At 49.6% G+C, this 53,630-nt stretch carries 66 protein-coding genes and 6 pseudogenes (2 of these 72 cut by a window edge); 59 read left to right on the top strand and 13 right to left on the bottom strand.

Annotated features, from left to right (window positions below; translation table 11 throughout):
- Positions 1–990 (bottom strand): annotated as a pseudogene (gene tnpC / locus ADH66_RS21210) (IS66 family transposase) (it extends 349 nt beyond the left edge of the window).
- Between the two features lie 49 nt (positions 991–1,039).
- Positions 1,040–2,074: an IS66 family insertion sequence element accessory protein TnpB gene (gene tnpB / locus ADH66_RS17055; RefSeq protein WP_084384397.1), complete on the bottom strand. Its 1,035-nt coding sequence runs from the start codon at positions 2,072–2,074 to the stop codon at positions 1,040–1,042.
- On the opposite strand from tnpB, the gene ADH66_RS21385 reads away from it, so the two are divergent.
- Entirely contained in the window at positions 1,962–2,432 is a 471-nt protein-coding gene (locus ADH66_RS21385; RefSeq protein WP_330397617.1) for a DUF5655 domain-containing protein, read from the top strand. The genes tnpB and ADH66_RS21385 overlap by 113 nt on opposite strands.
- Positions 2,433–2,509: 77 nt before the next feature.
- Entirely contained in the window at positions 2,510–3,160 is a 651-nt protein-coding gene (locus ADH66_RS17050) for a vWA domain-containing protein (RefSeq protein ID WP_066538357.1), read from the top strand.
- On the opposite strand, the gene ADH66_RS17045 is transcribed toward ADH66_RS17050, so the two are convergent.
- Genes ADH66_RS17045 through ADH66_RS17035 form a run of 3 tightly spaced genes read right to left on the bottom strand, consistent with a single transcriptional unit; the run spans position 3,157 to position 7,580 of the window.
- Positions 3,157–3,657 (bottom strand): hypothetical protein, encoded by a 501-nt coding sequence (locus ADH66_RS17045; RefSeq protein ID WP_207653010.1) that lies wholly within the window; start codon positions 3,655–3,657, stop codon positions 3,157–3,159. The two genes, ADH66_RS17050 and ADH66_RS17045, sit on opposite strands and share 4 nt — an antisense overlap.
- A complete protein-coding gene (locus ADH66_RS17040) occupies positions 3,647–4,510 on the bottom strand; it encodes a hypothetical protein (RefSeq protein WP_066538361.1) in 864 nt (287 codons plus the stop codon). The genes ADH66_RS17045 and ADH66_RS17040 overlap by 11 nt, the downstream gene beginning before the upstream one ends.
- Positions 4,500–7,580, bottom strand: coding sequence for an RNA dependent RNA polymerase (locus ADH66_RS17035; RefSeq protein WP_236757103.1), 3,081 nt, complete (start codon positions 7,578–7,580; stop codon positions 4,500–4,502). Before ADH66_RS17035 ends, ADH66_RS17040 begins: the two co-directional genes overlap by 11 nt.
- Before the next feature lie 94 nt (positions 7,581–7,674).
- Between ADH66_RS17035 and ADH66_RS17030 the strand changes: the two genes are divergently transcribed.
- The 9 genes from ADH66_RS17030 (at position 7,675) to ADH66_RS21195 (ending at position 12,166) form a co-directional block, all read left to right on the top strand.
- A complete protein-coding gene (locus ADH66_RS17030) occupies positions 7,675–8,787 on the top strand; it encodes an AAA family ATPase (RefSeq protein ID WP_066536697.1) in 1,113 nt (370 codons plus the stop codon).
- Between the two features lie 270 nt (positions 8,788–9,057).
- The gene (locus ADH66_RS17025) at positions 9,058–9,273 is read left to right on the top strand and encodes a plasmid mobilization protein (protein WP_236757101.1); all 216 of its coding nucleotides are present in this window, start codon (positions 9,058–9,060) and stop codon (positions 9,271–9,273) included.
- Complete coding sequence (locus ADH66_RS21205) at positions 9,270–9,350, top strand: hypothetical protein (protein WP_236757260.1); 81 nt, start codon at positions 9,270–9,272, stop codon at positions 9,348–9,350. Before ADH66_RS17025 ends, ADH66_RS21205 begins: the two co-directional genes overlap by 4 nt.
- A complete protein-coding gene (locus ADH66_RS17020) occupies positions 9,334–10,077 on the top strand; it encodes a relaxase/mobilization nuclease domain-containing protein (protein ID WP_084384301.1) in 744 nt (247 codons plus the stop codon). Before ADH66_RS21205 ends, ADH66_RS17020 begins: the two co-directional genes overlap by 17 nt.
- A gap of 69 nt (positions 10,078–10,146) precedes the next feature.
- Positions 10,147–10,584, top strand: coding sequence for a hypothetical protein (locus ADH66_RS20730; RefSeq protein WP_088364472.1), 438 nt, complete (start codon positions 10,147–10,149; stop codon positions 10,582–10,584).
- Complete coding sequence (locus tag ADH66_RS20725) at positions 10,563–10,736, top strand: hypothetical protein (protein WP_207653009.1); 174 nt, start codon at positions 10,563–10,565, stop codon at positions 10,734–10,736. The genes ADH66_RS20730 and ADH66_RS20725 overlap by 22 nt, the downstream gene beginning before the upstream one ends.
- Positions 10,737–10,752: 16 nt before the next feature.
- Positions 10,753–11,076, top strand: coding sequence for a helix-turn-helix domain-containing protein (locus ADH66_RS17010; RefSeq protein WP_088364513.1), 324 nt, complete (start codon positions 10,753–10,755; stop codon positions 11,074–11,076).
- The gene (locus ADH66_RS21200; protein WP_066538373.1) at positions 11,073–11,651 is read left to right on the top strand and encodes a phage integrase SAM-like domain-containing protein; all 579 of its coding nucleotides are present in this window, start codon (positions 11,073–11,075) and stop codon (positions 11,649–11,651) included. Before ADH66_RS17010 ends, ADH66_RS21200 begins: the two co-directional genes overlap by 4 nt.
- Before the next feature lie 8 nt (positions 11,652–11,659).
- Entirely contained in the window at positions 11,660–12,166 is a 507-nt protein-coding gene (locus ADH66_RS21195; RefSeq protein ID WP_236757100.1) for a tyrosine-type recombinase/integrase, read from the top strand.
- Between the two features lie 46 nt (positions 12,167–12,212).
- Here the strand turns inward: ADH66_RS21195 and ADH66_RS17000 are convergent, their stop codons facing one another.
- On the bottom strand, positions 12,213–13,427 hold the full coding sequence (locus ADH66_RS17000) for a hypothetical protein (protein WP_157130649.1): 1,215 nt from the start codon (positions 13,425–13,427) through the stop codon (positions 12,213–12,215).
- On the opposite strand from ADH66_RS17000, the pseudogene ADH66_RS16995 reads away from it, so the two are divergent.
- The 4 genes and pseudogenes from ADH66_RS16995 to ADH66_RS16980 form a co-directional block, all read left to right on the top strand.
- Positions 13,387–13,638: pseudogene (locus tag ADH66_RS16995) on the top strand (ParB/RepB/Spo0J family partition protein); the annotation flags it as partial. The gene ADH66_RS17000 and the pseudogene ADH66_RS16995 sit on opposite strands and share 41 nt — an antisense overlap.
- Positions 13,639–13,649: 11 nt before the next feature.
- Positions 13,650–13,925: a DUF5720 family protein gene (locus tag ADH66_RS16990; protein ID WP_066538380.1), complete on the top strand. Its 276-nt coding sequence runs from the start codon at positions 13,650–13,652 to the stop codon at positions 13,923–13,925.
- A gap of 135 nt (positions 13,926–14,060) precedes the next feature.
- Positions 14,061–14,348, top strand: a pseudogene (locus ADH66_RS16985) (sigma-70 family RNA polymerase sigma factor); the annotation flags it as partial.
- 35 nt (positions 14,349–14,383) lie between these two features.
- Positions 14,384–14,965, top strand: a complete 582-nt coding sequence (locus ADH66_RS16980) for a hypothetical protein (RefSeq protein ID WP_066538385.1) — start codon at positions 14,384–14,386, stop codon at positions 14,963–14,965.
- Between the two features lie 51 nt (positions 14,966–15,016).
- Here the strand turns inward: ADH66_RS16980 and ADH66_RS16975 are convergent, their stop codons facing one another.
- The 3 genes from ADH66_RS16975 to ADH66_RS16965 form a co-directional block, all read right to left on the bottom strand.
- Positions 15,017–15,892, bottom strand: a complete 876-nt coding sequence (locus ADH66_RS16975; protein WP_066538387.1) for an S-4TM family putative pore-forming effector — start codon at positions 15,890–15,892, stop codon at positions 15,017–15,019.
- 1 nt (position 15,893) lies between these two features.
- Positions 15,894–16,067 (bottom strand): SEC-C metal-binding domain-containing protein, encoded by a 174-nt coding sequence (locus ADH66_RS21895; RefSeq protein ID WP_407922934.1) that lies wholly within the window; start codon positions 16,065–16,067, stop codon positions 15,894–15,896.
- Positions 16,068–16,549: 482 nt separating this feature from the next.
- Positions 16,550–17,737: a nucleotidyltransferase domain-containing protein gene (locus ADH66_RS16965; RefSeq protein ID WP_207653008.1), complete on the bottom strand. Its 1,188-nt coding sequence runs from the start codon at positions 17,735–17,737 to the stop codon at positions 16,550–16,552.
- Positions 17,738–18,011: 274 nt separating this feature from the next.
- On the opposite strand from ADH66_RS16965, the gene ADH66_RS16960 reads away from it, so the two are divergent.
- The 8 genes from ADH66_RS16960 (at position 18,012) to ADH66_RS16925 (ending at position 25,459) form a co-directional block, all read left to right on the top strand.
- Positions 18,012–19,364: an AAA family ATPase gene (locus ADH66_RS16960; protein WP_066538397.1), complete on the top strand. Its 1,353-nt coding sequence runs from the start codon at positions 18,012–18,014 to the stop codon at positions 19,362–19,364.
- A gap of 56 nt (positions 19,365–19,420) precedes the next feature.
- A complete protein-coding gene (locus ADH66_RS16955; protein WP_066538401.1) occupies positions 19,421–20,554 on the top strand; it encodes a protein kinase in 1,134 nt (377 codons plus the stop codon).
- Between the two features lie 154 nt (positions 20,555–20,708).
- Positions 20,709–21,293 carry a hypothetical protein gene (locus ADH66_RS16950; protein WP_066538405.1) on the top strand — a complete coding sequence of 195 codons (585 nt, stop codon included), beginning with the start codon at positions 20,709–20,711 and terminating at the stop codon, positions 21,291–21,293.
- A gap of 174 nt (positions 21,294–21,467) precedes the next feature.
- Positions 21,468–22,676, top strand: a complete 1,209-nt coding sequence (locus tag ADH66_RS16945) for an AAA family ATPase (RefSeq protein WP_066538411.1) — start codon at positions 21,468–21,470, stop codon at positions 22,674–22,676.
- A complete protein-coding gene (locus ADH66_RS16940; protein ID WP_066538414.1) occupies positions 22,673–23,347 on the top strand; it encodes an RloB family protein in 675 nt (224 codons plus the stop codon). Before ADH66_RS16945 ends, ADH66_RS16940 begins: the two co-directional genes overlap by 4 nt.
- 46 nt (positions 23,348–23,393) lie before the next feature.
- Positions 23,394–23,501, top strand: a complete 108-nt coding sequence (locus ADH66_RS21890) for an AbiH family protein (RefSeq protein ID WP_084384399.1) — start codon at positions 23,394–23,396, stop codon at positions 23,499–23,501.
- Positions 23,502–23,702: 201 nt separating this feature from the next.
- On the top strand, positions 23,703–24,692 hold the full coding sequence (locus tag ADH66_RS16930; protein WP_066538418.1) for a DUF2971 domain-containing protein: 990 nt from the start codon (positions 23,703–23,705) through the stop codon (positions 24,690–24,692).
- 188 nt (positions 24,693–24,880) lie between these two features.
- On the top strand, positions 24,881–25,459 hold the full coding sequence (locus ADH66_RS16925) for a hypothetical protein (RefSeq protein WP_066538421.1): 579 nt from the start codon (positions 24,881–24,883) through the stop codon (positions 25,457–25,459).
- A gap of 92 nt (positions 25,460–25,551) precedes the next feature.
- Here ADH66_RS16925 and ADH66_RS16920 read toward each other — a convergent pair whose 3' ends face one another.
- Entirely contained in the window at positions 25,552–26,739 is a 1,188-nt protein-coding gene (locus ADH66_RS16920) for an ATP-binding protein (protein WP_407922900.1), read from the bottom strand.
- 173 nt (positions 26,740–26,912) lie between these two features.
- On the opposite strand from ADH66_RS16920, the gene ADH66_RS16915 reads away from it, so the two are divergent.
- The 12 genes from ADH66_RS16915 (at position 26,913) to ADH66_RS16855 (ending at position 35,426) form a co-directional block, all read left to right on the top strand.
- Positions 26,913–27,737 (top strand): hypothetical protein, encoded by an 825-nt coding sequence (locus ADH66_RS16915; RefSeq protein WP_201448084.1) that lies wholly within the window; start codon positions 26,913–26,915, stop codon positions 27,735–27,737.
- A gap of 215 nt (positions 27,738–27,952) precedes the next feature.
- The gene (locus ADH66_RS16910) at positions 27,953–28,783 is read left to right on the top strand and encodes a tyrosine-type recombinase/integrase (RefSeq protein ID WP_066538425.1); all 831 of its coding nucleotides are present in this window, start codon (positions 27,953–27,955) and stop codon (positions 28,781–28,783) included.
- A 10-nt stretch (positions 28,784–28,793) separates the two neighbouring features.
- Positions 28,794–29,600 carry a class B sortase gene (srtB, locus tag ADH66_RS16905; protein ID WP_066538427.1) on the top strand — a complete coding sequence of 269 codons (807 nt, stop codon included), beginning with the start codon at positions 28,794–28,796 and terminating at the stop codon, positions 29,598–29,600.
- A 34-nt stretch (positions 29,601–29,634) separates the two neighbouring features.
- Positions 29,635–29,925: a type II toxin-antitoxin system HicA family toxin gene (locus tag ADH66_RS20720; RefSeq protein WP_236757099.1), complete on the top strand. Its 291-nt coding sequence runs from the start codon at positions 29,635–29,637 to the stop codon at positions 29,923–29,925.
- The gene (locus ADH66_RS16895; RefSeq protein WP_066538430.1) at positions 29,922–30,263 is read left to right on the top strand and encodes a type II toxin-antitoxin system HicB family antitoxin; all 342 of its coding nucleotides are present in this window, start codon (positions 29,922–29,924) and stop codon (positions 30,261–30,263) included. The genes ADH66_RS20720 and ADH66_RS16895 overlap by 4 nt, the downstream gene beginning before the upstream one ends.
- 330 nt (positions 30,264–30,593) lie before the next feature.
- On the top strand, positions 30,594–31,247 hold the full coding sequence (locus tag ADH66_RS21190; RefSeq protein ID WP_236757097.1) for a hypothetical protein: 654 nt from the start codon (positions 30,594–30,596) through the stop codon (positions 31,245–31,247).
- A 113-nt stretch (positions 31,248–31,360) separates the two neighbouring features.
- The gene (locus ADH66_RS16885; RefSeq protein ID WP_066538433.1) at positions 31,361–31,804 is read left to right on the top strand and encodes an LPD11 domain-containing protein; all 444 of its coding nucleotides are present in this window, start codon (positions 31,361–31,363) and stop codon (positions 31,802–31,804) included.
- Between the two features lie 110 nt (positions 31,805–31,914).
- On the top strand, positions 31,915–32,313 hold the full coding sequence (locus ADH66_RS16880) for a hypothetical protein (RefSeq protein WP_066538436.1): 399 nt from the start codon (positions 31,915–31,917) through the stop codon (positions 32,311–32,313).
- A complete protein-coding gene (locus ADH66_RS16875; RefSeq protein ID WP_066538439.1) occupies positions 32,310–32,858 on the top strand; it encodes a Cas9 inhibitor AcrIIA9 family protein in 549 nt (182 codons plus the stop codon). The genes ADH66_RS16880 and ADH66_RS16875 overlap by 4 nt, the downstream gene beginning before the upstream one ends.
- A 318-nt stretch (positions 32,859–33,176) precedes the next feature.
- Complete coding sequence (locus tag ADH66_RS16865) at positions 33,177–34,775, top strand: PcfJ domain-containing protein (RefSeq protein ID WP_066538445.1); 1,599 nt, start codon at positions 33,177–33,179, stop codon at positions 34,773–34,775.
- 85 nt (positions 34,776–34,860) lie between these two features.
- Positions 34,861–35,139, top strand: a complete 279-nt coding sequence (locus ADH66_RS16860; protein ID WP_066538448.1) for a type II toxin-antitoxin system RelB/DinJ family antitoxin — start codon at positions 34,861–34,863, stop codon at positions 35,137–35,139.
- Positions 35,136–35,426: a type II toxin-antitoxin system YafQ family toxin gene (locus tag ADH66_RS16855; RefSeq protein WP_084384401.1), complete on the top strand. Its 291-nt coding sequence runs from the start codon at positions 35,136–35,138 to the stop codon at positions 35,424–35,426. The genes ADH66_RS16860 and ADH66_RS16855 overlap by 4 nt, the downstream gene beginning before the upstream one ends.
- On the opposite strand, the pseudogene ADH66_RS16850 reads toward ADH66_RS16855, so the two are convergent.
- Positions 35,352–35,921, bottom strand: a pseudogene (locus ADH66_RS16850) (IS630 family transposase); the annotation flags it as partial. The gene ADH66_RS16855 and the pseudogene ADH66_RS16850 overlap by 75 nt on opposite strands.
- Before the next feature lie 21 nt (positions 35,922–35,942).
- Positions 35,943–36,395 carry a winged helix-turn-helix domain-containing protein gene (locus ADH66_RS16845; RefSeq protein ID WP_084384191.1) on the bottom strand — a complete coding sequence of 151 codons (453 nt, stop codon included), beginning with the start codon at positions 36,393–36,395 and terminating at the stop codon, positions 35,943–35,945.
- 51 nt (positions 36,396–36,446) lie between these two features.
- On the opposite strand from ADH66_RS16845, the pseudogene ADH66_RS19720 reads away from it, so the two are divergent.
- The 5 genes and pseudogenes from ADH66_RS19720 to ADH66_RS16825 all read left to right on the top strand — a co-directional run.
- A pseudogene (locus tag ADH66_RS19720) lies at positions 36,447–36,527 on the top strand (type II toxin-antitoxin system mRNA interferase toxin, RelE/StbE family); the annotation flags it as partial.
- 29 nt (positions 36,528–36,556) lie between these two features.
- Positions 36,557–37,312, top strand: coding sequence for a Fic family protein (locus tag ADH66_RS16840; protein ID WP_066538450.1), 756 nt, complete (start codon positions 36,557–36,559; stop codon positions 37,310–37,312).
- A 153-nt stretch (positions 37,313–37,465) separates the two neighbouring features.
- The gene (locus ADH66_RS16835) at positions 37,466–38,020 is read left to right on the top strand and encodes a hypothetical protein (protein WP_207653007.1); all 555 of its coding nucleotides are present in this window, start codon (positions 37,466–37,468) and stop codon (positions 38,018–38,020) included.
- A gap of 410 nt (positions 38,021–38,430) precedes the next feature.
- Positions 38,431–39,165 (top strand): NAD-dependent DNA ligase, encoded by a 735-nt coding sequence (locus ADH66_RS16830; RefSeq protein WP_066538456.1) that lies wholly within the window; start codon positions 38,431–38,433, stop codon positions 39,163–39,165.
- A 4-nt stretch (positions 39,166–39,169) separates the two neighbouring features.
- Positions 39,170–39,355, top strand: coding sequence for a BRCT domain-containing protein (locus ADH66_RS16825; protein WP_236757093.1), 186 nt, complete (start codon positions 39,170–39,172; stop codon positions 39,353–39,355).
- 155 nt (positions 39,356–39,510) lie between these two features.
- Here ADH66_RS16825 and ADH66_RS21185 read toward each other — a convergent pair whose 3' ends face one another.
- Positions 39,511–40,218 (bottom strand): IS3 family transposase, encoded by a 708-nt coding sequence (locus ADH66_RS21185; protein WP_236757091.1) that lies wholly within the window; start codon positions 40,216–40,218, stop codon positions 39,511–39,513.
- Positions 40,219–40,264: 46 nt separating this feature from the next.
- Here ADH66_RS21185 and ADH66_RS16815 point away from each other — a divergent pair, with 46 nt between their 5' ends.
- The 19 genes and pseudogenes from ADH66_RS16815 to ADH66_RS16730 all read left to right on the top strand — a co-directional run.
- Positions 40,265–41,053 carry a hypothetical protein gene (locus tag ADH66_RS16815; protein WP_066538468.1) on the top strand — a complete coding sequence of 263 codons (789 nt, stop codon included), beginning with the start codon at positions 40,265–40,267 and terminating at the stop codon, positions 41,051–41,053.
- Positions 41,050–41,760 (top strand): YkgJ family cysteine cluster protein, encoded by a 711-nt coding sequence (locus ADH66_RS16810; protein WP_066538469.1) that lies wholly within the window; start codon positions 41,050–41,052, stop codon positions 41,758–41,760. The genes ADH66_RS16815 and ADH66_RS16810 overlap by 4 nt, the downstream gene beginning before the upstream one ends.
- 72 nt (positions 41,761–41,832) lie before the next feature.
- On the top strand, positions 41,833–42,150 hold the full coding sequence (locus ADH66_RS16805) for a DUF4258 domain-containing protein (RefSeq protein ID WP_066538471.1): 318 nt from the start codon (positions 41,833–41,835) through the stop codon (positions 42,148–42,150).
- Entirely contained in the window at positions 42,147–42,374 is a 228-nt protein-coding gene (locus ADH66_RS16800; protein WP_066538473.1) for a YgiT-type zinc finger protein, read from the top strand. Before ADH66_RS16805 ends, ADH66_RS16800 begins: the two co-directional genes overlap by 4 nt.
- An 85-nt stretch (positions 42,375–42,459) precedes the next feature.
- The gene (locus ADH66_RS16795) at positions 42,460–43,146 is read left to right on the top strand and encodes a hypothetical protein (protein ID WP_066538476.1); all 687 of its coding nucleotides are present in this window, start codon (positions 42,460–42,462) and stop codon (positions 43,144–43,146) included.
- A 75-nt stretch (positions 43,147–43,221) separates the two neighbouring features.
- Positions 43,222–44,055 carry a PD-(D/E)XK nuclease family transposase gene (locus ADH66_RS16790; protein ID WP_066538479.1) on the top strand — a complete coding sequence of 278 codons (834 nt, stop codon included), beginning with the start codon at positions 43,222–43,224 and terminating at the stop codon, positions 44,053–44,055.
- A gap of 123 nt (positions 44,056–44,178) precedes the next feature.
- Positions 44,179–44,529, top strand: coding sequence for an AbrB/MazE/SpoVT family DNA-binding domain-containing protein (locus tag ADH66_RS16785; RefSeq protein WP_066538482.1), 351 nt, complete (start codon positions 44,179–44,181; stop codon positions 44,527–44,529).
- Entirely contained in the window at positions 44,519–44,803 is a 285-nt protein-coding gene (locus ADH66_RS16780) for a type II toxin-antitoxin system RelE/ParE family toxin (protein ID WP_066538487.1), read from the top strand. The genes ADH66_RS16785 and ADH66_RS16780 overlap by 11 nt, the downstream gene beginning before the upstream one ends.
- 151 nt (positions 44,804–44,954) lie before the next feature.
- Positions 44,955–45,020: pseudogene (locus ADH66_RS21885) on the top strand (zinc ribbon domain-containing protein); the annotation flags it as partial.
- Positions 45,021–45,029: 9 nt separating this feature from the next.
- Positions 45,030–45,311 carry a hypothetical protein gene (locus tag ADH66_RS16775; protein WP_236757090.1) on the top strand — a complete coding sequence of 94 codons (282 nt, stop codon included), beginning with the start codon at positions 45,030–45,032 and terminating at the stop codon, positions 45,309–45,311.
- 60 nt (positions 45,312–45,371) lie between these two features.
- The gene (locus ADH66_RS16770; RefSeq protein ID WP_066538493.1) at positions 45,372–45,926 is read left to right on the top strand and encodes a hypothetical protein; all 555 of its coding nucleotides are present in this window, start codon (positions 45,372–45,374) and stop codon (positions 45,924–45,926) included.
- Positions 45,923–46,387, top strand: coding sequence for a hypothetical protein (locus ADH66_RS16765; RefSeq protein ID WP_066538496.1), 465 nt, complete (start codon positions 45,923–45,925; stop codon positions 46,385–46,387). The genes ADH66_RS16770 and ADH66_RS16765 overlap by 4 nt, the downstream gene beginning before the upstream one ends.
- Before the next feature lie 185 nt (positions 46,388–46,572).
- Positions 46,573–47,028, top strand: coding sequence for a single-stranded DNA-binding protein (locus ADH66_RS16760; protein ID WP_066538499.1), 456 nt, complete (start codon positions 46,573–46,575; stop codon positions 47,026–47,028).
- 93 nt (positions 47,029–47,121) lie between these two features.
- Positions 47,122–47,868: a hypothetical protein gene (locus tag ADH66_RS16755; RefSeq protein WP_066538502.1), complete on the top strand. Its 747-nt coding sequence runs from the start codon at positions 47,122–47,124 to the stop codon at positions 47,866–47,868.
- Positions 47,849–49,720 (top strand): P-loop NTPase family protein, encoded by a 1,872-nt coding sequence (locus tag ADH66_RS16750; RefSeq protein ID WP_066538504.1) that lies wholly within the window; start codon positions 47,849–47,851, stop codon positions 49,718–49,720. Before ADH66_RS16755 ends, ADH66_RS16750 begins: the two co-directional genes overlap by 20 nt.
- Positions 49,721–49,732: 12 nt before the next feature.
- Positions 49,733–50,281, top strand: coding sequence for a helix-turn-helix domain-containing protein (locus ADH66_RS16745; RefSeq protein ID WP_084384404.1), 549 nt, complete (start codon positions 49,733–49,735; stop codon positions 50,279–50,281).
- An 8-nt stretch (positions 50,282–50,289) separates the two neighbouring features.
- Complete coding sequence (locus tag ADH66_RS16740; RefSeq protein ID WP_157130651.1) at positions 50,290–51,093, top strand: hypothetical protein; 804 nt, start codon at positions 50,290–50,292, stop codon at positions 51,091–51,093.
- Between the two features lie 53 nt (positions 51,094–51,146).
- Positions 51,147–53,390 (top strand): vWA domain-containing protein, encoded by a 2,244-nt coding sequence (locus tag ADH66_RS16735; protein WP_066538513.1) that lies wholly within the window; start codon positions 51,147–51,149, stop codon positions 53,388–53,390.
- 87 nt (positions 53,391–53,477) lie between these two features.
- A protein-coding gene (locus ADH66_RS16730; protein ID WP_066538515.1) for a Uma2 family endonuclease crosses the window boundary here: on the top strand, positions 53,478–53,630 show its beginning. The gene runs 348 nt beyond the window's last position; 153 of the gene's 501 nt are visible here — the first part of the coding sequence; it begins with the start codon at positions 53,478–53,480; the stop codon falls past the right edge of the window.

Below are 53,630 nucleotides of genomic sequence, written 5' to 3'. Positions count from 1 at the left end.
ATGTGGGCCCAACACCCAACCGCGGTTATGTCCGGCGGCAGCTTACAATGGTAGGCCTCATACCCATCGGTGTGGAGAAATCCTGAGAAACCCGTCAAGAAAGCCTTGGCGTGTTCCCCGGTCCGGCTGGGCTGGTAGTCATACAACACCACCGGCCTTTCACTGTCCCCAGAGGTCCGGTAGACCCACACATAGCTTTTTTGTGTAGCTTTCCTGCCATCCTCCCGCAGCACGGTCAGTGTGGTCTCGTCCGCGTGGAGTATCTCGTTAGAGAGCAGTTCACTGCGCAAACGCTGGAAGAAATCCTCAAACCATCTCTCGTGGGTGGCGATCACCCAGTTTGCCATTGTCTGCCGGCACACCGATCCGCTGAAATTCCTGTTCCTGCCGGTACAACGGCAATGCCAGCGCATATTTGTTGTTCAAAATGTGCGCAAGCAGGCTGGGCGAAACGATCCCGCTGCCAGGGAGGAGCCCCGCTGGGACTTCGCTCTTTTTCATGGGCGTGGCTAACGCGTTTTTCTCGCAATTCCGGCAGCTGTAGGCCGTCTGGACGTGCTCCACTACCTTATACTGCGCCGGGACATACCGCAGTTCCCTCCGAACAACCTCGTGGCCGCAGGCATGCATCTTCCCGCCGCATACCGGACAAACCTGTTCTCCCTCTGGCAGCTCGTGAACAATTTGCTCTGTTGGCAGCTTAGAAAAGTCCAGTTCCCGTTTCCCAGCCTGCTTTTTCCTCTTGTATACGATCTGCTCTAAATCAGGCTCTGCTGCCTTAGGGTCTGCCAGCGTTTCCGGCTCATTGAACAGCGAGGTCTGTTCCTCCAACTCTACGCTCTTTTCGCTGGACGGCCCAAATTGTTTGGATTGCAGCAGCTTGAACTGCCCCTTGAACCAATCCACCTGCTTGCGCAACTCCGCTATTTCTTTGTCCTTCTCGCTGACGATTTCCTGCCACTGCGCGGCGCTTTTCCCTGTGTTTTCCATAACTTAATTATACCAAAAACAAGAAAAACTGCAATAGAAAAAGCCCATTTTACCTGGGCTTTTTCTCCTTGCATGGCACAATTGACCGGCTTTTTAAATACTCAAATTCTTTCTCCGTTATTTCCAATACCTTTCCTGCTTCAGCTGGCGGCCAAGGGTAGCTCCCGCTCTGGGCACGGCGCTTGCTCAGGCAGAAACCCGCCCCGTCCCACTCTAAATATTTTATCATGGTGCCACTCAAATCACGAAAAACGTACAGATTTCCGTCATAGGGGCTGTGGTTCAGTTGATACCGGATGATCCCCAGCAGCCCGTCCAGCCCCGTATACATGCTGGTTTCCCCGCACACCAGCCATACCCTTTTCCCCCGTCTTGGGGGTGGGGATTTTTTGCTGGCCTCATGCAGCTGTTCCTTCCAATCCTCCGCGTTGGTGTACCGGATGCGCCTCATGCCCCGTTTGTGGCCAGGGTCATGCCGGGCCGCTGCCGCGCATTCCCGGCTGCAGTATTTCTGCTCTGACTTGACAAACGTGCTGAATCCCTCTCCGCACCAGCCGCAGACCCTATCCTCCCTCGTCTGTGCCATGGCCTGCAAATAACACTCCCGGCTGCAGTACTCCCCGCCATGCCACCTTTCGCTGGTGAACTCTTTTCCGCAAAACGCGCATCTGCGCATTCCCGGCTCCCTGGACGGGTTTGCCTTGCGATATTCCTTCCACCACTCTTTCCGGCACTCGTCGCTGCAAAAACGCCGGGTCTTGCAGTTCCAGTCCAGTTCAAATTCTACCCCGCAATTGGGGCAGACCTGTTTCCCTCGTCCCTGCTCATGCTGCTTTTCCTGCCTCTGCTTTCTATGGTACTCCTGGCGGCAGCGGTCGCTGCAAAAACGCCTCCAACGGCCGCGCTCTCCGCTCTGCTCCACGGGGGCTCCGCATTCCGGACAGACGTCCACTTTGCCCCCATAATACCTCTTGGCGTTATGGTATTTTATTCTGCACTCCGCGCTACAGAACTTCTGGCGGCTCTTGTGGCAGGTCGGCTCAAACTCTTTCCCACACCACTGGCATTTGTGCTCTGTTCCCATTCCTTATATCCTTCGTTTTTCTTCATCCCTCCTTCATTATACCGCCTTCTTCTTTTCTTGCGTAGGTTCGTATCTATTTTTCGCTTACACCCAGATCACCTTTTCCAACCGCCGGGTATTCGCCTGCGTCTCCCTCATGCGGGTGAAACGCAAAGCGGAGCTGCCCGATCCATACATCGTCGTCACGCTGGGCCTGCCATATCCTTTGGAATCCAGGCGGGTGGCGGCGAAAACCGAACCGTATCCGGGCCGGTGGACGACACACTTTGTGATAGGCAGCACCGGGGAACTTGACCAAGAGTTTTTTGCTTGGGTGCGCGAGGCGTATGATTTTTCAGCGGCCAAATGGAAATCGTAACTTGTCGCTTTGAAAGCGACCGAAAGACCTCCTGCTTTTGGTATGATGGAGTCACCAAAATACAGGAGGTCATTTTCATGAAAAACTTAACGGAATTAGTGTTCATCCTGGACAAAAGCGGCTCCATGGCGGGCCTGGAAAAGGACACCATCGGCGGGTTCAACTCCATGCTAAATAAGCAAAAGGCCCTGGACGGAGAGTGCCGCATTACCACGGTGCTCTTTGACAACCGATATGAGCTTTTGCACGACCGCATCGATATCCGCGCGGTGGGGCCCATGACGGAAAAGGAGTACCAGGTGGGCGGGCCAACTGCGCTGCTGGACGCTGTAGGGCTGACGATACAGAAACTCGTTTCGGTGCAGAAAAGCACGACGGAGGAGTACCGCGCTGAGAAGGTGATGTTCGTAATCATCACTGACGGCGAGGAGAATTCCAGCCGGGAGTTCAGTGCTGAGAGGGTCAAAAAGATGATCGAGCTTGAGAAGGAGAAGTACAACTGGGAGTTCGTGTTTTTGGGCGCGAATATTGATGCGGTGGAGACCGCCGGCCGGTTTGGTATCTCCGCAGACCGGGCGGTGGACTATGTGCCGGACGCGGCGGGAACAGAGCTCAATTTTCAGGCTATGAGCGACGCAGTGGCAAGTTTCCGGGCGGTGGGCGCGGTGCCCCAGGCACCGCTGGAGAGGATTAGAAAGGACCGCAAGAAACGGTGGGGCCGGGGCTAAACCCGATCATAACTTGCGTTCATCTCAAAGAGGTCTTTACTTGGGGGAAACGCCGCCCGGAAAGCCTCATAAACCTCTCTTTCCCTGCTTAACAGGAGCACAAATGCACTGTCAAACGCCACGATCTCCACGCTCGCCAGTGGGTGCTGAAGTGTTGGCGGGTTCGTCCAAAATCCCGGATTCCCGTCGGCGTATGGCATGGGGTACTGTAGGGCCTGTTCTCTGGTGACTTGCGGCTCGAAGCCAGAGAACACGCCCCAGACCCATTGTACGCCCGGAAGGTGGTTCAGCATCTCCATCAGCTCGGGGCCGGTTTTCCACTCAGAATCATTCTGCATTTCGGGCGGGTAGGCGTAGCAGGTCCAGTCGGTGATGAGCCAGTTATGGTGTGGGCCTATGGAACCGAGGCCGCGCATGATGACGTGCATATCGGTGAAATGAGGCTGGCCCTTGTCCAAGATAGCGCCGTATACCATGACGTGCATCTCATTTCTCATTTACTAAAGCAGGGTTCAGCCTGTACCGCGCCACACCAAGACGTTCCTTCTTCCGCAGGATAATGCTCTCGGGAATAGTTGGCAGCCACTTCTTGCTGAACATGGTACTGCCAAAAAATGCGTCAAAGTTTGTGACCGGCAACACGACCCACTCCGAATCCTCCTGCTTGTTCGCTAGGTAATACGCCACCAAAATACGGATAACCTCTAACGGCACCTTCACAGGCCGGAGCTCTTCAATTCGCTTGAGAACACCGTCCGGCAAATCAATGCTGTTGTTTCGCAACGACCCCAATTCCAATACATCTGCCAACACATCATCAAACCTCAGAATCCACGCGCCGCTCGTACCCTGTGAGAAAATCGGTACTTGAAACTGCACAACCTTCTTTCGCCAAGCCGCATCAAATTCTTTATCTATGATATCCGCTTTGTCATACGCTGTCTTGCTCACACTATCAGGATTATTCTTCATAAACCGCGCGATGTTGTGAACATGACGGCAGAACCAACCAACACCATTCTCGTCCACCAACTCAGGAAACTCCCCATGCAGCTCCTTAAAATCGCTTTTGAACTGCCAGTCCTCTTTAGGGCTGGCTTTCTTTTTGTCCGGGACGCTACACCACGCGCAGAGTGCCTGGCGGGCATAGTCAATCTTGTCTCGGGGATTTTCGTCTGGATCTGCAAACAGATATCCCCTGGCAAGAATCGTCAGGACGCGAGCCAGACCGTTGAAATTAAGAATCATATCCAAGGTGAAACGCCCCATATAAGTCGTGTCGCGTTTGCTGGTTGCCCTATAAATTGGCAGTTCAGTATAAGCACGAAACTCTTCAATCTCATTCAGCATGAGACTCCTCCTTGAGAACATTCTCCTCGATATGGTCGATGAGCAAATCCCATAACAAATCGCGCTTTCCCAGCGCAACCACGTACCGCACAGCCAATCGTGGTTTCTCGATTATGTCCAAAATCTCTCTGCACTTATCCGCAACTATCTCCCTGTAATCATGCCGCAAAGGCTGCTCGAGATAAGCGTTCATCATCTGATGAAAACTGTCCGAATCCGTATTACGCAGATATTTCTTCCTGTCTGTCGATCGGTTCTCATCGTCAATATCACAAATCAAATCACCCAGAATGCGGTAACCACCATACCTGAAATCCGCAAACAGTTCATGGTAATTCTCAAGCTCCGGCAGATAACTTTCCAGAAAATCAAATCGGGACTCACCGTCCATAAAATGCCATTTGCTATCTGCAATGACCGCGCGAATCTCAGCGATTCTCTCCGCGGAAATATCCTGGAAAGCCGCATATAGCTCGTCCGAATCGTAGGTATCCTCCTGCCCCCGACTGAACAAAATTCTCTCAATATCGTTCTTTCTCTGCTTGTTCTGAACGGGTACTCGGCAAGCGCGTATGCGGGATAGGCAGGCCTCGTAGTCACTCAAAAAGGCCGATACAGAAGAAAGAATATGTGGGTCGAGCTTTTCTGTCCAACCCGGCTCCCGTGCAAAATCAAAAAGCTCGCTGTCCTTTGCAGGCTTGGGTTTGAGTTTCGGTGTGTTTCTTCTCAACTGATACGCCAAATAAGGTAGCCGCTCCAAATTGGAATCCACCTTACTCCAATCTGTTTTTTCAAAAAACTCCTTGCGCTTTTCCCGGAAGGTAGGCTCATACCACTTCCCTCGAACCTCCGCCGACTCCAACAATTTTTTATACTGCAAAAACAAACTTCGATTCACAACTTTCTTGTTCAGATACTCCGACAAATCCGGCTTAACGCCGCTCTTAGCAGAGTCAATTTCAAGCCCAGTAAGGATAGCCAGAATCTCTGTTTCTTCCCTGCAGCGTTGCTGCAACTCCGAATCGGAGTTTTCATTATATGCAATGACACTTCTATCTAAAGCGGCGTTTGAAATCTGTCCGACCCGTGAGGAAAAGGTATTGCGTACCGTTTCAAACCGGGCATACCAGTCGTTGGCATCACGAATCTGCGGCTCAACGGTGGGTATTTTCAAAAGAGGTATATTGCCATTGGTCTGTCTGGTAATGTCAGAGCTGTAATCTTGGTAGTTGCGTTTTACGCAGGTGTTCAGAATTGGATCGGAGATGGTCTTTATCATGTCACCATCGAAGTCGGCGCCACCCAAACGCTCAGCTGTCAACGTGTGAGAATCCACCATCACCACATCAGTGAGATGACCCAAATAATGCTTGCGCATCTGCTCCACATCGGTGTAACAATTTAGCTGAATTTCCTCGTTGCGGGCAATATGTGGATTACGGAGCAGAGTACATTCACGGCCATGTTCATAAGCTGCCTTCGGTGCATAGAAAGAATTATTTGCAAATTGATTGCCGATTGCCACCGCTAAGAAAGTTCGTTTTGCTTTATCTTTTGGGGTTCGTTTTGGGAGCAATGAAGTAAGAAGCTCCAGTAAATCACCAGATAAAAACCGATTATCTCCAGCAACTATAAGCTGTCCAATCGCATATTGATTCAGAACCTTCTCCGCCTTTGAATCCAACTCCTTTGTATACACAGGCTCGTTTATGAACAGGGAGTTCTTCTTCAAAACCCTCGCCATGTAATACGCCTTGCTTTTCTTTGAAAACCACCTGCGCTCCAACGCCGACAGAAAATATTGTTTGCGGAAATCATCGTCCGAACAGTAACTATAGTAAGTTAATTCGGCTTCTTTTGTCAGCCAGTGACGCTTATCATTTGCAGGAGAATCATCCCACCACAGCGGCAAATCATTGGGACGAAACTCGTCAGCGGTCATGGAAACCGTGTTCAGAAACTGGTAGTTCAGGGTGGTGAACCTCTCTGGCTTTTCTTTGCTAGTCTGCGTGATGTAAAGCGCATGGCGGCGCTTCCGAAACGCTTTCCAGTAATCGTTCCAAGTCATATTATTTTCAGTCAGCCAACCGAACCCCTTAAACATCGACTTCGTCAGAATAATATTCACGTCACGCACATTATGCTCCACGCCCCATATGTCGGTAATCGTTTGACAGCCGCCGCTGGTGAGAAAATCTTTGAAGTCTACCTGATGGAGCATCCCCTTGACGTATGGCAGGCGGATCTGAAAAGACGTGTGGATATGCCTGCCACAGTACGCCTTGTCAACTTCCCTAGCGTACTCTTTTGAAATCAGCCCCTCGCCGTCAAAACAGGTGACCGTAATCTTTTCCTTGCGCTCGACCCGATGATATTTGCGGACGTTTCCTATACTCCCATCGTCCTCAACCGTGATGACAGGAACGCTCTGCACAACGGCTTCTTCGTTATCAATCACGATAACCCTGTGCGGCCTGTCAATTTCTATTCCGTCGATTCGAGTACCGCCGGACAGCATCAGCCCATTATAGGCATACAGCTTGCTCAACTGGCACGGCCCAATTTCCATATCCAGCATGATCCCCTGGCGCAGCGGCTCGTAAAAGTCTTCCCGGACGAAAGAAAGCTGTGACTTGCGGCTCATGCTGTTGGAGCGCTCGAATGCCACATATCTGTGTGGGCCAGCGCCAAAGTCTAGCGTGATACCCTCGGGGCGGAACATACTCTCCGCTTTCTTCTGGCGGATGGCGTGGCGGTTCTGCGCGGCATTGCGGTCGAAGATGTTGCTAAAATCCACGTAGCAGATCACGTCCGACAGGTCGCTGACCAATGTATCTTCCGTTGGCATCTGGTAGCTGTCCTCATGCAGTACGCACATAGCCTGGAAGAACAGCGCACAGTCCTGCTGCTCATGGAGCGAGGCTTGCACCTTGCATTTCTCCGTAGCCTTCACATTCAGCGCAAAGGTATAGTAACCCTCGGCACCTTCCTGCGCGTAGGCCATGAGCGCCGCTGCGGACATGGTAAAAATTCTGTACCTGACTTGTGCCACTGCCTTCACCTCTTCCACATTATATCAAAATTTCTTTCGGTTTGCAATATGAATACTGCTCCCACTTTTTCAAGCTGGGAGCGTTTCTATTTTACTGAAAGGACTGGTGTATATGTTAAACCCAATCGAAAAACTTACCGTCATCGACGGCGAAACCCTGCAGGACATGAGGTTCCAGCCGGGCAAATTCACAATCGACACGCTACTGCCCCAAGGTATTTCCATGCTCGGTGGCGCACCCAAGAACGGCAAATCCTGGATGGTGCTGGACTGGTGTGTGAGGATTGCAAAGGGTGAACCGGTGTGGAACCTACCAGTCAAGCAAGGCTCGATCCTCTACCTCTGCCTGGAAGACCCGCTCCGCCGGGTGCAAGACCGACTATTACAGCTTACAGATGAGGCTCCTCCCAACGCCTTCTTTGCGACAGCGGCAGAGAAGTTGGGCCAGGGTCTCCGCGAACAGATTCAAGAGTTCGTCCGGGAGCACCCAGACACCGTGCTGGTAACCATCGACACTTTCCAAATCATCCGCTCAGGTGGGCAGGACATCTCCTATGCCTCCGACTATTCCGAAGTGCGAGAACTGAAAAAGCTGGCTGATGAGCTGCAAATCTCCATTCTGCTTGTCCACCATCTACGCAAGCAGGGAGCCAGCGATCCGCTGAATAAGCTGTCCGGCACCACAGGAATCAGTGGCGCGATGGACGCAGTTTTTATCCTCGACCGGGGCCAGCGCAGCGAGGACGCGGCAACTCTGGTCTGCACCGGTCGGGATATTGAAACTCGAAAGTTGGATTTGCGTTTTTCAAAATCCGATTGCTCATGGGAATTGGTGCAGGATAGTTTGGAGAATCGTGCGCTGGAAATGCCGGAAGAACTGACGGCGCTGGTTGAGTTCATGCGTTCAGCGCAGACATTTAGCGGCAGCAATACGCAGCTTGCCGATACGGTTGGAAAGCTGGCTGGCAAGGAAATTGCGCCCAAATCCCTCAAGCAAATGATGAACCGCTGGCGCTATGTCTTGGAGGAAAAGGGTGTGTTCTTACGTAGCCACCGAAGCAATGGGCAGAGGCTGGTTACCGTTTCTTTTTCTTCTGCCCCACCCGATAGTGACGGAAGTGCCGCAAGTGACGCAACATTGAGCAGTGCCGTATTCACCGTCCCTCGCGACCCTGACAAGACCGAACCCCCTGTATTCTCTAAGGAAAACGTCCGTCCGGCGTGAGCCGCTGCTTTCGGCCCTTGCGCCCCTGTGGGGCCACAGCAGGCCCGTGTTGGCGTTTTACGGCGGGCAGTCGGGTAAGTCCACCAGGCCACGATAAGGCCGTTTTGGGGCAATTCTGGCCCGGTTTTGTGGCAAGGTTCAAAGGGCCGGATTTCCCGGCAGGGGAGGGCCGAAAGGGCTTCCCGCTGGGGCAAGCAGAGCGCGTGGCTGTCCGCCCCGCACGTAGAGAACCGGGCAGAAGCCCGAACCCACTTTTGAAAGGAGAAAGGTATGCAGGACAACAGAAAACGAGCGGAAACTCTGACCATTCGCCTGACTAAAAAGGAGAAGGAGATAATTCAGAAAAAAGCAAAGAAGGCTCAACTCAGTATTACAGATTTTCTCGTTACAACCACGTTACGCACAGAAATTCATGTTGCCGAGGACATCAAACCTCTGCTGATCGAGCTGAAAAAATCGGCAACAACATCAACCAGATTACCATGAAAATCAACGCAGGAGCGTTTCGCTCGGCTGACTTCATGGAAGTGATTCAAGGTCAGCGGCATTTTTTGCGATGGTGAAAACTCTTTTACAGAATTTCTGACGACGAAACAGGCGTACCGCAAGACGAGCGGCATCAATTTTTATCACTATGTTCAGTCGTTCTCGCCGGACGAGAACATCACTCCACAGGAGGTTCACGCCGTTGCCAGAGAGTTTGCGGAGCGCGCTTGGCCTGGTCATGAGATTCTGGTGGCAACGCATTGCGACGCCGACCATCTGCACTCACACTTCGTTATCAACTCCGTTGGCTTTCAGAACGGTAAAAAGCTGCGGCAAAACCCGAATACTCTGATTGAGTTGCGGGCTATCAATGACGAAATCTGCGCGGCACATGGGCTGTCGGTGCTACCGCCCTATGAGAAATCTGGTACGAAAATGTCCACGAGGGAGTACCGTGCTGCTCTGAAAGGCGAGAGCTGGAAGTTCAAACTGATGGCTGACATCTGCGCCGCCATGAACCGCAGCGGCAGCAAGCAGGACTTCATCTTTGAGATGGAGCGGTGCGGTTACCAAGTGCGGTGGACAGATGAGCGCAAATACATTACGTTCACCTGTCCCAACAAGATGAAGTGCCGGGACCTCAAATTGCACGACAATAAATATTTAAAGTTTGCAGCTTACTTCCGGCTCAGGGGAACGGACTTTGTTTGTAGCAACCTTGCGGTTCTACCGGAGAAAATAGAACTTATCCTGCTGTCCTACAGCTATTGTACCACGGGTATCTTACGGCCTGCTGGTACCTGATTTATTAACTTATAAACTTATTATACGAGGAGAATTTAGAGTATGAGTTACAGTACAGAGAGGCCCACTATGGACGAGTTAGTCGCAAGAAACGCAAGCGGTATCCGCAGTATGAAGGAGTCGAGCTTGCCGGTGATGGTGCCGATCCAGGAGAAAGATTGGGATACGATGGTGGATCTTCTGGAGAGTTCGGTAAACTTCCAGCCGAAGTTGTACTCGCTGGTGAAACAACAGATTGCCGAGGAGCAGATGATTTTCCAGTCGTTGGTGAAACAGATAAAGGATTCCTCAATGAATATGGACAGCCTCGCGCGACAGGCTGGGAAGAGTCTCGAAAGGAGTTTGAACGATTCCTTGGCAAAGGGTACGCAGTTGGAAACGGCTATCGCCAAGGCAGCGAAGCGACGGAGTTGGAAAACCTGGACGCTCATCGTCATGGTGTCGATACTGTCCTCGGTGCTGGGGGCAGCGCTGTCCGCTCTGCTGTGTATGCACTGGCTGCACTAAGCGAGGATGATGAAGACCCAGAGGAGCGCAGAAAACGCATCGAGGCTCAAGAAAACGGCGAGGCGTTGGGTGCTTTACTTGGCCTTGCGGTGGGTGCTATTTCTGAAATTTCAGAAGAAAATGATGATGAATTTGACCACAAATTCAAATGAGTATGGAGGTTTGCGAATGACAAAAATGGAGTACAAAAAAGCTCTGTCCAGCTACCCGGAGGCGCTGACTGCCTCTGAGGTAGCTGAAATTTTGCGCGTATGCACCAAGACCGTCTACAAATTGATTAGGCAAGGTGAAATTCCGGCAGTGAAAATTGGGCGAGAGAACCGCATTTCCAAAAGCGTTCTCATCGCTTATCTGCGAAATAAGGATAAGGAAAGTCCGAACCCAAAATGTGTCTGTTCTGAAAACTCTGCGGGTGCAGTATGGACTTCCGGCAAGTCTTGTGGTAGTGTGTGTGGTGCCAGCGGAACCGGCGGAAAGGAGAGGTCAGCATGACAGATAAAAATTTATTTGCGGCCAGCGTACAATCAAAGAAAGGGCGTCTCTACGCTGTGATTCAAGTCAAGGAGGACGGCAAAACAAAGCCGGTCTGGCGGGCGCTTGGCCTACCAGAGGGGACAGGGAAATCAAAGGTGCAAAAAGCTTATCGGGAGGTCGTAAGCAAATTTGAAATCGAGTACGCCGAGAGATTGGTGCGCAGGGGAAACCCGGCAGCTGGTCTCTCGGTTTTTGATTACCTCTGCGCCTATTTGAACAGGGCGAAATCGAGTATTCAGATCAACACCTATGAGAGTTATCACGGCATGATTTATGGAAAAATCCGGCGATACTTTGAGCCTAAGGCAAAGCTTACGGTTGATACTTTGCAGCCGAAAGATATCGAGGATTTTTACGATTCCCTCTTCGCTGACGGCGTGACTGCCAACACGGTTATCCATTACCATGCTATCATGCGGCGAGCATTCAGCCAAGCGTTCAAAGATGGTTTGATTAATGCCAACCCCTTTGACCGGGTGGACAGACCCAAAAAAATAAGTTCCATGGCGAGAATTACTCCGAGGACGAGCTGAAAGCACTGTTGGAGTTGACCCGCTCCGACCCAATCTATCCTGCTATTCTGCTGGCAGGCGGGCTTGGGTTGCGCCGAAGTGAGGCTCTCGGCGTACGCTGGTCGAGAATAGATTGGGATCAGAACACAGTGCTGTTGGACACAAAAATCGTTGAGTACGAGCGTAACGGTGAAAAGATTGTGGAGCCGGTTGAGGAAATGAAAAACAAATCCAGCCGGAGGACGCTGCCATTACCGGCTCCGGTGCGTGAAATGCTGGAGACGGAGAGGGAAAAGCAAGAGATTTATCGCAAAATGTTCGGGAAAAGCTATGATTTAAGGTATATGGATTTTGTTTGCGTCGACCAGCTCGGCAGGCTGATTAGGCCGTCGTATGTGACACAGCATTTCAGCGACATCATCAAGAAATATGGGCTGCGCAAAATTCGCTATCACGACCTTCGATACCCAAATGTCAAGCCCAAGACACAAAGTAATTATAAAACAGCAATTCTAAACATGTCTTTACATGCGTAGAATTGCTGTCTATACTTTTATGAAAAGAGCACAAATGGAAATAACATTAAACCTCCATACGCTGGATTGCATTAACTCTCTTTTGAAGCTCCTCTTGGATTATTTCTTCTGCAACAAGACCTTCTGTCGGACTACCTTTTTTATTACTTGCCATTGCAATAAGGAAAGCAATGACATCCTTCTGGGTTTCTTTTGGAAGTAGCAGAAATTCACGAGTTGTTACAAACACATCTATACGCGAATAGGCTTCCTCCACATCAATAAATTCACTGAGAGTTTCCTTATTTACGTGACGTGTTTCTACAACGAGCCTGACCGCTGTTTTCCCACGCGAAGTACAGTAACTGATAACTTTTGCAAGTGATATATTATCTGTAACAAGTGTCTCTTTGATGTGTTTGACAAGTTCTTCGTCAAGTTGACTCAGCATCCACAAAAAGTTTAGTCCTCCATATTGCAACAGAGCAGCACCTGAATTTATTGCATCAATGCATCGCGACTTAAACAAAGGCTCAAGCGCTAAAAGCTCATCCAAAGAAATAGCCTGTTTATTTTCATTTGGTCCCTTATCAGTACAGCGCCCATGCTGTGTTTCAAAATCCTGCAAAAGTAATGCTAATGTTGGTGGATCGACCATTTTATCTTCAAATATACTTTGTAAGAGCGGAAAACGTTCCACCATATCAACTACTTCCAGTAAAGTGTCTACACAAAACAGTAATCTCCATGCAAACGGAATGGTAAAAAAATCTTTTTCTTCAGCCTCAAAAGAGCTCCACATCCGGCAAAGGCATCGTATTAAAATTGTAGCTCTTTCAGAAGGAACGTTTTTTGAATCACCTTTATTGGCATATGCCTCAATTTCTTCAAGCAGTCTGATGATTTTTCCGTTCTGATACAACCGGGTAATGTCTGCTACAAGTTCGCTTTCTTTTGCATCATATATGAGTTTCTTCATGGTCGTGGTTGGAATTGCATCATCTTCAAGAAAGAGGGAAAAATAGCGATCAAAGCATTCCGGAACAGCAATATTACAATTGATTAAAAATTTCCTGTGATCATAATATCGGCCACCAAGCTTGCCCGTTTTGGGGAACAAAATCCCGAGAATATTTTTTGCTGCTTCCTCGTTCGCAGCAACTCCCTCTGACAAAATTTCACTAACAGCTTTCTTTACATTATCTTCATCAGTGCGATATTTGTGTGAGTAACTACTTATTGAACCGCATACCCCTTCTCTTTCCCAGGCCCAGCGGCTCAAAAAATTCAGTCAGGAGGGGCGTTTATCCATAGATGTAATGCGGGCGATTATGGGCGAGGAAAAGAAAAGCGATCTGGACAAGGTGACGTTTACCTCCGACACCCTGCGGAAGTATTTTCCCAATAGCTACACCCCAGCCCGGATGCAGGAAACCATCATCAAACTGCTGGAACAGTGGCAGAAAAAGCGTCAGAGAGATCAGGAACGCTGAAAGGAGCGCTTATGAGAGATCACGTTGCCAGAGAGTTAAAGGGCCACAACATACTGGCTGTGGAACGGTTTCAGGATAAGACCCGCTGGATGGTGGAGTTTTCCGTCCTGCGGCCCCGCACTGCCTACGGCACACCCAGCGATGAAACGCGCCTGTTTCTGGACGAGGACGGCTACCAGGCCGTTCTCGCCAGCCAGAAGCGCCGGGACATCAAAATCAAACGGTATGCCCGCGTCATTGAGGGGCATATCCTGGACTTCAAGCCCAAAAAGAAACGCCACCCGTAAACACGACAAATTGAGAGGAAGGAATGAGTATGTGTACCGTTAAGGAAAGATTAAATCGCCCTCAAAATGCAAAGACTACCTCCTGCACGAATTACAGGAGGTAGTAAACTTACCTCCTAAAAGGAGGTAAGTTTTATGCAGGGGAAAGTAGAGATATGCGGTGTAAACACCTCAAAGCTGAAGGTGCTAAAAAGCAGCGAGACCCGGGAGCTTTTAATACGCGCCCACGACGGGGACAAGGGGGCCCGGGAGAAGCTGATACAGGGGAACCTGCGCTTAGTCCTCAGCGTCATACAGCGCTTTGGAAACCGGGGCGAGAACCCGGACGACCTGTTCCAGGTAGGGTGCATCGGGCTGATGAAGGCCATCGACCACTTTGACGTGAGCCAGGGCGTGCAGTTTTCCACTTATGGGGTGCCGATGACGTTCCCTTGGGGAAAAAGGGAAGGAGGCGCAAAATGACCAGGAAACAGGCCATTTCAGCGGTGCTCGGCTACTTAGACAAACAGCCCGGTTTACCCACTGACCTCTGCAAAGCGATACTTATTTTGAAGGAAATGAAAAATGGGATGCCGGGGAAGATTTGGACGGATGAGGCTATCCGGGAGGCTGTTGAGCGATTCATGGAGGAACATGGCCGTCCACCCAAGGTAAAGGAACTGGATACGGTGGAGTACCTTCCTCCCCACCCTGTCGTGGCCAGACAGTATGGGATGACGGCGGGGAAGTGGCTGGAGAAGAACTACCCCGGAGCCAAAGGAAGTCTGTCAGGCCGCTATAAGGGGCTGACGCCGGAAGATTTGAAAGAGATGTTCATCGCAGAGTATAAGCGCTTAGCCCCATCAAGCGAGGAAGATTTCGACCGGCGGAGGCAGGACGGTGTTCCCAGTTGGCATTACATGGCAAAGCAGCTGGAAGTTGACAGATGGAATGAGCTACGAGAACTTTGCGGAGTGATGCCCAAGGTGGGACGCAGTGGTGAGAGGATTTTTCTGGTGGATGGGCATATTCTTGTGGTCAAGTCGCAAAAAGATCAATAAAGCTATTATAGAAAAGGGCGAGAAGAAAATTTCTTCTCGCCCTATATCAAATTACATGGAACTTGAATTATCCTGCTGGATGGACCTGTCACGTTCTGTCCAGGTTTTAGCCCTTAGCTTATGTACCAAGTCAATACCTAAAACAGGGAATGCTCGATATTCATTTATATTTTTTTGAAGCAAAACAACACTATCAAGGGTATTGCTAACCTCTACCGCATCTCTGAGTGTATTTATTTGTATCATGACTCTATAGCGGTGCAGACTTATATTTATTCGCTTACAAATATGTATGATTAGTCCAACTGAGCTGAGAAGAACAGTCAGAGGCCCCACCGCAGATATACATAGCATAGCCACCATAATGGAGATAAGTAGTACTAACATAACTATAAAGGCAATAATTCGGTACTTCTCCAATCTGGTCTCCCACCTGGTATTGAGTCCGTGGCACTCAAGAATAGCAGCTATTCCTTCTTTCGATTCATCTATTTCGTACCAATCTTTCACTCCCGGAGGCACGTCTGAACCATTATGCTTAGTTTGAATATCAAATTCTTGGGGAAACCGCTCCTTATCCTTCAAAGTTATTTCATCCAACTCCCACTTGTTTCCAAAATCTGACAGTTGCTCCAAACCGAAAACATACGCATCAAAGTGTGCACGTAAAGCTGAAGCCAACTGTGCATTTTTCTCTGTGCGAACTGCACAAAAAGTAGCTATCAAATCAATGACCACAATTCCCACGTTCCGTATAGTGTTCAAAGGTTCTGTGTCTGGGAGAAACATTGATGCCCATGATACAGCAAGCAGTGCCCAGCAGGCGTAGTTCCATTTCTCAGCCAGATTGAAATGTCTCCGGGCTGAAAACTGATACCGGAGCATTTTATCTTCATTTTGACGTTCCATTATACTTTTCGCATTCATGCTAACCTATCAACTCCCTTTCCACTAATAATAGGTCTTTCTTCAAGATCTCCAGTTTCCGAGAATCCGCTACAAAGTTACGAAGTGCATTTCCATGACAATTTCTCAAACGTTTCCCACTTCCGCAAGGGCAAATATGGTGGCCCCGGTATGAATGAAGGCAGCAATACCGCATCAGCTTATATGCCGCATCAATACTGGAGGCATCAAATAATTCTTGGTACGTCTGAAGTATACCCTGGCAGCCATGTTCCCGGTCGCCGAATGGAAAGCTGCTGTACCTAACATAGTACTCATATGAGAAGAAATAAGGCTCCACAAAGTCCTGTAGCCATTGCAGTAAATCAAAGCCATCCAGGAACCTCATGCGTATACGGGTGTCAGTATCCAAACACAGCACTCCATCATCATATATATGCCGGTAAGATATGGCTACACTGCGGCCTGTGTCAATTACATAGGGAAGCTTGTCCGAGTTAAGGGGAATGCAAATGTCAATCAAATAGGATTGGCAAAGATGAAACCCACAGGCCAGAATATCCACAGGAATACTCCCATGCAGTCGCACTAGATTGTGGCTGTCTTTGGCTACTGCTAAGTCCTTATATCGTTCGAACACCTTATTTAATTGCAAAGCCAGGCTCTCCTTGGTGAAATTCATTGCATTCTCCATGGCTTTGGCATAGCATTGCTTGAAGTGATAATTCTTGGAGCAGACTGGCGATATTTACTGCCCCAAACCTTAGAAACTGTACTTTCCCCAAAAGCACTGTCCATTTTGGCCCTGAACTCATTATCCTTTAGGTCAAAGGCCATTGTTAAGTCTTTGTAGGCCACATCAATCCAGTTGAAAAACGCCTGAGCTGCGTCAGGATTCTCGTTCCACTTATCGACCAGATTGTCTTCAGGATTGGCAGGATTCTCCAGAATCCACTCTCGATTGCGTCGAGCGATCAAACTCTTTCCTACATAAGTTTCCGTAAATACTTTTTCGGTCATATTGGGGTTGCGATAATGTCCATATGTATGGAAATCTTCGAGAACCGCCTTCAACAAGTCAAATACGGAGGTCCAAGGATTCATTGGCTGGGCCACCTGTGCAGCAATAGTGCTCAGAATAGCTGAGATGGGCTTTAGTACATCCCCATCTTTTAGATGGCTAAAATGCACATTCCGATGAGCCTTTAGAATTTGTATTACACGCTGAACAGCTGAGCGCAGATGACTGTCAGGAATATCTTCAATGGAAGCATAAACCCGAGCGTTCGATTCAAACAGAGCGCGACGTTGCTTTTCAGAGACGACGGCCAAAAAGGGTCGGTTGATTTCTTCAAACCATTCCCTATACCCCTTCGGGTTGTTAGTGGCCCAGGTGTATACTTTCTCCTGATACATCGGTATGGCAATGGAGGAGCGAATCAGCATAGGCACCTGACTTTTTTCAACCAAACGTTGTTTATTGATATCGCTTTCATTGGCTGCGGGCACAACATCGATGCTGAAACTAACCTTTCCAACATCAGCGTAATGAATTGTGATACACTGATCGAAAAGTTCGAGCTTTCCTCCGTATAGTTCACTGTCCTTGAGAATTCTTTCTACCTCACTCCGGAGTTCACCTGGCGATTGTTCCTCACGGTCCTTTCGAAGCTGGCAAATCAAATCCAAGTCATAGCCAGCATCTGGTGTGCGTGTTACTGGGCGAACAACTGTGCCGAGAGCAAATGAGCCCTGTGGGTATATGTCCGCATCCACGCCTTTGCTGGCCAAGAATTTGGCAATGGCCTGATATTTGTCTGTAGCATTGTCGAACATAGTTGGAGTAATGTCCAGGGATTCAATCACTTGCAAAAGGTCACTCTGTCGTGCATTTCGTGCTAAGTTACTAATAGAATCAGATCCTTTCGTATAAAAATTTCCTCGCTGAGTCTCCCTGAGGGTGTGGGGGTTCCCGGAACTCTCTTAGTATAACACTGAAGAGGACCTTTGTCAAGAGGAATTTCCGGGATTATGTGAAAAAATCACCAAATCAAGCATAAATTCCGAGGAATTTTCGCAAGTTTCCCTTGACAATTGAGATAAAATCGTGTACCATTAAAATTGATTAGGAGGCGCTTTTATGCTTGCAGAGTTTAGGGTAAGTAATTTCAGATCATTTGAAAATGAGCAAGTGTTCTCTATGGAGGCAGGGAAAGTCCGCAACAACCTTTCGCGGGTCTATACAGATGGGAAATTCAAGCTTTTGAAATTTATGGCAATTTATGGGGCCAATGCATCTGGGAAATCTAATTTCCTGGAGGCTTTTGCCTTTGCTCAAGAAATAATCGTTACAGATATTCCTAAAAATGCTAAGAATGACTTTTGTCGGGTCGATGAAAAAAACGCCGGTGTACCTTCGCATTTTGAGTTTACAATAAAAGTTGGGAACTCAAAATATGTATATGGCTTTTTCATGCTAATCAGTAAGGGGACGATTACCAGAGAATATTTGCGGCAGCATAAATATGGTTCCACTTATAAAACCGTTTTTTCAAGAGATGTCGTTTCAGGGAATTATGAGGTGGATACTTATTTTAAGGAGCCAACTCTAAATGACCGTCTCAAGATATATGCGGAAGATGTTTGCCAGGACGGCTCCGTACTTTTTTTACGGCTTATGAATCAAAACAAGAGTGGGCTGTATCAATCGGATTCCCCCATTAACATCTATAAGGATATTTATAACTGGTTCAAATTCAAGCTTAGTGTGAATTATCCCGACCGGCCAGTGACAAGCTATTCTTATCTGTCGGATTCAGACGGTGTAGATAAGATTGGAAAACTGCTGCATGCCTTTGGAACCGGTATATCAAAATTTCGGATTATCGATATTCCTTTAGAAAAAGTACTGGCTGATGTTCCGGAAGACGTCGTGGAAGAAATGTCCAATGCTCTTAACGAGGAAAAGAAGTATTACGAAAAATCCGGGATTTCAAAGATTCCATCAGTGGTTATCCGCTCTTTAGCAGACAACTCTATGTTCTTTTTGAACTTAAAAGAAGATAATATCACATGCCAAACTCTGGAAATGGAACACGAACAGACCAGTGCAATGTTTTCTTTGGCGGAAGAATCAGATGGTACAGTTCGCTTATTGGACTTAATTGAAGTTCTTCTTTGCCGAGATACGGAACGAGTATATATCATTGATGAAATCAATCGAAGGCTGCATCCATTGCTGACGTATAACTTTGTCCAACAGTATCTTCAGCTGGCAGAAGAACGTAATATCCAGTTAATTGTCACAACCCATGAGTCAAAGCTGATGGATTTTGACTTGTTGAGGAAAGATGAAATTGGCTTTGTGAATAAAGATGAAACTGGCCGATCGGCTTATTATTCTATGGATTCTTTTGGAGAACGTTTTGATAAAAAAGTATGCAAATCATATTTTGAAGGGAAATACGGGGCAATTCCGCAATTCAAGTTGTAGTTGCATAACCAATGGTTGCTATTGCATTTGGCATCTGAAAAAGGAGAAATGTGTACATGATTTATGAACTCCGACATTTTGATACGCCTTTGCTGCGTTTCTCTGCTTCTGAGGACACAAATTCTCCAGAAGTCGAAATAATCTGGCAGGACATGGACAAGCGAGATCTATTGCCCCTTGATATGCTCCCCACCAATGAAAGTGTTCAGAAATGGCTACGCCACCGAACCGTCCCCAAAAATCGGGCTTATGTCCACAATTTCCTCAGTAAGTGCGGGTTAAGTCTGAATCGCCCTATGAATATTCTTCAAGTTTCTAAGGGGTTGTCTTTGAATGATTGTTATTGGATTGTCGAAGAAGGGTTTCCAGGGACTTTTGAAAAGTTCAACTTATATGACAACCGATTTACAGGAGTATTGGCGCTCATCGCTTTTACTGGTTACGGAAGTGATATACGCAGCTCCTTAATTTCAAGCCCGGAGTTTACCACAAACGGTATGCTTCCGAAGTGCTGGCGCAGAAGGGATGGGAAGATACTTCTTTATAAAGGCGGCACCTCTGGGGCTTCTAACACAGGGAATGAGCCCTATTCTGAGTATTACGCAAAACAGATCGCAGACAAGTTGAATGTTGAAGCGGTAACTTATGGTCTTTCCAAGTGGAAGAACCAACTATGCTCTACCTGTGAGTTATTTACCAGTAAACAGCATGGTTATATGCCCGTGGGTCATGTTGTTACTTCTGGAGGTATGGATGCAGTTCGGGCATATTATCATAAACTTGGCCCTGCTTATGATAGTGCTCTCGCTGATATGCTGGTATTTGATGCAGTGATTTGTAATGTGGACCGACATCTTGGCAACTTCGGTTTCTTGATTGATAATAAGCTCAACCAAATTGTCGCGCCTGCGCCTCTATTTGACCATGGTAATTCGTTGTTCAATTTTGCGGGACGAGATGATTTCACTTCTCTGGAAACATTGGATAAATACGCTTCTGGCCTTTATCCTGCTGTCTATGACGACTTTATTGGAACGGCGAAGCAGGTATTAACCTCTGAACACAGGGGATACCTACGCCGTCTGCTTAACTTCCGGTTCCGCAAAAATCCTGCATATAATCTGTCAGAGGAGCGGCTTGCCTTAATCGAAAAAGTAATTCATAAAAGGGCTCATATGCTTTTGGAGTGAGACCATTAGTATAGTTGATTATTCCTGTGCCGTCTGAGGCTATTTCAATTTGCCATAGATTTTTGTCGACAACTTTCATGCTTCCATTTACTGAATCTTTCCCTTTTCGACACGCCGATGACATTCCCTTGGGGAAAAGGGAAGGAGACGCAAAATGACCAGGAAACAGGCCATTTCCGCAGTGCTCGGCTACTTAGACCGGCAGCCCGACCTGCCCCAAGAACTCTGCAAGGCAATACTTATCCTTAAGGAAATGCGAAATGGGATGCCGGGGAAGATTTGGACGGATGAGGCTATCCGGGAGGCTGTTGAGCGATTCATGGAGGAACATGGCCGTCCACCCAAGGTAAAGGAACTGGATACGGTGGAGTACCTTCCTCCCCACCCTGTCGTGGCCAGACAGTATGGGATGACGGCGGGGAAGTGGCTGGAGAAGAACTACCCCGGAGCCAAAGGAAGTCTGTCAGGCCGCTATAAGGGGCTGACGCCGGAAGATTTGAAAGAGATGTTCATCGCAGAGTATAAGCGCTTAGCCCCATCAAGCGAGGAAGATTTCGACCGGCGGAGGCAGGACGGTGTTCCCAGTTGGCATTACATGGCAAAGCAGCTGGAAGTTGACAGATGGAATGAGCTACGAGAACTTTGCGGAGTGATGCCCAAGGTGGGACGCAGTGGTGAGAGGATTTTTCTGGTGGATGGGCATGTGCTGGAGGTTGAACACGTAAAACAGGACACATGATGATGTCTGGGATATAGTCAGAACGGGGAGTTGCCATCGTGCATCTCCCTGTTTTGTGGACTTTTTGGGTTATAAACTCTATTTCAAAAAATATTTTTCTGAAATCGGCTATAAACCTTGACTTTGGCAAAAGATACGGGTACAATATGGTTAGTAAGAAGGGAGGCTTCAATTATGCTTTGTCAGTTTTCTTTTCAGAATTTCCGGTCATATAAGTCTGAAACTACCTTTGATTTTCAAGCGACAGCTATCCCAGAGTTTGCAGATTCTTTGATCTCCTGTGGTAAATCTGATGATTTGCTGCCCGTTGGGGTTATCTATGGACCAAATGGGGGCGGCAAATCGAACCTTTTGCAAGCCCTTGCCTGCTTAATATCCACTGTTGTGAAACCGATTCAAGATTTGAAAAAGACCAGAGTGTCACCCATTGTCCAGCAGCGAAGTGGTTATTCCCCCTTTATATTCAGTGAGGAAACTGTGAATAGCCCTACAGAATTTAAGCTGTTTTTTCGTCAGGGTACACATGAGTATTGTTACTATTTAGCAGTGTTGGACGATGTGATAGTATCAGAAAGCTTATATTGGAGAAGCCTCGGTGGGAAGAAAACAGGTACTATTTATGAGCGTGAAGGAACTGAGATTGTTTTGGGGCCTAGCATAAGCAAATCCAGTATCAGCCGTTCCGTTAATCCTAAGATGCCCTATCTTACGTTCCTTGCTATAACTTACGACATTCCCAAAATTGCCGAAGTACAGACATGGTTTGAATCCTGTTTAACTTTGAACTATGCAAATCCGGCCATTGAAAGCAAAGTATTGTTTCCAGCCAGTAACATTGTGCAGGACAAGATCATTCACGCGCTCAATGATATGGGGATTGATATGACTGGATATCGATTGGATGAAGAGGGTTCCCAGCTTTATACTCAGCGCACTATAAATAACAAGTGCTATGAAATGCGTTTTGAAGAAGAATCCGATGGGACGAGAAAGCTTATCAGTATTTTACCGTTGATTTTGCAGGCGCTACAGGATGGCAGATTGGTAGTTATTGACGAATTGGACGCGAAGCTGCACCCGAAACTTCTACGGTATGTTATATCCTTATTCAAGAACAAAAATATCAATAAAAAAGGAGCCCAATTGCTTTTTACCTCTCATGACATGACAACTATGAAAAATACGGTATTTCGTAGAGATGAAATATGGTTTGCAGCTCTCAACGAGAACCACGAGAGTGAGATCTACTCGCTCTATGAGATACGGCGTGAGGACAATGAGCGTGTTAATAGCACAGCCGCCTTTGACAAACAGTATCTGGAGGGCCGCTACGGTGCCGATCCGTACCTATCCAATATGTTGGCGAAGGAGAACTGGACATGAGCTTGAAACCGCCAAAGAAGGGCGACCTTAATAAGAACTGGATGAAACGCCGTCGGGACAAGCCAATCAAAATACAACCCGAATATCATCTTATCGTGACGGAAGGGACAAAGACTGAACCGCTTTATTTTCAAGCTATAAGAGATATAATCAATCAGAAATATCGTGACCGTATTCAACTGGATGTATCCGGGGAAGGTGATAACACACTCAGCTTGTTTGAGCGGGCAAAGCAACGGGTTGCAAAAAGTGCCAATGGCTACTCTCATGTGTGGGTAGTATACGATACTGATGACTTTCCTGCTGACCACATCAACAGGACGGCTGAGCTTTGTAATTCCGAAACGACTGAGGAAACGGTATATCATGCAATATGGTCAAATCAATGTATTGAACTGTGGTATTTGCTTCATTTTTGCTTTTTGCAATCTGATATTAACCGAACAGCATATGAGCAAAAGCTCACACAACAGCTAAAGCCGATTGGAGCGGGCAGCTATGCCAAAAATAGAAAAGATATGTTTGAGATTCTCCGGCCTTATATGGACTCGGCAATCGCCAACGCAAGATTGCTGGACAGAGTGAATATGGGAAAACCGCCTGCAACTGCGGCACCGGGCACAAAAGTGCATGAGCTGATTTGTGTTCTGAAGCCATATTTGAATGACTGACTTATAGCAGAAAGCAGCCACAGAATATTGATTTGGAAGAAGGGAAATGATTTTGAATATCCTTGTTATTGGAAATGGCTTTGACCTAGCACATGGATTGCCGACAAAATATGAGCATTTCTTGAAGTATGTAGAGGAATATTGGCGCTTTTAGGTCAATCACAGGCAGCTGGTGGTGAGGTACAAGAGGAGTCAGAATGTGTTGGTGGAAATTTCGTGTTTTATCATGAATTTATGTAAGACAATGATTGAGAGATGTTTGACGAGCTTGGAAAAATGGTCGAGTATAATATTTGGATCAATAATTTGCATTGAAATCCCACTTTACTATTGTTAAAAACTAAGGAGAAGAAATATGCTACTTAGCGAAAAATTATTCACTACTCGCGAAAAGGCACTCGAGATGCCTAACGTAGTTTATCATTATTGTAGTATGACATCCTTTCTCGCAATTTTAGAAACGAGTTCTTTACGTCTATCTAACATAACTAAATCAAATGATCCTACTGAAATTACCAATGTAATTCCAGTATTAAAGGATGTAACCAAAAATGTGTTAACGGATTACAATAACCTTATTTCTACTCCATACCAGTTTAGAGATGATACTATATCAAAGCTTGTTGATCGCTTTTTTGAGGATTTATCCAAGAATTTCTATGCGATTTGTTTCTCCGAAAAGAGGGATCTACTTAGTCAATGGGATCGCTATGATGATAATGGCAAAGGAGTTGCACTGGGGTTTAATACGAGGCATTTTGTTAAGCTACAGGCTGAAACTCGTTCACAATACATTTTTGGGAAGATAATATATGACCAGAATATGCTGGCCAATTCTATTGAATTCTTTTTGCGGAATGAAATTGATGGAAAATGGAAATCATGCGACGACATACATAATGTGAATTTGATTGAAAATGTCATCAATAATTTGGTTTGCACAATATTACAATTTTCGGTACTTTTTAAAGACGGTTTTTTCTCAGAGGAAGCTGAATGGAGGCTTGTGTATAACCCTTTGGGTAGAATCCGACGTTTAGGATACGCTTCTGCATATCACGATCGCCTAATGGAAACAAATCAATATCGACTGGAGCAGAGCGGATTTATTCGAAACACATATCAGTTTTTGGTTAAAGGAAGTAGCATCTCATCTTATGTTGATTTGAGCTTTGAGCCAATTAGGGATGCACTAATACAAGAAATTATAATTGGACCCAAATCAACACTACAGCCAAATGATAAAGATTTACAGATGTTTCTAGCACTTCATGGCTATAGACTTTCAAAACTTGCAATTGAAGGAAAGCTTATTCTTTCAAAGTCAGATCGGCCATTTCGGTGAAGCCATTTTCAGAATGGTTCTATAGCTCTGAAGGGAATAACTACTAATAAACAACAGTTTAATACCTGAACTGTAATAATTGGGGAAACAAATATATGATAGACCACTTTTCGTGACTCAGCGAGCGAAACTCCCTCTTTTCGACATCCCGATGACGTTCCCTTGGGGAAAAGGAAAGGAGGCGCAAAATGACCAGGAAACAGGCCATCTCAACGGTACTCGGCTACTTAGACAAACAGTCCGACCTGTCCCAAGAACTCTGCAAAGCCATACTTATCTTGAAGGAAATGCAAAATGGGATACCGGGGAAGATTTGGACGGATGAGGCTATTCGAGAGGCTGTTGAGCGGTTTATGAAGGAGCACGGCCGCCCGCCCAAGGTCAAAGAGCTGGATACGGTGGAGTATCTTCCACGCCATACAGTTGTGGCCCGACAATATGGGGTGACGGCTGGAAAATGGCTGGAGGATAACTATCCTAGGGCCAAAGGCAGTTTTTCGGGTCGCTATAAAGGGCTGATGCCGGTGGACTTGAAGGAGATGTTTATAGCAGAGTATAAGCGTATTCAGCCAATAAACGAGGAAGATTTCGACCGGCGGAGGCAGAAAGGCGTTCCTTGTTGGCATTACACGGCAAAGGTGCTAGGGGTCAGCAAGTGGAATGAGTTGAGGGTACTTTGTGGCCTGATGCCCAAGATGGGGCGTAGTGGCGAACGGGTTTTTCTGGTGGATGGACATGTATTGGAGATCGAGCAGCACCAGAAGTAAAAAGAATTTTCACTATCAAGTGCAGGAAAGCAGCGGCCGGGAGCATCGGGCCGCTGCTTTATTATGCGTACACTGTTTGTGATTTTTCCAAATTATATCATCCATATCGGAACAATGAAGTTCTCAGAATCCACGGCGGAAAGTGTAGACCGCATACAGAGGATCGCGCCTTTCCCCCTCGGAATAGATGCCTTATCCAGCAGCCCAAAAACGCCGGTCAACTCGCTGCCAGGATTGACAGAGCGCTTGATCTCCAGCGGGTGGAGCAGCCCATCACTCTCGATGACCAGGTCGATCTCATTGCTGCTGCGGTCACGGTAATACCAGAGCAGACACTCTTTTCCGTTGTTATGGTAGGACTTCAGCAGCTCGGCCGCCACGAAATTCTCCAGGATTGCTCCGTTGATAGCGCCGTTTGCCAAAATCTCCGGGGAGGAGTACCGGGTCAGATAGGCCACCAAACCCGTGTCAAAGAAGTACAGCTTTGGTGTTTTCACAGTACGTTTCAAAAGATTGTTGGAGTAGGGCCGCAGCAAAAAGATAATGTCGGACTTCTCCAATACTTGCAGCCAGCGTTTCGCCGTGTCATCGGAAACGCCCACATCCCCCGCGATGTCGTGGAGGTTCAGCATCTGCCCCGCACGGCAGGCTGTGGCGCGGACGAAATCCCGGAACAGCAGCGGGTCGGAGAGTTGGACCTGCTCCTTTACGTCCCGATCGATATAGGTTTGCAGATAGCTGGAGTAGAACACATCCCGGTCTGTGAACTTCCCACTGATAAGGCCGGGCATGGAGCCATTCCAGATCCGCTCATAGATTTCTTTGATGCCGGCTGGCTGGTGCGTGGTTTCCCGTACTTTTAGAGTGGTGAGCTCCAGCGTAAATGGCGGGCAGTCTCCGCTCCCGAAAATCTCATGCTGCGAAAGGCTTGTCATGTGCAGGACAGCCGTGCGGCCCGCAAGAGACTCCTGGGCCAGCTCCATAACAGAGAACGCCTGAGAGCCGGTGAGCCAATAGCTGCCCGGCGCGGCCCCTTTGTCTATCTCAATTTTGATATAGGTGAATAATTCCGGCGCGTACTGCACTTCGTCGATCATGAGCGGCGCGGGGTGCATTTGCAGAAACATAGCAGGGTCTCGCTTCGCAAGGCCACGCTCCTCCAAATCGTCCAACGTCACATACTTCCGACTGTCTGTCATAAGCGTGCGCAAAACAGTTGTCTTTCCCACCTGCCGGGGGCCGGTGAGCAGAATGCAGGCATACTCTTTTGAGAGTGCCATTAATTTGTTTTCGAGACCCCTTTGAATATATGCCATGTATCGTCACCTCTTGGCTGATTTACGATATAATCTTATATTAGCCTAAAATGAACAATTTGTCAAGTCTGACATGGGATGATACAAGGTTATTGTCTGCCATTTGTTCGTTAATTCAACGGAAAGGAAACCTCAACATGAAATGCCTGCAAAAGTATAACTGGGTCAAGCTACCCAGAAACGCTGTACCCAGCGGCAAGGGCCTCATGGGAGCCTGGATGCGCCTTGCCAGCCGCGCGGCGTTCCGTAAAGGTGTAGCCTCCTACTGTGGCTATGAGAACGCCGTAGAGCCGGGTATGTGGGCCGGGGGCGTGGTGGGCCTCAAGCGTATATTGGGCATTAGGAGTCGCGCCAAGGCACTGGAAACGCTGGACAACCTGACTCAACTGGGATACCTAACATATGAGTTGGACAAAGAGACCAAGAAGCTGACCTATCAAATCACCGATTGGGTGGTAAAGTGTTCCGGCAAGGAGTGCATGAACGGCGCAGTCTACACAACAGAAGGCTACGGCTTCCTCTGCCTACCCCGGAACATCACAGAACGACTTGTACAGCAAAATTGCACATTTGAAGAAACAGACACCTGGCTGGATTTATGGTGTCACACAGTATGGGAGGACTCAGACAATGGGTTCTCCTTTTTAGCGCCCACAATCCAGTACGGCAAGTACGGCGCTAATATCACGTTGGAAACCCTGGGACAGCGCTGGGGCTGGGAAAAGACCAAGGTATGGAGATTTCTAAAGAAGCATGGGGATGCCTTTTCTCTGTACCGTCTGCCCGGTAATTATGGCTGCCTCATTTTTAATAAACTGTACCCTTGCGGTACAGAGGTTTCATTACCCACTCAGTATGAAGTTGTGCGTATTTTTCAGCAAATACGTTTTCTTGGCGCAAATACGCACAAGGGGAACGTAGGTCAAGGGTGTTTTAGAGAGGGGACGGAGAGAGGGTATTAAGGAGGGCATTAAAGAGGGTATTAAGGAAAACCGCATTCAGTCCATAAAGGACCTTATGGAAACACTTTCGCTCTCCTTCGATCAGACAGTGGAAGCGCTGAAAATACCCGTGAGTGAGCGGGATGAGCATGCGCGGCTGCTGGGAAAATAAATTTCAAAATAGCAGTTGTAAAATCGCCCCCATTCTTGTGTAATGAAGAATGGAGGCGATTATTATGTTAAATGAGTTTTTAAGCTATCTGCAGGCGCGGGGGAAATCTCATGGCACCATCACGGCCTATTACCAGGATGTGTCTCTCTACCTCAAATGGTGCCATGAGACCTTTGGTGAACAACCTGCACTGCTTTACCGTGCAAACGTGTTGGAGTATATCTCTTACATGCGGAACATCAGGGGCTACACACCCAAAACGGTGAACCATCACTTATCCTCCCTGCGCAGCTACAATGAATGGCTCATAGAGATTGGCCGACAGACCGAGGCCGTTGTGCTCAAAAACGACTTCATGAAAATCCAGCTGCAGTACGCCAGCCCCAGCACCATCTCGAAGAAAGATGTGGAGACTTTTCGCCAGCGTTTGTTGGAGAGCGGCAGCAAGAGGGACTACGCCATTGTGACCCTCTTTGCCTACTCTGGAATCCGGCGCAGTGAGTGCGCTGCTCTCAAAGTGGAGCATGTTGACCTGAGGGCCAGGGAGATCCGCGTCATCGGCAAGGGCGACAAACAACGGCTGGTCTACATCAATGACAAAATCGTATATGCTTTGCGCGAGTACCTAAAGGAACGCAACTCCGACAGCCCCTTTTTCTTCGTCAGCAGGCAAAGCGAAAAGCTGACGGCATCCAGAATCAACCAGATTTTCAATCGGTACTCGGATGTGATTACCCCAAAATCTTTGCGCCATTTCTTTTGCAGCCTTGCTCTGGAGAGCGGCTACTCCATCCATGAGGTGGCGAACCAGGCCGGGCACAGTAATGTGCAGACTACACTGATTTACGCCAACCCAACCGCCCAGGCCATGAAAGACAAGGCCAATAAGCTGTGAGGAGGCGCGTATGAAAAAACTGATTTATATTGTGGTATTCCTTATTCTCCTGGCGGTGGCAGGCGTGTCAGTAGGGCATATCTATATGCCAATCCACGAGGATAATGTGAGCGCTCATGCCTATGAGGACTTGCGGCGGTTTGTAGAAGCTCCTGTACCGGAATTGATTTCAGGGCCTGATGCCAGCAGGACAGACACAGCCAGTTCGCCGGATGCTCCCTCATCTCCTCCCGCTGCATCCACAGATTCAACTCCCTCCCAGGTACAAGTGGATTTTGAATCCCTTCGTGCGGTTAACCCAGAAGTTGTGGGCTGGCTCACCATAGACGGCACCGACATAGACTACCCTATCGCACAGCACAGCGACAACGACTATTATCTCCACCACCTGTTCAACGGCGAGTGGAACAGTTCCGGGTGCATTTTCCTTGACAGCCGTGACAGCTCGGACTTTTCCGACAAGAATAGCATCCTTTATGGACACCATATGGATAATGGGAGTATGTTCCAGAACCTTATGTACTACAAAGACCAGTCCTTTTACAATGAGCACCCCACTGCTCAACTTATCACGCCGGATGGCAGCTGCGTCGTGGAGTTCTTCGCGGGGTATGTGTCCACCGTGGATGGGGACGCCTGGCGGCTGGACTTTACCTCGGATGAAGAATTTGGGGACTGGCTGAAAGCTGTAAAAGAAAAATCGTTGTTTGAAAGCATAATCGTTCCAACAGCAGCGGAGAGAATCGTTACCCTCTCCACTTGCAGCTATGAGTTTTATAATGCGCGGTTTGTGGTGCATGGAACAATCAGAGAATGAAATTTGCAACTAGAACCAGTTGCAAATTTCGCCTGTGCGTGCTAAAATAGTAATAGAAAGAAGGCTGACTCATGGGGCAAAAGGAAAAACTAATGGAACGCTTGAAGTCGAGGCCAAAGGATTTCACCTTCGCTGGGGCAGAAACACTCTTGCGATATTTGTCATACAGCAAATCAAACAAAGGAAAACCAGTGGTTCCAGAGTAGTATTTATTTCAAAGGAACACCCGCCTGTTTTTATGCACCGGCCCCATGTACGCAAAGAGTTGTTGGAGTACCAAGTCAAACAGCTAATTGAAATTCTGGAACAGGAGGGCTTGCTATGAGCAACACAATAGAGTACAAAGGGTATATAGGCAGCGTGGAGTTTTCGGAGGAGGACGGAGTTTTCTTCGGGAAAGTCATGGGCATCCGCGCTATGGTTTCCTATGAGGGTGAAAACGCCCACGACCTGGTGGAGGATTTCCACAGCGCGGTAGACAGCTATCTGGAAACGTGCGCTGCCGAGGGTATCGAGCCGGAGAAGGCGTATAAGGGCAGCTTTAATGTCCGCATTTCTCCAGAGCTGCACAAGCAGGCGGCTATTACTGCCGCAGCAAGGCAGATGTCCCTGAACAGCTTTGTTGAGAGCTCTATTGCTCAGGCTGTGCGGACAGGGAATTAGCTGGCATTTGTTCTTGAATTTTGGAGAGCAATCTGTTATACTATCCTTACAGTATCCAGTTTGAATTTTTAATCAAACACAGTTTCCGAGTTACGAGCGTCTGAAAGTTTCCAATACTTTACGGGAAAAGTGGCTATGCTCATTTTCCCTCGAAAAGTATACTTTCAGGCGCTTTTTACGTTTCGGCTGGGGAAACCGGCACAAATGAATACTAAGCCTACTGGCAAAAAAGCACGCAGAGTTTATCTTTGCGTGCTTTTTTCATGTCTATCGGGCCTATCAGCCCACAAAAAACATTTCCAGCGCCAAACTGGAAAAGGAGGAAAACAAATGGCAAAAATACTTCAACCCGGTCATAACAGCACAGATTTGCGGGAGCCCTTCTTCTGGGAGCCGAAAGACTGGTCCCAGGAGGAGTGGAGGGTTCTTTGCAAAATATTCGGTTTGCTGCCTGGGGTGACAGAACGGATGGTCCTTCATGCCAACGAACTTGAGTATTTCATATGTTCGCCGGATAAAACAGTTGACTACGAAAGGACTTACATCGTCACAGAATGCTGCCCCCACTGCGAAAGCGAGATCGAAATGCGGTGGGACACGGATACACGAGGCTTCAAAGCCTTCTGCCCGGTCTGCGGTGAGCGGCTTATGCTCTGTGACGAGTGCCTGCATACCGGAAACTGTAACTACAATTCGGAAACAGGCTCATGTCGCTACGACCCCCAGACCATCCCCCAAAATCATATTGATTCTGTCAATTATTGCTCTGAGCAGGGTGGATCGTCCGAAATGAAAACCATAAAAGAGCGCGATGCTGTGCTTGAAAGGCTGTGGTCTGAATTTGGGGATATCCCCATGAATCCAGTAACGGAGCGCATGGATGAGGCGTTTATGAGCTTCCCTACCGGTACCCTCCGGGAGGACATCTGGCGCTGGTTTGATGAGCGGCATAGTAAGGGGGTGGCGTACCTCCTGTACAAGTAAACGGAGCCATATTTAGATAGCCTCATTGGGAGATTGGAAGCACCATCAGTGTCTCTAAAATGACGCAGCTAAAACGCTCCTTGACAAAAATATCTTTGAAAAGAGGACATCAAATGAGTTCATCACAAAACCCGTTGATATTGACGTATATCGGAGAAGACTTCTGGTCCCGTCCAGTATATAGGGACCAATTTCAGCACCTATGGAAAGATGTGAGCTGTGGTGAATCCGGGTCCCCTTCGCTCCACTCATCTGTGAATGATGAATTTGAGGGAGAGCCGGATATGCCCATAGATCAGGAGTTTACCCTAGTTGGCGCTCCCGAAGATGACGAAAAGAGCTTTCAGTACATGATGCTGGACAGACTAAGATGTGACTGCGACTTTTACCTGGGATATGGAAATAGGAACACAAGAAACTTGTGGTGGGGTTCTCCTCAAGCACACATTGAAAATATGAAGAAACGCTGGCTGGAATTTGCTGATAATGAGAAGCCTCAATGGCTGACCTGGGGGCAGATTCTGGAATACGAGAGACAGATGTGTTCAGAGCAATGAATTGTAAAAATATCTCATACCCCTGAACGGGTACAAAAGGCATACAGGGCATAGCCATGTGTGCCTTTTTATCATATTCCGGGGTTATACCCCCGAAGGAGGACTTAACAATGAAAAAACCGTTCGCACGCAACAAGGTCAAGCCGGAACCGATTGCGGTAAAATCGGTCATCGCCAGTCTTATGGATCAAGCCAGAGACAAGACCGACTTCGTTGACCGCAAAGACCCCGAGGACATCTTTTCCCTCGACATACGGATGCTGCATGAGGCATCACGCCTGCTTCAGAGGATGCAGGAAAAGCCCGTTATCGTAAGTGCTGCAAAGGACAGGGAGTACATCGACTACATCTGCCCCCACTGCCGGGACACCATCACCCAGCGCCGCAAAGGCAAGAAGGAGGGGATGTATCGGCAGAAGTACCATGATTCCTGTGGCCAGCGGCTGTGCTGGAATAAGCTAGTTATAAAAGGAAACCTGAAAATCAAGAACCAGGAGGCGTCAAAATGAGTCCAGAAGTTGAATGCGTTGAAACGGAGAGCAATATCATCCCCATCCAAGACTACCAGCCCGAAAGTGAGCCAGCAGGCTCAAAAGAAACCCTCCGGTCCATGGCCGTGGAAAAAATCGCAGAGGAGTTGAAAAACTTTTATGGCGGCCAGAAAGAAAAGTGCGTTTCCTCCCATGTCGCAGCGCAGGTCACCCATTTCTGCGAGGAGTCGCCGGAGTTTGCCGAGGTGGTTTACAAGACCAAGCGAACACTCTCCGACTGCTGTGCCGAGGTGATGAAAGGCGTTGGCAACCACATCTCCGACTTCGACGTGTACAGGGGCATAGTGCGAGCCTATTATCCCAATGCAGACGTGCGCTTTCTCATGAACATTGAGATAAACGGCGCTGCTCCTAGCGAGGAGGAGATGTCAAAACTTCCTGAAAAGCCTGCGCCAAAGGCAAAACCGGCTCCAAACCCCCAGACAAAGCCCCAGGTAACGGTTGTGCCGCCCAAAAAGAAAGAGGCCACACAGCCGGAAATTATCCAGCTTTCGCTGTTCTGAGGGGGTGACACTGTGCTTATCAAAAAAGAGTTGCAGAATCTTCCCCTTTCCCCCGCTCCTGCTCCGACAAAAAGGATTCCTCTTACAGCAGGGGCCGCAGTCCATCAGCTACCCAAGTGTGGGGACATCCTTGCAGTCGATGTGTATGAGAATCGGCGGCTAATTTTCCGCTTTTTCTCCGATGGTAATAACTTCATCACCTGGAGGGCGCGGTCAAATATCCAAGATTGGACGAAAAGAGACCCTTTTATCGCAGAGAACATCCGTTGCCAACCGGTCAGGGTAAAACCCACTTCCATGGAGAGCATTTCTCATGTTTTGGGAATCACCCCCCTCTCGTGGGACGTTCAGGAGCAGGTCGAGGAGTGCGTGGCCAAGTTTATCTCACGCTGGCGCAGGAAGAAAAAGGAAAAGGCTCTGGAGGCAAAATACCAGCTCATGGAGCGGCATCTGGATATGTTCCCAGCCTACCCTTCCAATTTGGACGAGTTTTGCGAGAATCATGTGTTCCACAAGTCAATCGTTTATCTGTCCAAGCTGGAAAAAGGCAGACGCTGGGGACGGTGCATGCACTGTGGAGGACGGTTCCGCCTCGACCGCTCTGTGAAACCAGGCAGCGAGGGCATTTGCCCTAAGTGCGGCGTACCCGTCAGATTCCGGGGTGAATGGGCCGAGAAGCCCTTTGTCAGCAAAGCAAAAATCTGTATTCCCTATCTGGTGGACGGGCAAGTGCTCCTGCGGTATACAAATGTACAGCGGGCAATCTCTCCCCTCCAAATGAGACCGGAGTATGACTACACCGACTTTTTTCTCAACATCACTGTGGAAAAGAATGGCAGGCAGAAAACTTACGCCTACTGGTGGAGACAATATCCGTACTACTGCAGCGGCTGGAACAGGCTTCGGAACGGCTCGGAGTGTTTCTCTGCCACCTATGTTTACACGGAAAACCTGCCGGAAATCTTTGGTGAACGATACTGTCATGTTGACTTGCGGGCCGGATTGCAGGGCCTTTGCAGGCCAATCTGGTTCTATGACCTTTTGCAGAATCTGAGAAATATCCCACAGGCAGAGTACCTGTTCAAGCTAGGGCTCCCTGTCCTGGCGGCGAACTTATCATCGCAGAAACCGGGTATTATAGGCTTTTCTGAGCTGACCGGCGTCAGCAAGCAGTACCTCCCCATTTTAAGGGAAACCCAGGCAATGGAAAGTGAGATAAAGCTGCTTGCGGCATCCAAGAAATGGGTGCCTTTCGAGGCGTTCCGGCAGCTATGCGTACTCAATTTGGATTATTACAGCTTGAATACCATGCAAAGTATTATGGAGTATAACAGTTTGGGACGGGTACTGCGGTATTTGCAGAGCCAAAAGAAACGCAAGAAGACCTTTGCGAATTTACTTGGGATATATCGGGATTACCTGGACATGGCCAAGAGGCTAGGATACAACATGAAGAAAAAGGCCATTCTGGAGCCCCGCGACCTGAAAGTCCAGCATGACCTGATGGCGGCCCAGCTTGCGGAGCAAAAGCGAGAAAAGGAAAACTCCCTGCTGCCCCTTGCCATCCAGGACGGACTGTACTGGTGGGCACAGGAGTACGCAAACGAAAAATACCAGGTTGTGTACCCTCAGACCCGGGATGACTTCATCAACGAGGGCATAAGCCTGAACCATTGCGTGGGCAGCGTCGGCTATTATGACCGTCACGTTCTCGGCAGGCAGATGGTGTTTTTTATCCGCCAGACCCCTCAGCCGGATAAGCCGTTATATACCACGGAAATCGACATGGACGAGGGCAGAATCCGGCAGCTCTACGGTTTCAGCGATACCTCTGTGCCCAAGGATGTCAGAGCATTTACTGAGGGATTTGTCAGGGCTGCTATGCGGTGGAGGAGTGCGCAAAGGATAGCGGGGTAAATCTTTTAATGAGATTTGTGCAAACTATTGAAATCTTCGTGCAAATGGAATATACTATGTGTATAAGTCGAGAGGAGATGGTCATATGGCGGGCACAACAACAAATATCAGCATCCGCATGGACGCTGATTTGAAGGCGCAGGCAGACGCTCTGTTTGCGGAGCTTGGCATGAATCTTTCTACCGCGTTTAATATCTTTGTCCGGCAGTCGCTGCGGGAGGGAAGAATACCCTTTGATATTTCACTGAATCAGCCCACCCAGGAAACCGTTGCGGCCATGCTGGAGGCGGAAAGGATAGCAAAGGACCCATCCGTAAAGGGATATAATGATTTGGATGAATTGTTTGCGGATCTGCGTTCATGAGAAAAACAAAGTATCTTGTCAAGGTCACGACCCAGTTTAGGAAAGACTATAGAATGGCCCAAAAACGCAATCTGAATATCAGATTGTTGGAGGAAGTGGTTGCCATTCTGTCTATGGGCAAAGATTTACCTGAGAAAAACAGGGATCATAGCCTGTCCGGAAACTGGGCTGGCTACCGGGGATGCCATATCTTGCCGGACTGGCTCCTGGTATTACCCCCGAACAAGAATATAGGAAATCTGATTATGTTGAAAGAAAGCGGAGACCTTATCAGGAGAATGTTGTAATGTTCGCATGAAGGAAGTAGTTTTATGGCGGATATCGTATATGGTCCGAGGTAAGTCGCCAGAATGGACCGAAAGTTTCAGCGCGTGATTGAGATATTCGTCCGGATTGCTCTCGGGAGCATAGGGCGGCAGAAAGAACAGCTCGATTTTATCCCGATGCTTGTCCAGCCAGGCTGCGGCTTTCTTCCCGTGGTGCACCTTTAAGTTGTCCAAAATCAGGAAAACCTTTTGGTTGGAGGTCCGAATCAACCGGTCCATAAATTGGATCAGGCGCTGCTGGTTCATGGAATCCTCGTACATCATAAAGCGAACGTCCCCCTGCCTGCTCAGGGCGGAAAGCATATTCAGCCTCTCTCTTTTCGTTTCCACCGACAGAACAGGAGGCTGTCCTTTGGGTGCAAACCCGCGCTCACAGTTCGAGCAGTTGTCGATTCCAGTCTCGTCTCCCCAGTAAATCACGGCATTTTCTGCCTTGGCCCGCTGGTCGATGGCCGGATATTCTTCCTCCCGCCACCTTTAGATACGGGAAGGATTCTGTTTCCGGGCACGCTTGACCGGACGCTGGCACGTCAAGCCCCAGCGCCGCATATAATCCGACACACTGCCGTCCGAGATCTTTTTCCGATACCTTTTCCAGACGTATGCACACACTTTCTTCAGCGTCCACAGACTCCCAGGAATGCCGAATTCCTCTGGGCGGCGGGTAACAATCGTTTCCCGTATTTCCGCCTGCTCCTCCGGTGTCAGAAGCAGATGCGTCCCCTTCTGGAATCCGTGTTTCTTCGGTTCCAGCGCTTTGTCTCCCTCTCGCTTATATGCCGTCCATATTTCGCTGGCGCGACTCTGCCGTACTCCGGTTAATTCCTCTATTTCTTTCCCGGTTTTCCCCATCTTTTTGAGGCGTACGACCTGCCGGCGTATCTGCTTGAGTTCTCCACTTTTCAGTTTTCGTAAATCTATGTATTCCATACTCTCTATTTTACCACTTTCTACTGCTTTTTTCTAGGTCGTTTTTCAGGAATAATATATCGTATTGAAAATGATGTTCTTGTGTTGACATTATCACGAACAGGAACGCACAGCGTCTTGTTTGGGAAATAGCGTATTTTCAACCGCTACAGGAGGCCCCTATGTCCAATTACGAAAAAGCCGTCAGGTTATGGCAGAAAAAGAACATCCAGACCGATGCGGAGTTATCCGAAACTCTGAACGGCCATAGTATCGCCTTTGCGTACCACTCCGGAAAAATCGAGAACGAGCGTGTCACCTACCACGACACCCGGGAGATTTTTGAGCATGACGGCGTAACCGGCTATACCGGCGACCTACGGACTCTCTTTGAAATCCGCAACGCGAAAGAGGCGTATGAGCTGTTCCTTTGCGCATTCAGGGATAGGCGGCCGCTGGACGAATCACTTATCCTGGAATTTCAGTTTCAGCTAACCAACAACACCTATGATACCCGGCGCTGGCAGTTGGGTGAACGGCCTGGGGAGTACAAAAAGCACGACTATGTTACGGGCAAAAACGAGATTGGAGCCACGCCAGAGGATGTCCCCGAGGAGATGGCAGAGCTTCTGGACGAGCTGCAGGAGGTTAAATCAGAGAAGATTCTGACTGCAGCCGCCTATTTCCATGCCAAATTTGAGAACATCCACCCCTTTGCCGACGGGAACGGTCGGACCGGGCGGCTGGCGATGAACTATCTGCTGGTACTCCACGAGCATCCTCCTATCACGGTCCATGAGGAGGATCGCAAAGGCTATTTTGAGGCTTTGGAGGCGTGGGATGAGAGGCAGGAGCTTGAGCCGCTGGCATGTTTTCTTCGCTGGCAGACAGAAAAAACCTGGGAGAAACAGATTTCCCGAGCCAAAAAGCTGCTATAACTTGGATATCTGGGTTATCATTTATCAAACATAAGCAATCCGATTTACAAAAGCGTCTGATGAGTATAATACTTCATGTTGTGAAGTATTCACTTCCAGGCGCTTTTAGTATTTCAACAAACCAAAGGAGAAGATTATATATGAAAATACTCAATGAGCGCTGTCCACTGCAATACGAATGCGGGCGCAAGAAATGTATCTACAAATTCAGGGAACTGGACTGCCGTTATTATTGTGGCAATGCCTGTCCGGGAACGGAGATTCCGGACCAGGAGGCTAGGAGATATAAAAAAACATATGAAACGAAGGAATGACTACCACCAGATTATTGCCGAAACATTGCAAGATATTGCGGCATCTAACAGGACCGAGCGTGTTAAGCACCTACAATCCGCTGCATTGGCTGAACTGGAAATGACCCTGAACCGATATACAGGGCTTGGATATGGCCCCGCTTTATTGCTTGCAATCGCGATTAAGAAAAGCCAATGGATTCTTGAGGCAGCCACTAAAAAGGAAATCCAGGCTATCCTGAATCCCCAAGCCCCCATATATGACGGAAATAAGTTCTACCCGGACAAGTATATGCATCCCGAGGAGGAAGCAATCTGTTGGTGTGAGACTTCCTTACGAGCGCCGCTCAATGAAGCTGGATATAATAGGTACATGGAAGTGTTCCAGCAGGTTTTTCATAAATCCTTGGAATAACAACTGAGTAAGAGACAGACAAAACGATAGTATTTTCCAGATTACCCTTGCCTTTTTTCGCAAAAGCTGGTATACTAAGCATACAGTATCCAGTATTGCCAACGAGCAAGTATGCCCGGGCAAACACAGTAATCCGAGTTATCAAAGTGCCTGATGAGTATATTATTTCACGCGGTGAAGTAATACTTTCAGGCACTTTTTGCGTTTCAGCCGGGGAACACCGGCACAAAAGTTAATATGTGCTCCCATGAGTTGTACCATTCGGTCCAACTCGAGAGCAAAAAAAGCGTACATGGTTTACCCGTGTGCGCTTTTTTTATTATAGATTGGAGCAAGTTTCAGCAGCTCCTGCCAACCTGAATCCGGGGAGCAATCCCCATCACATAATTTCATAGAAAAGGAGTGTCCACATGGACGATATTCTATCCAAGATTGAACTGATGCGTGGCCTTATCGCCACCATCAAAAAGGCCGATACGGCCTATTTCCGGGACGACCGCCCCATCATGTCTGACCGCGACTACGACGTTGCGGTTGACCTGTTGAAAAATCTGGAACAGAAAACCGGCGTCGTTCTTTCCGACTCCCCCACCCAGAAGGTACCGGGAGAAATTCTGGAAAGTCTGACCGAAGTACGCCACACCCGCCCCATGCTGTCTGCCGGCAAAACCAAATCTATAGATGACTTGTTACGGTTTGCCGAAGGCCGGGATGTGGTGCTGTCCTGGAAGATGGACGGCCTGACCCTGGTGCTGCGATACGGCGGCGGCCAGCTGCAGCAAGCGATCACCCGGGGCCGGGAAGGTATTATCGGCGAGGATGTGACACATACGGTGCGCACATTCCTGAACGTGCCTCTGACTGTCCCCACCAAGGAATCTTTCGAGGTTCGGGGCGAGGGGGTCATATCCTGGGAGAACTTCAAGATAATCAATGCTGGCCTGGAGGAACCTTATACCCACCCTAGAAATCTGGCAGCAGGCAGCGTCCGCAAGCTGGATTCGGCAGAGTCTAAAAAGAGGCTGTTGGAATTCAAGGCGTTCGACCTGGTGACAGAATTTCCGTTCGCCACCAAGACTGAGCAGCTTGATTTCCTGTCGGAGAAACAATCCCTTTGCAGGCAAAAACGTGGTGGCTACCGGTAAGCTGGTGAATTACACCCGCGACGGCATCCAGACCTGCCTTTTGGAGCTGGGCGCACACCCGGCCTCCTCGGTGACTAAAAATACCGATTTCCTGATCGTGGGCGAAAAGGCCGGCAGCAAGCTGGCGAAGGCCCAGGCTCTGGGCATTACCACCCTGACCGAGCAGGAATTTGAGGATATGGCCGGCTAAATATGGCCGGAAGAAAGTGGCGGGGCAGGTAGCTGAACCGCACCCCGTCAAGAAGACAGTGAAAAAATTAAAAGAAAGTTTACAGGTTGGCAGCGCTGTGGCAAACTGAGATTCGGGTAATCTGTTGTACAGAGAACCCGAATTTCAGTTTTTTGTCATGCCGCAATACAAAGCTCGTGCTTTTCCATCGGAGTTAAGATACCCAGATGGCGTTGTACACGGCGGGTATTGTAGTAACGGATGTAGCCTTCAATCATCCGCACCAGTTCCTGTTTGCCGGCAAAACGTCTGCCATAATAGCGCTCTCGTTTCAGGATTCCCCAGAAACCCTCCATAGGGCCGTTGTCAATGCAGTGTGCCACACGGGACATACTCTGCGTCATCCCGGCCTTTTGGAGTTTATGGTGAAATACCCTGCCAGTGTATTGGAACCCTCTATCACTGTGAAACAGCGGAGGGGCATCAGGGTTGGCTTTGACAGCCTTGTCAAAGGTTTTGTAAACAAGTGTGTTATCATTACGCTCGCTGAGCACGCAGGACACGATGCGACGGTCGCAAAGGTCCAGAATAGCGCTAAGATAGAGCTTGTGCACCGTAGTGCCCTCATACCACTTGAACTCGGTCACATCGGTAAGCCACTTTTCATTAGGCTTGTCCGCATAAAATTGGCGGTTCAAGAGATTCTCCGCGATGTATTGAGGATTCCTGGCCCGTCTGGTACAGCCGTGGTTTGCATACTTGATGGTGGATTTAATGCCTATTTCCTGGATGTGGGGGAGCTCTCGGAACTGATTTGTTTCGCAGAGTACAACCCGGAAAAAGACACACCCATGCAGGTCTGCGTGGGCGCGTACCAGTCCCATCTCGAGGCCACAACCTATTATAAACCTTACCATGGAGGTATTGACAATGAATTTGTGTGAAAAAAGCTGCTACTTTCTGTCCTGGCCGGAGGTTGCGAACATCATCGCGGCTGAAACCGAAAAGTATCTCGGTCATCCTGTACAGTGCCGTGTCCAATATGATGACGACACTTATTGGTGCATGGACCAGCCTGCCCTGCCTCTCCACGAGGCATGTCAAATCATGTACCTCAGCGGTTTTCCTGCCGAAAACTGGCAGGACACCCTTCCGGATGAAGGCGGAACCGTTACAAATGGATTTGGTATGGAGCTGAGCGAGCACCTGTTCCGCAAAAACCTGGACTTCGCGTGGAAACGGAAATTCATCACGTCGGAGGGCCTTTGGCTGGTAGGAGTCTCCCCGAACCACAAGGGGAAAGTAGGGCCTGTGACGATTGGTGGTGCGGAAGTCAATTTTGACGAATTGAAGTCTGAGGACGAGCTTCTTAACTTCCTTATCGAAAACGACTGTACCCACACTGACCTAATGGAGTTCTGCGAGGACTATAAAAAGCGTTACGGAAATGACCTGTGCTGGCTCTATCCCATAGGGGACAGCTCCCGCCTGGGCGAGTGTCTGGTGCTGGTTAGGGAAGGCGTACTCAGTTTGCCCTATACCTTTTACTTGGATAACGCCAACTTGGTATTTGAGCTGAGTGCCGCAAGCCTGCTCCACTCGGAGCAGCTTGTGCAGCTCTCCAAAGACTGGGTGCTTTTTTCCGCTGACCTTCAGCATGCCATGTCAGATATGGAAGCGTATTTGCGAAATAGCGGAAAATTAGGAGGGCAAAAATGAACGCAAGAATGAAGTACATTCTCAACGAGTTTGAGAAAAATCAGCTTGGGCCGGACGAGCCCTTCAAGTTTCATTGCACCATGTGCGGCAAGTGCTGCATCAAAAGAGAGGACATCCTCCTTAATCCCAGATATATGTACAACCTGGCAAAGGAGCTGGGTATGACCCCGCACGAGGTGATGAACACTTACTGCGAGACCTACATTGGCGGCGATTCCCGCCTGCCGGTAGTGCGACTGAAGCCCCGAGGCGAAATCAGACGCTGCCCGCTGCTCAAGGACAGGAAATGCTCTGTCCACAATTCCAAGCCTACCGTCTGTGCACTATTTCCTATTGGCCGGGGCATTGCCGGAGAGAAGGGAAATATCCATTCGCTAACAGTCAAGGACATTCGGTACTTCTTTTCTGAACCAGGCTGTGGGGACGACTCCGAGACTCATACGGTTCGGGAATGGCTGGGTGAATTTGGCCTCTCGCCTGAGGACGAGTTTTTTATCAAGTGGCAGAAGTGCCTGTTCGAGCTGAGTATGTGCTTTTGCAGGTTGGAAAAGAAATTGGGTGCAGATATGGGGCCCATATGGAGCCTCACGGGGTCAATCCTCTACCTAATGTACGACATGGAGAAGCCCTTTGAACCACAGTTCAGCGCTCATCTGGGTGAACTTCACAAGCTGATATCAGAGCTGGCAGAGGAGGGCGGCAAATGAGCTTATTATTGCCAAGAGAAGAAGATGGTGATATAATATAATAAAATGAATTGTGTGAGGGTATAAGAACTGATGGACATGGCCATGTTAAGAAGTATAAACCAGCCAGAGAAAATTGCATTGACAGAGCATGCCAGACTCCGGCTCTATGAAAGAAAAATCCGGATTTCCGATATCATTCGTTGTATTGAAACCGGAGAAGTAATTGAGCAATACAACGATGACAAGCCATTTCCCAGCTGCCTTATATTAGGGGAAGATACAGAGGGGAAACTCTTTCATACTGTGGTGGGCAGTGATACGGAATCTTTATTTCTGATCACAGCATATTATCCAGATGCCGGCAGGTGGGAGAGCGGTTATAAGAATCGAAAGGAGACAGAAAAATGAGATGCCAAAAATGTGGAGCAGTTGTTCAAAAAAGCGTTACAACCAGTGTAACGGACTTGGGCGGATGCCTTGTCATCGTTCGGAATGTTCCTTGTTATAAATGTGAGGAATGCAGCGAAATAATTTATACCGGTGATGTGGTGCAACGCCTGGAGGAACTGATTGAAACCGCGCAGAAAGCCATGCAGGAGATTTCTGTCATAGATTATTCGAGAGTGGCGTAAAGCTCTAAAAATGAAATTGAATAACGAAAAAGCGTGTAAGGGATTTCTCCTTTATGCGCTTTTTGCTTGAAAGGAGCAAATTATTATGGACACTGACCGCAACGAACACCAGATCATCCGCAAAGACGCCCGAGCCTGTTTCGTGGAGAGCCTGAACGACTCTTTCCAGTTCGGCAAGGTGCATTTCGGCTTTGCTACCTACGATATGAAGCGCCCGGAAGGGCAGCGGCAGACAAATTCCGTCCACATCTACATGGCTGTGGATGAGTTCCTGGAGCTGTGCCGAAAGCTCTGCTTTGGCGAACTGCGGTACATGATGAATCAGCGTGTAAAAGAGGGAAACAAGGAGCCCCTCTATAAGTGCCTGGGCGGCACTTCGGCTGAAAAGCTGGCAAAAATCAACCGTTCCCGGCCCGACGGCATGAGCCTGTCCCGCACGGCTGAACTGGTCTGCGGGAAGAACGGTAATTTCCTGTTTGTTGCCAGCAGCGGCCCCGGCGAGACCAACAAGACCGGGCTTATCGTGCCGCGTTTTGGAAATAGCCCGGAGAACCATGTCTCAGTCAGTTTGACCTATGAGAATTTCAGCGGGCTGATGCTGACGACTAAGGCCCACTATGAGGCATGGCTGACGGCGTGGTATGCAAGGCAGACAGCGGCGAAAAGGGAGGAGACTCCCAAGCTGGAACGTATTCCGGCACAACCGAAAGAGAATGTCCCCGAGCCGGTATACTCGGTTGAACCGGGGTATGGCGCCGCGGCGATGTTTTGACCGTCAGGCAGAAAGCGGTACTTGATATGCCTTCAGAAATGTGGTACAATAAATTTAATAGAAAGCGGTGTTTTTATGACCGATAAACAGGAACGGCAGCACCAGGAGGATTTGCAGCGATTGCGGGGATTCCGGCTGCTGGACGATGATTTTATGACAAAGTGCTTCGAGGGCGAAACAGCCTGTATGGAGCTGGTGCTGCGTATCGTGCTGGAAAAGCCGGATTTGCAGGTTACGGACGTGCGCACTCAGGTGTTCGTGGAAAACCTGCTGAACCGCTCCGTTCGTTTGGACATTCTTGCGACGGACAGCGAGGGGCGAAAAATTAACGTGGAGATCCAGCGGGCGGATCATGGCGCGGGAAAGCGCCGGGCACGGTACAACAGCGCCATGATGGACGTGAACCTGCTGCCAAAGGGCGAGGATACCGACGATTTACCCGAGACCTATGTTGTGTTCATCACGGAAAACGATGTGCTGGGCGGCGGGCTGCCGCTCCATCGCATCAGCCGGTACGACCATGACATGGGGACGCCATTTGATGATGGCACACATATTATCTATGTGAATGGCGCCTATCGGGGCAGTTCTCCCATTGGCCTGCTCATGCACGATTTCGCCTGTACAGACCCGGCGGAGATGCACTATAACGCATTGGCTGACCGGGTACGGTTCTATAAAGAAAGCAAGGAGGGCGTTGCCATTATGTGTAAAGTGATGGAGGAAATGCGGGAGCAGTCCCTTCAAGAGGGCTTGGAAGAGGGCATGAAAGTGGGCCGCAAGGAAAGCGCTGTTGAGACCGCGAAACGTATGCTGGCTGACGGGCATCTCTCTTTGGAGAAGATAGCCGAGTTTACCGGTTTGAACCTTGACGAGGTAGAAAAACTTCAGACTGCGGAAAACGCATAGTTTGTGAACTGGGCCGGAAACCCTTTGGGTTTCCGGCCTTTTTTTAGTTAACATCAAGCGGGGAATAGGATTTTTTATTATTAAACAAAGAAACAAAGAATCTTTGCAAGGGAGGAAAACCCAATGGAAATGAAAAAAGTCAGTATATCGGCAAAACGGCAGATCACTATTCCACAGAGGTTTTTCCAGGCGCTGGGATTTGACTCTGAGGCGGAGTGCGTGTTGAGGGGAAACGAGCTGGTTATTCGGCCTGTCAAAACAAATTCCGGCGGCGAGTTTGCGGAACAGATTCTGGCCGATTTAGTTGCCCAGGGATATAGCGGGCAGGAACTGTTAGACAAATTCCGTGAAACACAGAGAAAAATCCGTCCGGCGGTAGAGGCCATTCTGACCGAGGCGGAGCAGGCGGCGGATGGTGCAATGGAGTATTCCTCCTATGACGAAATTTTCGATGAGGTGGGGCATGACGGCTGACGTGCGCTTTCTGCCTCCAGCGGCCAAGCTCAAAGATAAACGGCTAAAGGCTCTGTACCAGGCGGCCATAGACGAGATACGCCGGGATCACACGGTAGGACAGATGAAAACAGGAGACCTTGCTGGAGTATATGGATATTACATTTATTATAACAAGACGAATTACGAACTGGCCTATACCGTGGAATACCGGGATAACAAGATTAGTGTCGTCATTTTGGCCGGTACGCGAGAAAATTTTTACGACGAGCTCAAGCGATACATGAAAAACTGAGTGTTTTCCGCGAAAAAATTTTGCGTTTGCCTATATTTTGCCTATGTCAAGCCGATGACACGGAAATGAGAATCTGGTATACTATTAGCGTGGAAAGCTGGCCGATACCCTGGGCTGGCTTTTCAACTTTATTGTGGAAAGGCTGTTGAAAATGAAATATTGTCCTTATTGCGGTGCTGCCCTCCCGGACAGCGCCGTGTCTTTTTGCCCGGAATGTGGGAAGTCAATGCCGGAAAGCACATCAGGCACCACGATGCCGGATAAGCCCGCCAAGAAAAAGAAATCACGCAAAAACGCCAAAAAGAAGAAGGTCACTCCCCCAAGGCGTTCCAAGACCGAGCCGCCTGCAGAGGACGATTATGATGGCTACTACGACGACCGCCTCCCCATAGACGAGGACCACCGCCTGGATGGGCTGGACAAGAACATCATTAAGAAGGTTGTTGCCTTGGTGTTGTGCCTGCTAGTGATAATCGGGGCATGTGTGGCTATTTTATATGTTTTGTAAGTTGCAAACGATACTTCATTTCCGTGAAATAAGGTATAGTCTCAAAAAGGAGTGAAAACCATGATTTACATATCCAAAGGCATTTCAAAGAGCAGCCTGCGTAAGCCCCTCAAGGTGACCCGCTGTGGCAAGACCGTCCAGCTTTCCGGCCTCCAGGCCGAGCTGTGGAGAAAAGGAAGGTACGAGTTTGCGTCAGCCCAGACCAAAGCTGAGGAGCTTGCCCTAAAGAATCTTTCCCGAGCCGGACTTGCTGAAATCCAGCAGGAGAGTACCCATATCTTTCGCTACTATGCCTTGACCAGTTGCGTCCTCTGCCCCACCCAACGGTTGAATTTGGGCCTGAGCGCCGGGGAAAGGGAACTTCTCTGCTGGCTGAAGAAAGCTGGCCTGCGCGTGACTGTTGCCGAGCTAATCTATCTGCGGAGCCGGGAGATCCGGCCCACCCGAAAGCTGCTGAGAGCCAGGAACAGGCAGGCGCTGGTAGAGAGTATTTACAACCCGTTCAATATCTCGGACAATTTGTTGGAGCAGCAGATGGAGTCTGCGGAGTGTCGGGACAGGGTGGTGACTGACCTGATATCACTGCTGAAGAGAAAGAAGCTGGTGCTGCTATGAATCCGGGCTGGGGAAAATTCAAGGAGCTGCCAGCTCCTTTGCAAAAGCAGATTATTCAGCGCATGGGTTTTGGTCTGGCAATGTTGGCGCTCTTTGGGGTTATATGGGCGGCAACTGGCACGCTCGGCCTGGCAATTCCCGGTCTGGCGATGGCGGGCTGCCTCTTGGGGAGCGGAGGGCTGCTGTTCTATCGCTGTATGCAAAGGGAATACATCTGCCTGACCGGGGCCGTAAAAGAAGTCAGCACATCAGGCCTGCGAAAAAAGCCCAAGTTCCTGCTGATTGATACGGAACAAGGGCTCATCAAAATTTCAGCAGGCCGAAGGCCCTTTCCCACTGACAGTACGGTGGCGCTCTATCTTGCAGTCAATACGCAGGTCTATGAGGAAGACGGCATCTTCAAAGTATACGGCTGTCTGGCGTTGGCGCTCGCTGCCCCTCCCAAGAAAAGGATTGACTAAGCCTGGAAACTGTGATATATTATAAATACAGTTTCATGGTTTCCACAGGAAAACATAGTATCCGAGTTACAGAGTGTCGATTTGCGCGTGCTTTAGCACGAATGCGCGGGTCGGCACTTTTTTTGTTTCCTGAGAGCGCCAAAACTGAATTATAGGCGGTAACTCCGCCAGAAAGAAGGCAGAAAATGTTAGCAGTTCTCATCACAGGAGCGGTAATCTCCAAAGGGTTCCAGGATGAACCGGCCATCAAGGTGTCGGACAGCGGAAAGGCAGTCTGGTTCCGTGTAGGCAAAAAGGTGTACGACTCCCAGGCCGAGGACAACCGGCGCTGGATCAACATCAACGTCAAAGGTTTCAATTACATGGCGGAGCGCATCCAGAAGATGCAGCTCAAGGAAGGCGTCTACGTCAATATCCGTGGCCGTCTGGACGAGGATGTGTGGACGGACAAGGAGGGCAATACCCGAAAGAACTTGGTAGTTATTGCCGAAGATATTGAGTACGCGGGCGGTAAATCCAAGGATGACCCCGAGGACGCAGGGCCAGAATATCAGCCCCCAAAAACTCCTCTCCCCACGGAAGCTCCCGGTGAGTTCACCGGTTATGAGGCGTTCGGCGGCACATCCTTCTTTGACGACTAAGGTAAAACAAAATGAAATCTGAGCGTGAATAGAGCGCACAACGAGTATTTTGCTTGTTGTGCGCTTTTTGCGTTCGGAGGAAAGGAGCCTGCCATGCAGGAAGCAAAACGCAGCCCCCTACTGGATTCACTTAAAATCGTGGGCCTTGCCATCATGGCCTGCTATGTATGCCGGTTCTGGCCCATGGTGATTTTCCTTGTCATCTACGGCCTGGCAGTCATCACGCGCACTCTGGTAAAGTCCAGGAAGGCAAAAACCGCCAAACTCGTGCCGGTCATACCGGCAGAACCCACCCCGGCACCAACCCCTACCCAGCGCGACATGGAAAACCTGGCGTTTTCCATGATATGCGGTCGAATAACCGAGCTGGTAGCCCGGGACTATCCTAATGCCCGCTGGGTATGGGAGTTCCCCACAGCTCAAAAGCTTATTCTGGAGGGTCACGAGGCATACATCCTCCTGAACCAGGCCGGAGGCTATCGCCGGGCACAGGTGCTGTACCAAAACCTACAGGTTACCGGCCTAAAGTACGAGGGCATTGCCGTTGCCCCTACCCAGCGGCCTGCCGACCCTTCGCCGGAAGAAACCGAGCCGGACAACTACACCCTTCTTGCCTTCCAGTGGGTGGACGCTCACACAGCGGACTTGATCGCACGGTGCGAGGAGGCCCGGCTAAATGGCCTGGACCATGTGCTGGTGCCGGAGACTGAGCTGCCCGTAGCCCAGAGCTGGCAGGACATCTGCGCCGAGCTGGCCCGCGCCGGGTTCAGAACGCAGGTACTTGCCGAGGGAATCAAAATCATGTTAGGAGTTGATGAAAATGAGCACCGCTCTGAATAACCTATTCAGTTTCAACCGCGCTACGCTGCCATCGCCTTTTAGCACCGTCACCAGCAAGAAAATCTCTGTGGCGTCCAAGTACGGCGACGGCAAACAGGCGACCCTCTGCTTTACAGTCATCAAGGCGCTGAACGCAGTTTGTGCCTGCATGAATGGTTCCGGCGAGGGCGCTGTGGGCGTGATCGACCACCGCTCGGTGGCGGAGTACAAGTCCTCCATGGGCCCGGACGCTTATCACCTGGCAATTTTTGACAGCAGCACCGGGGCCATTTCAGCCACAGTCTACGACAAAAACACGGAGATCGGCGAGCTGTATGTACTGAAAAACCCGGGCCGCGATGGCGCTGCTGTGATGATGGCTATGTTCCCGTTCCTTAACCGGGACGAGGAATTTGAGCAGAAATTCAACGAGTATTTCGACCAGTACACGGCGGGTTTTCCCGATATCAATGCCGCCACAAATACCATGGCAATCCTCTGCGACAACGTCTACCGGCGGGTCATGGACGACTCCTGCGAAGCTCATGTCAAAGTGACCCTGGATAAGTCCGGCAACCTGATGCGGGTTTCCCAGACACAGTTGGATTCCGGCGTGTTCACGCCCACGGAAGTGATTGCGGGCGAGTTTACCATCTTTGCCAAAACCGGACGGGCGGCCGTCAAAAAGGCCTGTGCCGAGGTGAAACATGAGGACTTTGCGGGCAAGTATGAACTGCACACAAGAGCCCTCAGTCCGCAGGAACAGGCCCTTATCCCGGCGCTACCGGAGTGGTACATCATCCCTGATGAGGTGGTGGATATCTGCAAACACGCCCAGGCCACCACGGAGAAGTCTGCCCCCATGCGGAACTTTCTCCTGCGCGGTCCTGCCGGGACCGGCAAGACCATGGGCGCGAAAGCTATTGCGGCAGGTCTGCACCTGCCGTACATGAAGTACACCTGTTCCGCCAACACGGAAATTTTTGACTTCGTGGGCATGATTTTCCCAGACTCCGAGGGCGGTTCCACAGGGGACGCTGACCTGGACCGGGAGAAGGCCGAGCTTGAAAGCATGGGCGGCATGACCTATAAGAACGTGGCAAAAATCATGAACCTCCCTGGTCTGGCTGACATGGATTACGACCCTGCCGGGGTGTATCAGGCGCTGACCGGGCTGGAAAAAGAGGACGCTACTGCACAGGAGTGTATGGCTGTTGTCATGGAGCGGGTTACAGAAAAGGTGCAGGCGCTGTCAAAGCGCACAGGGGAGAGCCAGTCCGGCGGACAGACTTACCGCTATGTGGACACGGACTTCATCAAGGCGCTACGTTACGGCTACGTGATCGAGATTCAGGAGCCGTCCACCATCGCCCAGCCGGGCGTGCTGGTGGGGCTGAACTCCCTGTTAGAGCAGTCCGGTTCCATCACCCTGCCCACCGGCGAAATCATCCGGCGCCACCCGGACGCGGTTGTGGTAGTTACCACCAACATCAGCTACGAAGGGTGCCGGGGCATGAACCAGTCCGTTCTTGACCGCATGAGTTTAGTGCGTGATGTGGAACTTCCCTCCCCTGAGGTCATGGTGCAGAGAGCCATGGCTGTCACCGGGGCCACCGATGAATACCAGGTGGGGCAGATGGTCCAGGTGGTCAACGACTTGGCGGAGTATTGCCGCAAAAACAGCATCTCAGACGGTAGCTACGGTATGCGGAGCCTTATCGACTGGATCACCAGCGCGGAAATTACCGGGGATGTGTACCAGTCGGCGCTCTATACCGTCATAAGCAAGGCCACGGCGGACGAAATTGACCGTGAGGCGCTGATCAGCGCGGTCCTGGAGCCGGCGTTCCGGCCCAAAAGAAAAACAGCATAAGGAGTGTAAAACATGATTGTTATAAATCAGAATTGTTATCAGCCATTGCGGGAGGCCCGTATTGAGCAGGGATTGACTCAGCGGGAGCTAGGCCGGAGGAGCGGTATCCCTTATCATACTATCAAGGGTTATGAGCGGGGCCGCAACACTCCATCTGCCAGACGCCTGCGTACTTTGGCGGAGGCTCTTGGAGTTGAGGAGTGCTGCCCTATGCCTCCCCAATGCCCTGCTGTCAGCGAGCGCAACGAGCTGCTGGAAAAGTACATGGACCTGCCCGGATATATTATCCGGCAGAACTGGACGCTGGTTGTGGCAACCGGCATGGAGGTTGAGGATGTGCGGCAGGAGCTTTTGCTCCGAGGGCTGCAGGCCATAGAGACTTATGACCCCAATGCTGGAGCCAGCCTGCGGACGCATCTCAATATTGCCATGCAGTACCAGCTCATGAAACTAGCCCGGGCCGCATCCAGCAGAGGGATGACCGACGTGCCCCATGGGGTTCGCGTTACATTTTGCTCCGTGGAAGTTATGCGCGAAAATGGCTTTGAGCTGGAGGGATAAACATGCATATGACTGAGCTTACAACGCCGTACGAAAAACGGAAAGTCATTGAGTACGGCTCCGGCCGGAATTTTAACACGCCAGTACGGCACTGGCACGAGGTCCAGCAGGTGGCCGGCCCTCTGTATAAGAGCCGTGAAGTGGAAAACCGGTACAAAGAGCAGGAGTGTGACTTGTACCTGTTTTATGACGGTATTCCGGCGGGTCTGCGCTTTATGCGTCAAAAACGGATTGAGGTCCGTGATACGCCCGAGTACCTTTTGGGCTTGGTACAAACCGGTGGCGTGGGCAGCTTGTCCGGCTACCTGGATAACCTGAAGCAGGACATGGATAATTCCAGGTGGATCGGTCTGGCGGATATTGAGTTTGTCCGACAGTTCGATGAGGCCCAGGCACAAAGGCTGGCTGCATACCGCCAGGGGCGTCTGGTTCAGAGAGAACAGGCATGGCAGGCAGAGGAAAATAAGCGTCTGGAAACGGAAGCCGCTGCGGCTGAAAAGCTCCGTCAGGAAAAACAGTCCCAACGGGACGCTTTCCTCGGCTGGGCGGATGATATGTCTGAGCTGCGGTTCGGGCAGGTGAAAAAGGTGATGGAGCGCAAGGGCCGTTTCAACGGCACGGTGATGACCCGGCGGGATTTTGTCATCAAACAGCTGCTGGAGGGGCGCGTCCCTGTTTGCATCAATCTTGGCAGGTCAAATGAGCACCGCCTATATGATCCAGTCAAGCGGGACTGGTATATTGTCACAAAGACTGAGCACGACTTCGCCAAGTACCTGACCGACTCGGGTAAAATTGAATCACTAAAATAATGGGAGCGGCCAGGCAAATGTCTGGCCCTTTCCTATCTATAAGGAGGCCAAAAATGGCAAGAGTAAACCACAAGCTGGTAAAAAAACTGCTCAATGAAAAGCGCAGCAAGATAACCGACCGGCAGTTCTTCACCAGCCGTGTGCTGGCGGGGCATTTTGAGGACATGGCCGCCGCCCAGACCCGTCGCTATAAGTACGACCGGCGGGTACGGGTGCAGCTTCGTTGGGAGCCCAAATCCCCGGGTGCAGCCCATACGGACAACAGGAAGATACATATCAACACCGGTCATACGCTGGTGACAAAGACCAGGGGCCGGGAGAACCGGTATCAGCTGGTGTGCGGGCTGTTTGCCCATGAACTGGGCCATGTGCTGTACACCGACTTTTTGCTGCCCCAAACCCACGCAAATCACATGGAGCGTGGTCTCTGGTTCCCAGAGCCACCCCCTCTGCATACGGCGGAGGATTTCGCCAACGAAAAGGCGCTATGGGCATACCTCAAGGCTGACCCCAAGAATTCAGAGGCTATAAATGAGGTTTCACGCTTTATTTCCAATGTGCTGGAGGACGGCTATATTGAGAACCGTATGCTCAACGACTTCCCCGGCACGCTGGGGTTTGGGCTGGCTGCCCTACGCCAAACAGTGTGGGAGGAAATGTTCACCGTCACCCAGCTCAAGGAGAAGGAGGAAGACGGGCAGAACCATATTTTCCAGAGCATCTTGCTGGTCATGCTGTCCTATGTGGAGTTTGGGGAGATAAAATACGGTGATGAAGAACTGGTCGATATTCGCATTCAGACCATCTTTGACCTTATCAATGAGTTGGACAGCTCGATAATCGACCCTGACCCCAAGACCAGGCTCCGCACAGTAAACCTGATTCTGGTGCGCTGCTGGGAGCATATTGAGGACTACTGCGAGCGGCTCAAGGCCGAGATGGAGGCCAATGAATCTATGGTCGATGCTGTGAATAAGAGCCTTGGCGGTATGTCCGGCGCTACCACGGCGGGAACAGGCGGCACGCCGGTTCCCGGGGCTGGAAGTTCCGGGAGCTCTTCTGCTACAGCGCCCAGCCGCGCTAAGACCCATGAAGACGCTGCAGGAGCGAACGGCGATGATTCCTCTGAGCAGGAGACTAGTGAGCCAGAAGAAGAGAATGGGGATGACAAACCTGTGGAGGAAGAATCCGCGCAATCCGACGAGGAGCTGCCGCCTATCATGGGTTCTGCTCCCAATACAGGGAAGCAGGAGGTTTCAGAATCCGAGGGCGGGCGCATACCGTATCATCAGACAAATTCGGTTTCCGAACCAGTAGGCGGCTCAACGGAGTACAACGCTGACTATGAGCGGGAGCAGTACGACAAGGCCGCCTCTGACATTGACCGTATGCTGGACAAAATGGCCGAGCGTGCAGCAACTGAACAGCTGGAAAATGAGCGCCTGTCTGAGCTGAACGAGATGGCAAACAGCATCTCCTACGGCGATATCCACCAGGGGGTGAACATCAAAATTAACCGCATTTCCAGCGTGGACACTGACCTCATAGAGCAGTACGATGCTGTCGCGCCCCGGCTTGTTACTATCTCAAAACAGCTCCAGCGTAGCATCCAGAAACAGCTCAAGGAGCACCGTCAGGGCGGCAAGCAGACTGGCCTTGTCATGGGCAGAAGGCTTGACTCCCATGCCTTGTGCCGGAACGATGGCAAGGCGTTCTACAAAAACAACCTACCAAACGAGATACCCGAGCTGGCAGTTGGCCTGCTGGTGGATGAGTCCGGCTCCATGAGCTGTGGCGACCGCTGTATCTATGCCCGGGCGGCGGCAATCATCCTTCATGATTTCTGTGACAGCTTGGAGATTCCTGTTATGATTTACGGCCACTCTACAGACGGACGCGGTGTTGCGTTGTACTCCTACGCTGAGTTTGACGGCTTTGACAATGATGACCGCTACCGTCTCATGGACATCCATGCCAGGAGCAGCAATCGGGATGGGGCGGCTCTGCGGTATGTGGCCGAGCGGCTCTCGAAACGCCCTGAGGGTGTCAAGCTGTTGATTCTGGTGTCAGACGGCCAGCCCGCGGATATTGGCTATGATGGTACCGCCGCCGAGGAGGATTTGCGGGGCATTAAGCAGGAGTACCAGCGCAAGGGAATCGTCTTTGTGGCTGCGGCCATTGGAGACGATAAGCCCAGCATCCAGCGGATTTACGGCAGCTCTTTTCTGGATATAACGGACTTGGAACAGCTGCCCAGCAAGTTGACAGCAGTTGTGAAAAAGCATATCAGGATTTAGTATGAGCAAATCCTGTGACGGACCCGTTGATTTTTAAGTGTAGGCACGGTATAATATAAGCATACAGACGGCAGAGGAGGAACGAGAATGGCCGCCCCAATATCCGGTAGCTGTGAACGAATCGAGGGGGAAAGAGTTTGTTTAGATGTGCCAACGACCTCCCATCAGCTGGTGCTGGCTGAACTCATACGGCAGTTGACGAACTTCTTAGAAGGAAAGCCCTGCAGGGCCATACCGGCC

This window comes from Acutalibacter muris (genome assembly GCF_002201475.1).
Taxonomy (GTDB): Bacteria; Bacillota; Clostridia; order Oscillospirales; family Acutalibacteraceae; genus Acutalibacter; species Acutalibacter muris.
This window is presented reverse-complemented; position numbering and strand designations above follow the sequence as displayed.

Coding starts and splice junctions, on each gene's coding strand:
- tnpB (WP_084384397.1), bottom strand. CDS start 2,074: ATGGGAACAGAGCACAAATGCCAGTGGTGTGGGAAAGAGTTTGAGCCG.
- ADH66_RS17050 (WP_066538357.1), top strand. CDS start 2,510: ATGAAAAACTTAACGGAATTAGTGTTCATCCTGGACAAAAGCGGCTCC.
- ADH66_RS17045 (WP_207653010.1), bottom strand. CDS start 3,657: ATGAGAAATGAGATGCACGTCATGGTATACGGCGCTATCTTGGACAAG.
- ADH66_RS17040 (WP_066538361.1), bottom strand. CDS start 4,510: ATGCTGAATGAGATTGAAGAGTTTCGTGCTTATACTGAACTGCCAATT.
- ADH66_RS17030 (WP_066536697.1), top strand. CDS start 7,675: ATGTTAAACCCAATCGAAAAACTTACCGTCATCGACGGCGAAACCCTG.
- ADH66_RS17025 (WP_236757101.1), top strand. CDS start 9,058: ATGCAGGACAACAGAAAACGAGCGGAAACTCTGACCATTCGCCTGACT.
- ADH66_RS21205 (WP_236757260.1), top strand. CDS start 9,270: ATGAAAATCAACGCAGGAGCGTTTCGCTCGGCTGACTTCATGGAAGTG.
- ADH66_RS20730 (WP_088364472.1), top strand. CDS start 10,147: ATGGACGAGTTAGTCGCAAGAAACGCAAGCGGTATCCGCAGTATGAAG.
- ADH66_RS17010 (WP_088364513.1), top strand. CDS start 10,753: ATGACAAAAATGGAGTACAAAAAAGCTCTGTCCAGCTACCCGGAGGCG.
- ADH66_RS21200 (WP_066538373.1), top strand. CDS start 11,073: ATGACAGATAAAAATTTATTTGCGGCCAGCGTACAATCAAAGAAAGGG.
- ADH66_RS16990 (WP_066538380.1), top strand. CDS start 13,650: ATGAGAGATCACGTTGCCAGAGAGTTAAAGGGCCACAACATACTGGCT.
- ADH66_RS16980 (WP_066538385.1), top strand. CDS start 14,384: ATGACCAGGAAACAGGCCATTTCAGCGGTGCTCGGCTACTTAGACAAA.
- ADH66_RS16975 (WP_066538387.1), bottom strand. CDS start 15,892: ATGAATGCGAAAAGTATAATGGAACGTCAAAATGAAGATAAAATGCTC.
- ADH66_RS21895 (WP_407922934.1), bottom strand. CDS start 16,067: ATGCGGTATTGCTGCCTTCATTCATACCGGGGCCACCATATTTGCCCT.
- ADH66_RS16960 (WP_066538397.1), top strand. CDS start 18,012: ATGCTTGCAGAGTTTAGGGTAAGTAATTTCAGATCATTTGAAAATGAG.
- ADH66_RS16955 (WP_066538401.1), top strand. CDS start 19,421: ATGATTTATGAACTCCGACATTTTGATACGCCTTTGCTGCGTTTCTCT.
- ADH66_RS16950 (WP_066538405.1), top strand. CDS start 20,709: ATGACCAGGAAACAGGCCATTTCCGCAGTGCTCGGCTACTTAGACCGG.
- ADH66_RS16945 (WP_066538411.1), top strand. CDS start 21,468: ATGCTTTGTCAGTTTTCTTTTCAGAATTTCCGGTCATATAAGTCTGAA.
- ADH66_RS16940 (WP_066538414.1), top strand. CDS start 22,673: ATGAGCTTGAAACCGCCAAAGAAGGGCGACCTTAATAAGAACTGGATG.
- ADH66_RS21890 (WP_084384399.1), top strand. CDS start 23,394: ATGATTTTGAATATCCTTGTTATTGGAAATGGCTTTGACCTAGCACAT.
- ADH66_RS16930 (WP_066538418.1), top strand. CDS start 23,703: ATGCTACTTAGCGAAAAATTATTCACTACTCGCGAAAAGGCACTCGAG.
- ADH66_RS16925 (WP_066538421.1), top strand. CDS start 24,881: ATGACCAGGAAACAGGCCATCTCAACGGTACTCGGCTACTTAGACAAA.
- ADH66_RS16920 (WP_407922900.1), bottom strand. CDS start 26,739: ATGGCACTCTCAAAAGAGTATGCCTGCATTCTGCTCACCGGCCCCCGG.
- ADH66_RS16915 (WP_201448084.1), top strand. CDS start 26,913: ATGAAATGCCTGCAAAAGTATAACTGGGTCAAGCTACCCAGAAACGCT.
- ADH66_RS16910 (WP_066538425.1), top strand. CDS start 27,953: ATGTTAAATGAGTTTTTAAGCTATCTGCAGGCGCGGGGGAAATCTCAT.
- srtB (WP_066538427.1), top strand. CDS start 28,794: ATGAAAAAACTGATTTATATTGTGGTATTCCTTATTCTCCTGGCGGTG.
- ADH66_RS16895 (WP_066538430.1), top strand. CDS start 29,922: ATGAGCAACACAATAGAGTACAAAGGGTATATAGGCAGCGTGGAGTTT.
- ADH66_RS21190 (WP_236757097.1), top strand. CDS start 30,594: ATGGCAAAAATACTTCAACCCGGTCATAACAGCACAGATTTGCGGGAG.
- ADH66_RS16885 (WP_066538433.1), top strand. CDS start 31,361: ATGAGTTCATCACAAAACCCGTTGATATTGACGTATATCGGAGAAGAC.
- ADH66_RS16880 (WP_066538436.1), top strand. CDS start 31,915: ATGAAAAAACCGTTCGCACGCAACAAGGTCAAGCCGGAACCGATTGCG.
- ADH66_RS16875 (WP_066538439.1), top strand. CDS start 32,310: ATGAGTCCAGAAGTTGAATGCGTTGAAACGGAGAGCAATATCATCCCC.
- ADH66_RS16860 (WP_066538448.1), top strand. CDS start 34,861: ATGGCGGGCACAACAACAAATATCAGCATCCGCATGGACGCTGATTTG.
- ADH66_RS16855 (WP_084384401.1), top strand. CDS start 35,136: ATGAGAAAAACAAAGTATCTTGTCAAGGTCACGACCCAGTTTAGGAAA.
- ADH66_RS16845 (WP_084384191.1), bottom strand. CDS start 36,395: ATGGAATACATAGATTTACGAAAACTGAAAAGTGGAGAACTCAAGCAG.
- ADH66_RS16840 (WP_066538450.1), top strand. CDS start 36,557: ATGTCCAATTACGAAAAAGCCGTCAGGTTATGGCAGAAAAAGAACATC.
- ADH66_RS16835 (WP_207653007.1), top strand. CDS start 37,466: ATGAGCGCTGTCCACTGCAATACGAATGCGGGCGCAAGAAATGTATCT.
- ADH66_RS16830 (WP_066538456.1), top strand. CDS start 38,431: ATGGACGATATTCTATCCAAGATTGAACTGATGCGTGGCCTTATCGCC.
- ADH66_RS21185 (WP_236757091.1), bottom strand. CDS start 40,218: ATGGGACTGGTACGCGCCCACGCAGACCTGCATGGGTGTGTCTTTTTC.
- ADH66_RS16815 (WP_066538468.1), top strand. CDS start 40,265: ATGAATTTGTGTGAAAAAAGCTGCTACTTTCTGTCCTGGCCGGAGGTT.
- ADH66_RS16810 (WP_066538469.1), top strand. CDS start 41,050: ATGAACGCAAGAATGAAGTACATTCTCAACGAGTTTGAGAAAAATCAG.
- ADH66_RS16805 (WP_066538471.1), top strand. CDS start 41,833: ATGGACATGGCCATGTTAAGAAGTATAAACCAGCCAGAGAAAATTGCA.
- ADH66_RS16800 (WP_066538473.1), top strand. CDS start 42,147: ATGAGATGCCAAAAATGTGGAGCAGTTGTTCAAAAAAGCGTTACAACC.
- ADH66_RS16795 (WP_066538476.1), top strand. CDS start 42,460: ATGGACACTGACCGCAACGAACACCAGATCATCCGCAAAGACGCCCGA.
- ADH66_RS16790 (WP_066538479.1), top strand. CDS start 43,222: ATGACCGATAAACAGGAACGGCAGCACCAGGAGGATTTGCAGCGATTG.
- ADH66_RS16785 (WP_066538482.1), top strand. CDS start 44,179: ATGGAAATGAAAAAAGTCAGTATATCGGCAAAACGGCAGATCACTATT.
- ADH66_RS16780 (WP_066538487.1), top strand. CDS start 44,519: ATGACGGCTGACGTGCGCTTTCTGCCTCCAGCGGCCAAGCTCAAAGAT.
- ADH66_RS16775 (WP_236757090.1), top strand. CDS start 45,030: ATGCCGGAAAGCACATCAGGCACCACGATGCCGGATAAGCCCGCCAAG.
- ADH66_RS16770 (WP_066538493.1), top strand. CDS start 45,372: ATGATTTACATATCCAAAGGCATTTCAAAGAGCAGCCTGCGTAAGCCC.
- ADH66_RS16765 (WP_066538496.1), top strand. CDS start 45,923: ATGAATCCGGGCTGGGGAAAATTCAAGGAGCTGCCAGCTCCTTTGCAA.
- ADH66_RS16760 (WP_066538499.1), top strand. CDS start 46,573: ATGTTAGCAGTTCTCATCACAGGAGCGGTAATCTCCAAAGGGTTCCAG.
- ADH66_RS16755 (WP_066538502.1), top strand. CDS start 47,122: ATGCAGGAAGCAAAACGCAGCCCCCTACTGGATTCACTTAAAATCGTG.
- ADH66_RS16750 (WP_066538504.1), top strand. CDS start 47,849: ATGAGCACCGCTCTGAATAACCTATTCAGTTTCAACCGCGCTACGCTG.
- ADH66_RS16745 (WP_084384404.1), top strand. CDS start 49,733: ATGATTGTTATAAATCAGAATTGTTATCAGCCATTGCGGGAGGCCCGT.
- ADH66_RS16740 (WP_157130651.1), top strand. CDS start 50,290: ATGACTGAGCTTACAACGCCGTACGAAAAACGGAAAGTCATTGAGTAC.
- ADH66_RS16735 (WP_066538513.1), top strand. CDS start 51,147: ATGGCAAGAGTAAACCACAAGCTGGTAAAAAAACTGCTCAATGAAAAG.